Here is a 57,671-nt window from a genome sequence, read left to right on the forward strand (position 1 = left end):
GATCTTCGTGTTTCGCTTGTTATTAAGAATTTCACGGGGTGAAATTGTTAATGGCAGTTCTTACTCGTTGTTCAGTTTTCAAAGATCAATGTGAAAATATCAAAGCGTTTCTCATTTACTTATGTAAGTGTGACTCGCATTTCGTTTTCGTGTGTGCCTCACAATCTCTTGCGGCGACAAGAAATAATATACCATAGCAGCCTAATAGATTGCAAGCTTTTTTTATAATTACTTTTATTTATTATTATTCCTTCTATTATAATAGTGTATCCATGTTGATTACTAGCAACTACAAAATTACATATAATAAGATCATGCATAGTTCCTTTGGTTACATTTAAAAAGAGAGGGAGATCAACCATGGAAAACTCAACAAAACTTCAAGACTTGCTTCCTCATATTGATGTGCATCTACCTCAATGGGTTAAAGCAAGTAAATCATTAGGCCAATTAGGCAAAGTAGCTTCCTACATTCCTGAATTAGCAAAAGGTAATAAAGACGCCCTAGGTATTCATATGCTTGATGCTCATGGCAATGAAGCTAGCTTCGGAGATATCAATACAGTTTTCACTTTACAAAGTATTTCAAAAGTATTCACCTTATTGCTTGCCTTAATGGATAACAGTGAAGAGATTGTGTTTCATAAAGTTGGGATGGAGCCCACCGGAGATAGCTTCAACTCCATGTTAAAGCTTGAGCTCGTTCAACCTGGGATTCCATTCAACCCATTAATTAACGCTGGAGCTATTGCGATCTCTTCACTTATTCAAGGCGATTCTCAGCAACATAAGCTTGAACGTGTACTTCAATTTTTCCGTAAATTAACTTGTAATAACTCCCTACAATATAATGAAAATGTGTATCAGTCAGAATTACAATCTGCCGATCTTAATCGCTCCTTGGCTTATTTCTTGAAAGATAATGGCGTGCTTGAACATAGCGTAGATGAGGTGCTTGATATATACTTCCACCACTGCTCGATTGATGTTACTTGCAAAGACCTGTCAAGAATGGCATTAATTCTAGCTTATAACGGTATGGATCCGATTACCGGTGAAGAAATTGTACCAAAACGTTATGTGCAAATAGCCAAATCATTTATGGTGACATGTGGAATGTATAATGCTTCAGGTCAGTTTGCAATTCAAGTTGGTCTTCCTGCTAAGAGTGGGGTAGCTGGCGGGATACTTACTTTAGTTCAAGGTTCAATTGGTATAGGAGTTATTGGGCCATCACTTAATAGTAAAGGCAACAGCATTGCCGGTGTCGATCTGTTAGGGAAGTTGTCTGCGCATTACGATCTAAGTATGTTCTAAATAGAAAAACGTCGAGTAAGTAGAATTATTTCTACTTACTCGACGTTCTCTCTTTCACCAACAATAATCAATGCAATCATTTATAAATTTGTCTATGCCTCCAATATGATCTGCCCCTGTACAAGCTTACGATATAAACCATCTTCGCGAAGCAGCTCTTCATGTGAGCCTTGTTGCTGCAGTTGACCATCCTGCAATACAATAATTTTGTTTGCTTGGCGAATCGTATTCAATCGGTGGGCAATAACAAATGATGTCCTCCCCTTCATTAATCGTTCCAATGCTTCTTGTATCTTAATTTCTGTTACCGTATCAATACTGCTCGTTGCTTCATCAAGTACAAGAATAGACGGATTAGCAATCAGCGCTCTTGCGATAGCTATCAATTGCTTCTGCCCCTGACTTATTCCCGCTCCACCTAATTTCAGCTTAGTAGAATAACCATCCTTCAATCTCATAATAAATGAATCGGCATTAGCAAGCTTAGCCGCCTCAATCACTTGATCTGAAGTAGCATCCAATCGACCATAACGAATATTGTCCCGTATCGTCCCTTCAAATAAATACGGTTCTTGCAGTACAAATGCCATATGAGCACGAAGACTTTCACGCTTCATACTAGTAATTGGCCTTCCATCAATAAGTATGCCACCACTACTTGGCTCATAAAATCTGGAAAGTAAAGAGATTAGCGTTGTCTTTCCAGCTCCCGTTGGACCTACAAATGCAACGGTTTCTCCTGGTTGCACAGTAAAGCTAATATTAGAAATCGTATTTCGACCCGCTTCATATTCGAAGCTAACCTTATCAAATGTAACTTTTCCATCTATCTCATCAACAGCTGAAGCTGATTGCTCATCGATATTTTCTTTGGACTCATCAAGGATTTGAAATACACGCTCTGCACCAGCAATAGCTGATAATAGCGTATTCCATTGATTAGCAAGATCGTTCAGAGGTCTTGTGAATTGTCTTGCATACTCTGCAAACATTATGATGATCCCTACCGTTATAGTATCTGTCCATAACGTTAATAATGCCCCTACTCCCACAATTAACGCAAAGCTTAACGAATTGAGACCATTCATTAATTTAGGGATAAATCCAGAAATCACTTGAGCCCAATAACCTGATAATCGAATTTTTTCATTACGCTCCTGAAATTGCGAAATCACTACATTCTCCTGCGAAAATGACTTTATAATTTTTTGTCCTGATAATGTTTCTTCAACAAATCCATTCAATGCACCGAGATTACGTTGCTGCACTCTGAACAAACGACTTGTTCTACCCGATATCCAGCGCATTCCATAGATCATCAACGGAATAACACAGAACGTCAGCAGCATAAGAATTGGACTTAAGAGCAGCATAACGATGGTAATACCAACAAGCATCAGTGTACTCGAACAAATTTGAATAAATGAGCTATTCATAGACGAACTTATATTATCTATATCATTCGTTGCACGACTCATTAGATCACCTTGCTGGCGCTTAGCAAAAAAGGGAATCGGCAGCCGATGAAATTGATGGAATAGATCAAGACGCATCCGATATACCGTTTGTTGTGAGATTTCAATCATCCATATATTTTGCAGCCAATTCACCAGTGCTTGTAACCCGTATACACTCGCCATAATAACGAGAATATAGAGTAATCCATCCTGACGATCTATGATGTAATTATCAATCGTATAACCGACTAGAAAAGTTCCTAATAATGAGAATCCTGTAGCAAGCACAATCATGATCAATACAGCAATTAACTTCACTCGATAAGTAGCAAGATAACCCCATATTCGGCGTAATGTTGTGACCATCTGATCTGGTTTCCTCACTTTTGTAGGTGCACGACCTGGTGCGCCGCCTAATCCAAATCCTTTCAGCTTAGTAACTTTAGCACCTGGAAGGTGTTCTTCTTCTCTTGCTAGTAGTGAGGAAGGTGATTCATATTGAAAAGGAATCATTAATTGTTGCTTCCATAATTTCAACTTCATCTTCCAGTTATCAACTGTGCTGAGCTGATGTTCTGACATGCGTCATCCCTCCTATCTATCGATTGAGATTGATAGATCTTCTGATACAGCGATGAGCGAGCTAATAATTCATCATGCTGCCCTTGCGCGATAAGTTTCCCATCATCAATAATAAGAATCCGATCGGCCATCGCTGTCGAGCTCATTTTCTGTGTGACGAGAAATACAGTACAGCTTAACTGGCGAATGGCAGCGAGCAGTTTATTTTCAGTTTCGACATCAAGTGCACTTGTACAATCATCTAATAATAAAATTTGCGGCTTGCGAACTAGTGCTCTAGCAATACTCATTCTCTGCTTTTGCCCACCAGACAGATTAACCCCCTTCTGTCCGATAAGTGTATCGTATCCTTGTGGTAATTTAACAATTGTCTCATGGATTTGCGCCATCTTTGCAGCATTAATAACTTCCTCGATCGTAGCATCTCGTTTGCCCCATCTAATATTGTCAGTAACTGTTCCCGTGAAAAGTAGAACTTCCTGCGGTACATAGCCAATATTAGAACGAAGCTGGTGGAAAGAATACGCTGTTATCTGTTGATGATCTACCGTAATCATTCCATCATTCACCTCATACAACCGTGGAATCAATTGTAGTAAACTAGATTTTCCCGACCCTGTAGACCCCATAATGGCGAGCATCTCACCTTCATTCACTTCAAAAGTAATATTTTGCAATGTTTTAAGCTCAGATTGTGGATATGAAAAATTCACATTAGCAAAATTAATATACCCTGCGATAGTTTCAATCGGTTGCTTATATAAATCATCTTCATCTGAACGATTATTGTCGTTCTCAGCTACTTGAAACACTTCATCAATCCGATTCATCGAAGCCGCAGCACGTGAAATAGTAGTAACGATCATCGAAATCATCGATAATGCACCAGCAATACGCATCGCATAATTGACAATAGCTACGATGTCACCGACAGTAACAAGTTTTCCGGCAACGATTTGTTCGCGCGCTACCCATATGACTAGTAAAATGCAACCGTTAACAACAATAAGCACAACCGGCATCGTAAGCTCAGCTAGACGTAGCGTTGCAATCGTCCGATCTCTAAGTTGCTTATTCTGTTGCTCAAAACGCTCATTTTCATGATCCATTCTCACGAATACACGAATTAAGCGAACACTCATTAAGCTTTGCTGCATAACACGGTTCACATGATCGAGCTTATCCTGCACCAATCGAAACAGTTTATTATTACGTTGCATAACCCAGCCAAGAAATATAGCTAGTATCGGAAAAGCAATGAGTAAATATATTGCAAGGGAAGGATTAATAATAAAGGCCATCAACATACTACCGATAACAAGTAATGGCGCTCGCAGCATAATGCGCATCCCCATAAATACAGCATTTTGCACCTGCGTAACGTCATTGGTCATTCTCGTCATAAGTGAAGCCTCTTGAAAATGACCGAATGTATGAAAGCTCATCTTTTGTACACATTCATAGAGCGACTGCCTCAGATCAAACCCGAAATTTTGACTAACATGGGCAGAATAGAATGAACTAAGAATTCCGACGATAAATGCGAGCAGTGTCGTTCCAAGTAATATGCCACCCCACAGCAACATAGCGTTCATATTGCCAGCAATGATGCCATCATCAATTATTTTCGACATCATAAAAGGCTGCATTACTTCTATCATTAATTCAATTAGCATGATACTAATAGCAATACTAACAAAAAACTTATAGGTACGAAGATGGCTCCTAAATGTACGCATCGTAGTTACTCCTCTCTGAAGTGAATTCGTTCATTATATTTCTAAATGTCTTAAGGTAGAGATATATGAGAACAAAACACTTCTTATTCATAGAAGGTTTTGAATGAAATGTCTCGACTATAATTGCCAAAGCCTTTACCGAACAATGTTAATCCGCCGACATGATCTGCCTCTTCTCGAACACCTAGTGCGAGGCTCCATACATGCCGATCAATGACAATTTCATTAATCGTAATTTGAGATAATTTCTGACCATCTACCCATGTGCCGGCTTCATCCACGCGGATCACTTTCAGCAAGCCATATTGATTGACGGGATCACCCCACCATGAAGGTGAAAATCTTCCACGTTCAGCACCATAGTCACCTGGACTTGTCCATACACCGATGTCTGTACCATTAATTTGGAAGAAGATATCTGATGGCCAATTTTCATTATAGCCAGGTGCTTCCGAGCCTAATTCTAATGTAATCTCAATCGCTGTTATCTTTTGACTCTGTAATAAATAGTTAGGTAATTTGTATTCGAGATAGCCATGACCGAACCATAGAATTCCTGCGTTCATCCGTTCAGGTGTATAGAAGTAACGCGGATCATCAAATTGACCGATAACACGCTCAGGTGTCGATAAGCCGCAAGTTGGATGTACTTCAAATTCAGTATAATGTCCGATTGGAATAAGTACTTCATGGTAGCGCGTCGAAATTGGTTCGATGGAAGGTAGTTCAATAGTAATATTGGAATGTGCCAATGTACACATCTTATGTGTGCCGCCGTCCTTACGGATCATCTGAGTCGTAACTAAGCCAGCTTTCTCAAGCTTTTTCACATGCATTGTTATAATTGCACTACTAAGCTGCAAGGATGACGCGAGTTGCTTCACATTCATCGATTGATTGGCTAATAGATTGATGATCTCTAGACGAACTTCGCTTGCAAGTGCTTCATATAATGGTAGCCATTTGGCATCGGTATTCGCTTCAATCATTATACTCACCCTTCTAATACTCAATGATCATTGATAGCTTATATACGTTCTATCGTTCATGTTACCGTTTGAGTAGCTTCTTGTAAATAAAACTTTACAATAGTGGTGATTAGCCTAATTATTTAATAGAAAGAACTATTCATTTCATGCTAAACTATATGGATACAATGCTGTTCTTACTATTTTGGCAGTATCCGCCGTATTTCACACGAAGAATAGTAAGCTTATTACTGGTATTATCGCCGCCATTATTACCATTCCAATTACAGCAGCACTGGGCGCTTTGTTCATACCATATGGAATCTCACCATTATCTATGCCGTTCATTCTCGTTACGTGGATGTTTATCGCTGCAAGAAATATTATGCCAAAAATATAGTTCCAATAGATTGGAGTCAGTAAGATGGAAACTAAAGTTCAAGAAATAGCAGAATGGATGTTACATGAGGTTAAAGAAGTAGGCACGTTGCATCAAGAAATAGCGGTGACTTATATTGCCGAAAACTACGGAGAACAATATTTGTATATTAATGAAAATGGAAATCAATCGATTGATAAAGCAGTTAAGAAGCTATTCAAGAAAATGCATGGCGGACGCGCAGCTTGGGATCGCGATGGATTCTTTTGGGCTTGGACATAAGAGATCCTAGGAAAAAACCTTCATCCATATTTATGGATTGAAGGTTTTTTTATTGGAAGTCATATCATTAGAATCAATACTAATGTGGGTAAGTTATATCAATCTCCACGCCACATGGACCGCCATCAGCATTAACCTCTAAATCAACTTCAGTACCATCTCCTCTGAACAGCGGGCGATAATGATCGTTGATATGAGTAGCCGATGAATTCGCATAGTGGCATATAAATGCTCGGCGAAATTGATCCTTCGTCTTATTACGATACGAACCGTGGATCAGATTTCCATTAAAGAACAACACATCGCCTTTATCCATAATTGCTGGAATCGCCTTCTGCTCCTTCGGTGGCTTAATATAATGGGTAGTAAATGATTCACTTGCGTCAGCCAGTTCCGGACATGATAGCTCATAATCCCCGGTCTTCGGTACCACCAATAACCCGCCATTTTCTTCAGTCGCAGCATCAATTGCCGTCCATGCCGCAATACAGTTACCTGGCTCTACCTGCAAATAGAAATTATCTTGATGAAGCGCCTGTCCCCGCGAACCGGGAGGCTTATAGTAGAACATACTTTGGGCTGCAAATGCTTCTTCCCCATAGAGATCTGCTAATACTTGCAGGACTGGCTTATGCAGCATGTATCTCTTTGCAGTTTCGTTATAACGGTGCGGATGCATTACCCGAGGATATCGCTTCAATGGATCTTTCTCAGTTTCATCAAGAACCGGTTCAAAATATCCAGCAACAGTTGTATGACTTATTTCCTCGAATGTATGCTCAATCTCTTGTAGATCGTCCTTTGAAAATAATCCTTTTACAATCAAATAGCCTTCGCTTTCAAAACTAGTGATTTCCTCTTCCGTCAATCTCATCAATTGTCGATTCATTATCGATCACAGCTCCTCTATCACTTTTGCTAGCTTCTTGACATTAGATTACACTTTTTCGTATGTTAGAGGAAGTAAGATTACTGCTGAAAAGTATCGGGATTCTGCTATCGTCGATTTCAGGAAGGGGAGTGCCCATGTCTATTAAAAACCGTCCGACTACCAATAACGAGCTGCCTTATTCAACGATCATTAGTGGTCACTTTGATGAGACCGATACGTATTGCACACGTAGGCAATATGGTAGATCCGATTGGCTCATCGTCTATACCGTAAGTGGCGAGGGCTACTTTCGTACACCTGCTGGAGAAAAGCGCTGTAGCGTTGGAGAAATTTCCCTGCTTCGAGCCGAAGTTCCTCATGAGTACGGTACTGTACAAGGCCAGCATTGGAATTTCATTTGGGCACACTTTCCCAAACTATCGGAAATCGATTATTTACCCACCCATGAAGTACTTATTCATACTTTGCCCGACGGCTACTTACGAGAGAGAATCTATCATATTTTTTTGAATCTGCTTCACGATTCGCGAAATCGTTTTAGTTTATGGAACACACTTTGTGAAAATTCCTTGCGAGAAATCATTCTATTAATCGCTCAGCGACTGACGAAACAGCTCGATTCAAGAATTGAGCACACTCTTCAGCTGCTTTCTCACTCAATGAAGGAGCAGGTCAGAATTGATCATTTGGCTGCTGCAGTTAACTTATCCCCTTCGCGACTATCACATTTGTTCAAGCAAGAAATGGGAATATCTATATTGGAATATCTTAATCAGATGCGCCTCAAGCAAGCTTCTCTTTTGATCGAGCATATGGGTAGAACCGCTACAGAAGCATCACTTGAAGTTGGATTTAACAACTACAACCACTTTGCCTCCCTCTTCCGTAAAGCGCATGGCGTTAGTCCAAGAGATTTTATACAAAACACCAAAATTTTGAAAAAGCAAAAAATCCCTCTGCTTCCGTTTGATTCCCATTGACAACGGATGCTATGAAAAACACCTTCAATCCACATGTTGTGAGTTGAAGGTGTTACTATGAGAAAATTCCATGTGTATTGCTTCAAGAATCTTACAGTAGATTCACTCATTTACTGCACCTCATCAGAACTAACTATGAACGATATTGACGTATTGAAACCATAGAAATCATATGGAGGTTCTAATTCCTGTCCATGTATTCTAAAACTCGCACCAGCAGATATCGTATACTCGCCTTGTGGAAACTGATTATCATGCAGATCATCAACAAAAGCGATATAGTCAGCATCTTCGTCTGAAGAATAACCACCACTAAAGGAGTATTGATATTGGATAGGCTCGTTACGCTTTAAGAGAGTTACGACATACGGTTCCGCCATTGCCCCTTCAATATCAAGATCTCTCGTATGCTCCATTATACCGAATCCTACAGGGTACATCGAGTGCCCAATCTCTACTTCCTCTAGCTCTCCAACATAAGTGAGCTCCGCATAGACATCGATGAGCTCATTTACTGCATACTGCGTTTTTTCCGTATAAATTGCGAGTTCAAAATCGCCTTCGGTCACTTTTTTCTCAAGTACTAGCTCATCCTTAGTGAGCACTGACGATGCAGCTGGATTGGTTGTATTCTGCTGCCCAGTTTCACCGCAAGCTGTAAGCAATAACGAGAAAATAACTATAATAACAAGCTTTTTCATACAAGTAACGCCCCTCTCTTTTTAACTTAGTTAATTAATTAGACGAAGGACGTTCAATATAAGTTGCTGAAATTTATCTTACAGTACATGTTCAAAAAGCGGCTTTTTGAACTACCTCTTACAATGAAATAGGTATGAATTTTGCTCGCTCATTAGGCGTTTTATTAGGTCCATGCAAAGCAAGCATCGTTACACCCTCGAATGTTTGGAAGATCATACCGTGACCACCATCCTCGGAGTAGATAGGCTCTGGTTGATGTGTCCATGGACCTGTTACTTTACCTGATAGGGACTTTGCTAATCCTTGAGCATATTTTTGATCGATAAAGCTCGCCCATATCATACATAGCTCTCCCGCTTCATTGTTGAATAGATAAGGACCATCCGTCACATAATTTTGTGCAAACTGTACACGTTCATGCTTAAAGGAGGTTGGCCATTTAGCTTCAGATGCTCTAAAAAGAAGTTGTGGCTCCGATACAGCTTTGCTTAAATCATGGCTTAATTGAATGATACAAACCTCTCCATCCCCTACTTGCTGCCATTCATGACAAAACACCATCCAAGGAATTCCATGGTCATCTACATATAAGGAACCATCGAGGCAGTACCATTCGTGTGGAGTTACGACGCCGTCACTATGGAGCTCGAAGGGACCATATAGAGAATCACTCTTAAGCACTGCTGTACCTAACAAATCATTGTCACGTCTTCGGAATGTCGCGAACATATAGAAAGCACCATTATATTCATATACTTCAGGCGCCCAGAAATTTTTATCTGAGAAAAACCCTTCGTAATTGCGGAAAACTTCAAATGGACCCTCCCAATCTACTAAGTTTTCACTAACGTACATTTCAAAGCCATTTCCATCCTGCCATATATTTTTATCTGTTGAACCGTACATATAATACTTTTGCTCCTGAGGTCGCGGCACAATAAACGGATCACGAATTTGAATATCTGAAAGCTTCATGCGGAACTCTCCTTTCGATTCACTTCTATTTATTTTATCTATACCATCCAAGCTAACTGAAACTATTAATAGGTTGGTGTAACTACGCCTGACTGATGGACACATTGCCATTGTTCATCGACCAATATCCATTCCTCATTGCCACTAACAGCAACATTATACTTACGATCTCGGACAACTACTTCTCCAGAGATTGTGCCATATTGCATCCCAATCAAACTAACAATTTCTCCTTCTACATTAAGGACTGCGCGTAGCCCTGATGGGAAAGTTACGATTTGCTTTTCATCTCGCCATATTTCACAAGTTCCCTCTTGATTGACGAACTCATAGCGATGACCTTTCACACTACGTCGATATACGAGATTTCCAGTAATAGTCTCGCCATGATCCGCATCATATGGCAGTACTCCTGTAAACCATATCGTGTGCTCATTAGTCGGTAAAATTCCCGATAGTCTTTCAACAAAATCAAGTACACACAATATTGCTGGAGAATATATTTCAGTGAATCCTTCCGCTCCAGTCCATGGGCTTATCGTTTGCGCAAACTTGTTCATTCTTGTCATCGCCGCAACAATAGGCTGAATGGTCCATAGTTGCTCTACATAACGCTTATGATATTCAAATGCATGTGCTGCTCGAATAATAGCCAAAAAATTACTCGGACCTGCCCAGCTATTATAGCTAATTTGCTGATCAAATCTTGGATCATCTAATGCTATTGCAGGGAAAGGATACTTCGCAAAAAATTTTCGAGTATTTAGCAAATACTTACTTAGCATTCTCGCAAACATCTCATCATCAGCTACTTCACATGCTAGCACGCGCAACAATACATCGGATTGCACTCGCACAAATTGACCTTGTCGATCAACATCATAGAAGAAATCATCTACAGCATCATAGCAATGCGTGAATAATGCTTGTCTTGTCTGCTCAGCCTTCACTTTCCATGCAGCTGCTTCTTCATTCATCCCTAGCTCTTCCGCTATTTTTGCTAAGTACTTACGCTGACAATAAACATTCGCTGTAAGATCAGGCGCCAAAAACGGAAGAATTGGTGAATGTGGATTACATTTCGTAGCATCGTTCTGATGCGGTGTATCCGCTACATGCCAAAATCTTGGAGATAAATCATGCCCAGTATCGAAGGCGCTAAACGCTTCGATACATCCTGTTTGTCTAGTGTTCCGATAGGTCATTAACCAATCGTCGTACTTAACCATTGCATCATACATCGTTGATAGGAAACCTTCTGAAGTTTCATTCAACTGATAATGATGCCATACACAGCGAGCAAGAGGAGTAACAAGCTGAATTTGTCTATAGCTTGGACCCTCCTTAGTAATTTTGTACGGAAGCATGCCATCTTCTCTTTGGAAGGTTGCAAACCCTAAGTAGGTCTCTTCAGCTACCTCAGGTAAAAACCTAGAAAGTAGTTCATTGTTAATTGTTCCTGTGCTTTCAAGCCAGCACCCATAGTAGATGCCTCCCTCATGCAGAATCGGCTTTTCTGTAAGCGTTGGCTTAATACAAGCAAGCAAACTAGTGACAGCATGTTCATATACGCTAGTTAGCTTGCTTGATTGTGCTGTGAAAAAAACATCGCTCCCTTGCTTCCATTGTTCAAGTAATGACTTATCCTTTTCCTCATGAACGACATCATTTTGTGATGTAATATCTATTGCTTGAAGCTGCTTCCGTAACTCATGCATGCTTTTCCCTCCAATGTTTAAATGACACCAAGAAAAGCATCATAGCTGTTGCTTTTCTTGGTATTTATCCGTATTTTTAAGTTATTGTGTAATATTGTTTGCAATGATTTGCTGTGCATTAGTATAGATGCTTTCAACTGCCTCTACTACTGTTTTACGTCCAAAGCCAATTTCTTGGATAGCTGTTTTGCCCATTTTCTCAAATTCCGCATTTCCAGGAAGATTGTAGCTTATGTTGAATGGCTCTGTCTTGGTTGCTTCCGATACACGAGATGTATAATCGTAGATGACTTTCTCTACATCACTTGCTTTTTCTTGAAGTACATTACGATTCGCTGCTGTTACAGGTACACCGCGGTTATTACCTAGAATAAGTGCTGCTTCAGGATCATTAATAAAGAAGGTAATAATTGTTTTGGATGAATTGAATAGGATAAGTGCCATTACGCTAAAAGAAACAACGATAAGAAAATAAAGGTTATCATTAGTTTGAATTTTAATGATCTCATAGTTACGTTCTCCTTATATCTATATAAGTCTTATACTTTACGTTACCATATAGTAAAGCGCTTGCAAACAGGTGCAGGTGATTTGGTAATGTTGTTGAGAAACTTGTTAATAGGTTCACTTTGTCTATGTTCTTTGCATTTATAATGGATTTTTCAACGATCTATGTATACAAAAAGCATTCAATACACTACCAACGGTAATGTACCGAATGCTTTTTGTGAAAGTGAAATGATGATACATTAAGTTAAATAACGGAATATACAATGATTAGCGTGCTAAAACAGCATAGATTACTCAATTAAGATGTAACCGTTGTAGTAGAAGATGGAGTAAAGTTTACGACTTCCAACACAATAGGTGAACCAATAATAATAGAATCTACACCTGCAGGTACAGTAATTTCAAGTGATCCAACAGTTGTAGCACCCGGAACATAAGTCGAAATATTTTGCATTTGTAGCACACCGTTAATATATACATTAAACATACTATTATCTGTTGCTAAAACAGGGAGTTCTGTTGCGACTGCACCAGAATCATCAAAAAAATCAGCAGTGTCGATTGTTAATGTCGTTCCCGCAGCAATTTCACTAGTTGTTACATAGAAAAACTTTTCTAAGTTTGGATCTGTTGCTATTGTTGTCGTTGCTGTAATTGCTAGCTTCATAAGTTGTAATGCCATATACAAAACCTCCTCTCAAAATAATGTGTTTCTAGCATTATACTATTCGAGTTATTGTAAAGTGATAGGGCAAATCTTCTCGCTTTTCACCTATTTATAGTTTAGCTTCGCAGTAAATCCAACTAATTCTAAAATAATAGGAGTCCCACTTACTATTGTTTGCTCCGTTGCCATAAATTCGACCGCATTTGTATTTATGTGATACATTTTCCCCTCCTGCAAAACACCGTTAACATGTAAATTAAAATATCCTTCTTTGCCGAAGTTAGAAAACTTGTTAATAGGTTCACCACTGTCATCTACAAACTGATGCGATAGAATAACTAATCCTTCTAATAAATTCATATCCTGAGGTGCAACAAAAAAGTATCTTTTGACAATGGGTCTTATACTAATTTTAAGATTTCTTTTGGGGCATCTTGCTTTTCTCCTTTTAACCTTGCATATAACTCTGTATGCTAGTTTTTTCTTACAGCTTCTTATATGTCTGTGCTCTCTCTTCTCTGTACATCCTTTTTTTCGATGCTTCCAACAGCGACATCTTGTTTTACATTTTTGTTTGTAATATATGTTTATAACAATTTGACTCATTCTGACCACCTCGCCGATAAAGATTCATAGAATAGTTTATGATCAATTAGTAGTCGATGTATTGGACAATCGCCGTAATATAATCACATATTAAATAAAAGGCTATCTTTATAAATTTTCCTATACTGGATTCAAACATTTGATGATCGTACTTTCAGTTAGCTAAGGGGAATACTTAGCATTCGGAGCAGCAGCCTATTTATGTTTTGAATTTATTTGCGCATCATTATTCTACTACCTTAAAGCTAGTAGACACTTTCATCTCATACTCTTCCTTGTGATCACTTGTGATGTCAGTAAACTTCGCCCACGCAGTAATGACATATTCCCCTTTTGGGTAATGACCAGCAGCTAATTGATTATAGAGCTCCATATACTCTTCAGTGGAATCACCGAGAGAAAAACCTGAAAATTTGTACTTCTGTTGAAAAACAGTTCCGTGCTTTAAGAGCGTACTAAGTAACGGTTGGTCCATAACATAACCAAAACCTATATTGCTATTCTGCTCATGTAGACTAATTCCTATCGGTGAAGCAGCATGAGTAATCGTTATTTCTGATTGTTGACCCACATACTCTATCTCCGCATAAAGTTGTAATATATAATCCTTCATTCTGGATAACTTTGGTTCCACTCGGAAATTGTAATATTAGACTAGCCTACTCTATCAGTTTACAAGAAATTCATATTGTGTTAATGGTTACATGACATTTATTAGTTACAATTGCTATCATATCTAGTCCACACTAGCTTATGCTTTCGATGCACCTTTTCATTTTCGAGAATTCCCGCTTTAAATCAATGAAAAATTTTAAGGAGGATTTAAATGAATTTCAAACGGACTTTTCTTGTAACTGCTTTATCTGCGAGCCTCGTTATTCCACAGCTTACTCCATCCATCCAAGCGGCCAGCACAAATGTTGTATCAGGCTTAACTAGCTATGCTGGGCAAGGAAGCCTACAACCTGAACTGATCGCACGCTATACAAGTGGTGCTGGGCTAGATGAGGGCGGCACTGAAATTGTCGCATATGACAAACTAGGCAAGAAATTATTTTCCGTGAATGGGGCAGAAAAAGCACTAGATATTATTAGTCTTTCTACATTAACTAAAGATAGTGACTTCAAAAATTTGAGCCTTACGAAACGTGTAGCTTTGGAGGACATTGCTAGCGAAAAGCTAAACTTAAATGATCTAACTAGTGTAGCTATTAGTCCCAATAGCAACTATATCGCAATTTCAGCACCTGCTGAGCCAAAAACAGACAACGGCTATATTCTCTTCTTAGATACGAATGGCGAATATATATCTCATGTTCAGGTTGGTGCTCTTCCAGATATGGTGACCTTTACTCCTGATGGTAAATATGTTCTAGTTGCCAATGAAGGTGAGCCTAATGACGATTATACGATCGACCCTGCCGGTGGAATTAGCATCATCGATATTCAAAATGGACCTCAATCCCTTTCCTCCGATTCTGTAACAACAGTCGGCTTTGACAATGTAAATGCAAATGGAATTCGTATCGGCAAGCCCGGTGTTAGCTTTGCACTGGACGCAGAACCAGAATATATTACTGTAGCTGAGGATAGCTCGAAAGCTTACATAACACTTCAAGAAAATAACGCTATCGCTACATTAGATATAGCTTCAAAAACAATTACCTCTGTGAAAAGCCTCGGTCATGTTGACTATTCCACTGCTGGTCAAGCACTTGATGCTTCCGATAAGGATAATACAACCGAACTCAAAAACTGGCCAGTGCTTGGAACATTTATGCCAGATGCTATTAGTCTTTATAACGCAAACGGTAAAACCTACTTATTAACAGCAAATGAAGGCGATTCAAGGGATTACGCGGGTTACTCAGAAGAGGTTAGAATAGCTGACCTTGCTGATAAATTAGCTTTGAAAGCTGATAACTATGCTGGCTATACACAAGCAGAGTTAGATGCTCTTCTTCCTACTTTAACGGAAGATGACGCACTTGGTCGCTTAAAAACATCGACGTCTCTAGGTATTAATGAGGCTGGTCAATACGAAGCGCTCTATGCGTATGGTACACGCTCCTTCTCTGTATGGGATGCAGATACGATCGAGCTTGTGTATGATAGTGCGGATTCCTTTGAGCGTATTACGAAGCTAGCCGTTCCGAACTCATTTAATACGGATAGTACAGAAAATAAGACTGATTCCCGCTCCGATGATAAAGGTGTTGAACCAGAATCGATTATTACTGGTAAAGTTGGCGATAAAACTTATGCCTTCGTTGGTTTAGAACGTATGAGTGGCATTATGGCTTATGATCTTGCTAATCCAGAAGAGCCATTATTCGATATGTTTTTCTCATCTCGTAATTTTGCTGCATCTGGTGAAGCAGCCGAGGGAGATTTAGCACCTGAAGGGATGAGCTTTGTAGCTGCAGAGAATAGCCCAACAGGTCAAGCTTTACTCATTGTCGCACATGAAGTCAGTGGTACGATTGCGGTATATGAGCTTACTCCATCAGAGCAAACACGTATTCAAGTCATTCATACCAATGATATTCACTCCCGCGTTTATGAGGATGGTGGAATGGGATATGCGAAGGTTGCGGCGATTGTAGACGCTTATCGCAAACTAAATCCAAATACTATTGTACTTGATGGTGGTGATACCCTTCATGGGCAAACCTACTCCACTCTAGTGGAAGGCTCCAGCATTATTGATATTATGAATGAAATTGGCTATACAGCTATGACCAGTGGGAATCACGACTACAATTATGGTTTCGATCGTCTAGTTGAACTTACTGAGTCTGCTGATTATCCGATTCTAGCTGCAAATGTGAAAAATGCCGATGGCTCTTATGTGCTTGAACCTTACGTCATAAAAGAAATTAATAATCTAAAAGTAGGAATTTTCGGATTAGCAACACCAGAGACGTTATACAAAACTCATCCTAATAATGTGGAAGGATTAAGTTTTATCTCACCCGTGCAAGCTTCTAAGGAAATGGTTGCTACATTAGAGGGTAAAACAGATATTATTATTGCAGTTGCTCATTTGGGAACAGATGGCTCTACCCTTGATGAAAACCGCTCCGATTATATTTTAACGCAGGTGGACGGTATCGATCTATTCGTTGATGGACATAGCCATCAGGTTGTCTCGCGCGTTATTAATGACACATTACTTGTACAAGACGGCGAGTACGCTGAACAAGTTGGTATCGTAACGCTTGTTCTCGAGGATGGTAAAATTGTAGATAAAACCTCTCAATTTATTACTGCTCAAGATGCTGCAACTATGGCTGCTAACAAAGAGGTAGAAAAACTTATTGAAAAAACCTCAAATGGTCAAAAGGCTCTTCTCGATCAAGTGATCGGTCAATCCTCTGTCAAATTAGAAGGTGAACGCGAGGTTGTCCGTACAGGAGAATCTAACCTTGGTAATCTAATTGCAGATGCAATGCTTGATGTAACGGGAGCTGATGTTTCCTTAACGAATGGTGGCGGCATTCGCGCTTCGATTGATGCTGGTGAGATTACCAAAGGTGAAGTCATTACCGTCCTTCCTTTCGGCAACTATATCGTGACGATCGAGGTAACAGGTGCAGAGCTATTAGCAGCACTTGAAGTTGGTGCAACTGGCTATCCATCCGCTCATGGCGCCTTTGCACATGTAGGTGGCGTTTCGTATAAAATTGATGATACGAAGGAAGCGGGACAGCGAGTGCATAGCGTGAAACTTAACGATGCAGCACTTAAACTAGATCAAACCTATCTGCTTGCAACAAATGACTTTATCGCAGCAGGTGGAGATCAGTACTCGATGTTCGTTGATAATAAAATTATTAATAACGCTGCAGCTTTAGATGAAGCGCTAATCTCTTACATTCAAAAGCTTGGAAACATTAATACAGTAACAGAAGGTCGTATTATTGCGGAGAAGAATTCTACATCAGGTCAGACTAGCTCAACTGAGAGCAATAATACTGGAACAAAAGAACCTTCTAAACCGCAAGACAATCAAGTAACTAATACTACCGTTGATACTTATATCGTTCAAACAAACGATAACTTAACTAAAATTGCCAAACGCTACAACACGACTTGGCAGGAGCTGCAAAAATTGAATAAACTGAAAAATGCTAACCTAATCTATCCAGGACAAGAGCTTATCGTTCCAGCTAAATAAATTAAGAAAAAGCCTTCTCGGTCAGCTCTCATTCATCATATTTATGATGTTGATTGCAGCCGGGGAGGCTTTATTTATTCTGTAAATCTTTAATGTTTATCTGTTGATACATGTTTCCAGTTCCTAGTAACCTCTCAATTCTATTCACCTTTTATTGGATCACTTAACAAATCTGCATACTTCGCATTTTTCGCGATAAATAGATGTAACTTATCTCCATAGCTAGTAATTAACTGGCGTACAAGATTCTCAGTGTAGTCTGCTCCTTGAAATTTGTAACCAGCTTTGGCAGAGGTTGCTTCATAATCACTCCATAATAGCTCTACCCATAGCATTGCTTTATCCTCTGGTAGCTCTGGATTTTTCTCCGTTAATAGTTCTGTTAATCGCTTTATATTGTCCAGCATAATATAATAATCTCCTTCGAATAATGTTCAAGTTTATCGCCATTCATATAGGATATCATCATACCAATACTGTCATCAATCTGCAATTAGTTCTTATGTATCCTTCCAAACTTTACTGCTCAATCTCATATCTCTCCGGGCTAACTCATACACTAACTATAAGTAGTTATTCATTCGGTAGTTTCAAGGAGGAGCGTACATGACGTCAGATGATATGAAGCAGCTTGAACGTGCTATTGCAGAAATTACAGAGGTCGCCAAAGGATTTGGGTTAGACTTCTATGAGATGAGATATGAAGTTTGTCCAGCAGATATAATTTATACCTTCGGTGCTTATGGTATGCCAACCCGCTTCAATCATTGGAGCTTCGGAAAATCCTTTCACAAAATGAAGACACAATATGATTTTGGACTAAGTAAAATCTATGAGCTCGTCATTAACTCCAATCCCTGCTATGCCTTTCTGCTTGACGGAAATTCTCTAATTCAAAATAAATTAATCGTCGCTCACGTCCTTGCCCACTGTGATTTTTTCAAAAACAATATTCGGTTCAGTGTAACCAATCGTGATATGGTCGAGAGTATGTCTGCAACAGCTGATCGGATTCATCAATACGAGAAAATTTATGGCGTGGATACTGTCGAGAAATTTATCGACTCAATACTCGCCATTCAAGAGCATGTTGATCCAACTATTATTAAGCCATACCAGCTAGACAAAAAACGCTATATTGAAATGGCGATGAAGGAGCAAGAAAAGCAGAGTGCACTAACTACCCCTTACTCCTCACCGTATCAGGAACTATGGGATTTGGATGTAGAAGCGAAAGCAAGAGATCAAGCGAAACGCGAAACTGCACTACAGGATGCGAAGCGGTTCCCTCCTCGCGCTGAAAAGGACTTGATCTGGTTCATCGAGGAATATTCGCCAATTTTAGACGATTGGCAGCGCGATATATTAACGATGCTGCGCGATGAGATGCTATACTTTTGGCCACAGATTGAGACGAAAATCATGAACGAAGGCTGGGCTTCCTATTGGCATCAACGCATCATTCGCGAGATGGATCTCACAAGTGAAGAAACAATTGAATTTGCTAAGCTAAATTCATCTGTCGTTATTCCATCTAAGAACACTCTTAATCCTTATTACTTAGGTTTGAAAATATTTGAGGACATAGAAAAACGTTGGGATAATCCGACTGAAGAAGAGCAGCGTCGCTTCGGGCGCACACCAGGCAAGGGGCGCGAGAAGATTTTCGAGGTGCGAGAGCTGGACTCCGATCAATCGTTCTTGCGTAATTACTTAACGAAGAATTTAGTCGATGAGCTCGATCTATACATTTTCGAGAAAAAAGGGCCCGAGTGGAAAATCACAGATAAGTCTTGGGAGCATATTCGTGATCAGCTAGTATTCTCGAAGGTTAACGGTGGATTCCCAAGCTTGCATGTCGTCGACGGTGATTATAACAGTAATGGCGAGCTTTATCTCGAGCATCAATACGAGGGCAATGAGCTTGATTTGAAGTATGTAGAGCGTACGCTGCCGCATGTGCAAAGCTTGTGGGGTAGAAACGTTCATCTACAAACGATGGTTGAAAGTAAGATGATGGTGTTTAGTTGCGTCAATGGAAAGACGACTAGAAAATTTTTGTAAGGTAATGAAAACAAGCGTAACGATGATCCATTAATCGTTACGCTTGTTTAATTAGCTACTGTATAGTATTTAAATGTGTATAAAACCCTTATAATTTGAAGAAACCTCCAGAGTAGCGAGAATCTCTCGCCACTCTGGCGGGTTTGTAACATTTTCAGTCTCTGTTTCGTTATTTAGTTAGCTAGAAACTATATTATTCATAAATCTAAACTAACTATAATATGAACATTAGAAGGTGAGTAACGAATTGAAACCAATCATCCAACTACTTCATTTCGGCTATCATCAGGCGATGAGCTGTATCTTTCCTGTTGCCATATTTGGAACTTTAGCTTTGTCTAGCGTAATACCGATACCTTTCCTTCATCGTTATGATGCTATTCTCATTGTATTGCTACTTGTTCAATACCTGATGTACCGTAGTGGGTTAGAGACGCTCGATGAGATCAAAGTCATCTGTGTTTTTCACATTATTGGGTTAGCACTAGAGTTATATAAAGTATCGATGGGGTCCTGGTCGTACCCCGAGCCTGGATATTCGAAAATATTTGGTGTCCCACTCTACAGCGGATTCATGTATGCTAGTGTTGCTAGTTTTATGTGTCAGATATGGCGTAGACTGCGAATGGATATGACTGGCTGGCCAGGTCTTACGTCTGCGACGCTGCTTGGTGGGGCGATCTATTTTAACTTCTTCACGCATCATTTCATTCCCGATTTTCGTTGGTGGTTAACTGCACTTGTATTTATCGTTTTCTGGAAAACATGGATTATCTATAATGTACAAGGAACGACTTATCGAATGCCTTTAACCGTCGCATTTGTCATTGTAGGCTTCTTTATTTGGTTAGCTGAAAATCTAGCCACCTTTTTAGGTGCTTGGAAATATCCTGATCAGCACGAAACGTGGCAAATCGTTAGTTTTAGTAAAATTAGCTCGTGGTTCCTACTTGTAATTATTAGTGTCATTATCGTTGCCCAGCTTAAGCATGTAAAAGCTAGTCGTATAGCACCAAACTCATAGATGAGCTTTTTTATGCTTAAGAGGCATTCTGCTAAGATCTCTTTTTGCATAATAATACAATCCCTCATTTCGTATCAAATGAGAGGATACAGAGGGATAAGGCAGGAACTCTAGCTATACAGGTGATTTCCTTGCTAACAGCATGGATGGATGGTGTATATGACAGTATGTATCTCTATTAGCTCTTTGCAAATTTAAACATTAATATGTATAATTATAAATATAATCATTTTTCAGACACCTAGTATTGGACCTATTGTTTAATTGGTTTCAACAGAGGTGAATACGAAGAATGGTTTTTTTATTTTCACGAGAAATAATTAGCTTATGCTTTCGCAGTGAACTTTGTTGTTTGTTGAGGAGCATATTCAAAGAAGTAACAAAAAAGTTTTTAGGAGGATTACATGCTTAAGTTTGACAATGTAAGTAAAGTTTACACTGATGGATTTGAAGCGGTGAAGTCCATCAGCTTTGAAATTCCTAAGGGGGAAATTCTTGTACTCATCGGGCCAAGTGGCTGTGGAAAGTCAACAACGATGAAAATGATTAATCGATTGGTTCCTCATACGAGTGGAAGTATCTCTATCGATGGAAAGGATATTACGAAGCTAAATAAGGCAGAGCTTCGTCGTAATATCGGTTATGTCATTCAACAGATTGGACTATTTCCGCATTATACGATTGCCAAAAACATCGCAATTGTTCCCGAGCTAAAAGGGTGGAGTAAGGACAAAATTAATGAGAGAGTAAACACTTTACTAAAAATGGTAGGACTTGCCCCAGAAATTTACGCCAATCGCTATCCTTCAGAGCTCTCTGGAGGACAACAACAGCGTGTAGGTGTAGCAAGGGCACTTGCTGCTGACCCAGATATCATTCTAATGGATGAACCGTTTGGTGCACTAGATCCAATCACAAGAGATCAGCTTCAGCAAGAATTACTTTCTTTACAGAAGAAGCTTCAAAAAACAATTATTTTTGTTACGCATGATATGGATGAAGCTCTGAAATTGGGCGATCGAATCGCGATCATGAGAGACGGAGATTTACTTCAGTTAGATACACCTGAGAAAATATTACACGAACCCGCTTATGGGTTTGTAGAGGAATTCATTGGGAAGCATCGGATGATCCAAAATCCGGAGCTTATGCCGATTACTGATGTGATCGCAGATAAGGTTACGAAAACGCTTCCTAATCGTTCACCAGAGAGAGCCCTTGCTCATATGCGACAACATCGCACGAACACATTAATCGTTGCAGATGATGATGATGTACTTATGGGAATCATATCGGCTAATGATCTTATGGCGCAAATTGGTCATATTAAAACGGTTGAGGAAATTATGGTTTCTCCAGAGCCTTATTTGACCGATTCAGCAAGTGCTAAAGATGCGATCATCGCCATGTCGGAGGCAAAATTGGGAATTGTTACCGTCGTTAATGATAAGAACAAAGTAATAGGCGTTGTTACAAGAGGAACACTACTCTCCGCATTATCTAGTCAATGGATAGAAATGGAGGGTCAATCATGAGAGATTTATCACTATGGGCACAGCTTGTTCAGCAATTTGAAATGCGTTGGCAAGATTTGATTGCTGCTACGTTTACACATATAGAGCTTGTACTAATATCTATGGTACTTGCTATATGCGTTGGGATTCCCTTAGGTATACTCGTCACACGTGTTCCTAAATTAGCAACTTTAGTCTTGGGTGGAGCTGGTATGCTTCAGACGATTCCAAGCTTGGCAATGCTAGGGTTTATGATCCCGATATTTGGAATTGGAATTAAAACGGCAATCGCTGCATTGTTTTTATATTCATTGCTGCCGATTATTCGTAACACATATACAGGAATTAAAGACGTGGATAAATCCACAATTGAGGCAGCTAAAGGTATGGGGCTTACGAGTAGACAGGTTCTATTCAGAGTAGAATTGCCATTGTCTCTTTCAGTGATCATGGCAGGTATTCGTACCGCTGCTGTCATTAATGTCGGTACGGCTACGCTTGCTGCTTTTATCGGCTCTGGAGGATTAGGTGACTTTATATTTCTAGGGATTACGCGGGGATTAGATGCTCTTGTACTACTCGGAGCAATACCTGCTGCTATTTTAGCAATTATACTAGAGATTTTACTTAGTGCTCTTGAACGTTGGACAACACCGCGAGGTTTGAAAATTAAGGGGGAAAAATAAAATTGAAAAATTATAGGATTATTACTTTAATGATATCCATTGTACTTGTTGTTACGCTTGCTGCATGTTCGAGTGGAGATGAAAGGTCACTAACTGTCGGTTCAAGAAATAATACTGAAAGCATCATACTTGCGAACATTATGGGACAGTTAATTTCAGCCAAAACGGACATTAAAGTCATTAATAAAGATAATTTAGGAGGCTCCAACGTACTTTGGAATGCTGTTCTCAAGGATGAGATTCAATTGATTCCTGATTATTCTGGCACAATCGTCGCTAACTACTATCAAGAGCCTACCGGGACTGCAGAGGAAACATTAGAGAGTACCAAAAGATTGATTGATCAAGATGGTTTAACCGCATTTAACGCGTTTGGCTTTAATAACACTTACACATTAGCTATAGCTGAGTCCGTTGCTGAAGAGCATAATATAAAGACGTTCAGTGATTTCGTCAGTATTTCAGATACGTTTACATTTGGTGCTGTGTTTGAGTTTTTGGATCGTCCCGATGGATTCCCAGGTTTTCAGGAGGAATACGGAATTGAATTCAAGGAAGTTAAAGGAATGGATCACGGCATGATGTACCGTTCGTTCCAATCAGGAGATGTGGATGTCATTAATTCATACTCAACGGATGGACAGCTTCAAATATATGATCTGAGAGTACTTGAAGATGATAAGTCTTACTTTCCACCATACCACGCTCTTCCGATTATTAGAAAAGATGCATTGGAAAAATACCCCGAACTCAATGAAGTGCTGGCACTGCTAGAAAATCAAATCGATGAAGAAGCCATGCAAATATTGAATGCAAAAGTAGATAATGATGCTATGCGAGCAGATGATGTTGCGAAGGAATATTTAAAGGAAGTAGGCTTAATTGACTAACTTTTAAAAGGTATGAAATTATAAGCTGCAGAGTAAAAGCTACAATATGAAAGCTAATCCTTAAAGGTGCTTAGGCGCCTTTAAGGATTAGCTTTTTCACTATTGACGACTCCTATATCCACTAGAATGCCTTTCGACCCTAAATTTCACAAATAACAGCTTCTACATCATTCTACAAACATACATATCTACAAATCAATCTCCACCATCGACTGGGCAAGCACCGGGTGATCGGTAATGATGCCATCGACGTCGAACTTCAATACTTCCTTCATATTCTGTTTACTATTCACTGTCCACACCCATATTTCCCGTCCAGAGGCATGTGCGCGCTTTACGAGCTCCTTCGTTAGCATCGTCTGCTCAATCGTATAGAAATCAATATCTAATGCCGATAAGTCACCGAGCGCAAAATAAAGAATTTGACCAATCTTAATCTCTGGTGCACTTTCGCGAATTTGGTGCAGTGTATAACTGTCAAATGACTGAATATAAACGTCTTCCTCCATCTCGAACGTTTTCACAAGCTTGACAACTTCCCGCGCAAGCTCATCGCCTGCTCCATATGGCTTTAGATCGATTAATAGCTTAATCTGATCTTGCGCTTCCTTTAACGCTTCACTTAGCATCGCAATATGAACCGGTTCCTTGTTCACATCGATCCCAATCGTGAGCCTACTAAGCTCTTCATAAGTAAGATCGGATACTCTTGCCGATACTCCAGCGAGCCGTTCCAAATTGTAATCATGATGTAAGACAACCACTCCGTCCTTTGTCAATTGGACGTCCAGCTCCACCGATTGGATCCCTTTCTCAATAGCTGCCACAATCGACGGAAGCGAATTTTCTGGTGCGCTTTCTACATCGCCCCGATGTGCTGATATAAGCACATTCCATTTCGCATAAACAAGGCTATCATTCGCCTTAAATCCAACGAATATTGCTAGTCCTATATAAATAACGGCTGTCGTTGCATACAACGTCCGCGTCCGTTCTCTTTTCTGCAAATAAGCTGTAATACGACGCTCGAAATTTCCAAACCGACTTAGAAATATCGTTAGCGTATTCCGTAGCTTCATCCCCTTCTGACGACCAAAATAGTAGAATAACCTCGTTAGAAAAATAATATTAACCGGCATAAGCAGCAATGCAAACATATACGTCAATATCGTCGATAACGTCAAAGAATAATGATTCGTGAATATTTTAAGCACATTAATATCTAGCCATGACGGTAAGTAAGAAAGTGAAGAAATGACGACAAAGCCTGTGCCCAGCACTAAACTATTAATTAAAAATAGCCACAGAAAAATCTGTAAACGCTTCCCTCGTGTCAATGCCAAGCTATTACGAATGGCCTCGACAATCTTGCAGCCTTCTAATACGATAAAATGTAGCACAAAGATTCCACGCAGCACCATGTATAATGCAGCGATAAGTATTAATACATACACAAAAATCATCGTATAAGAAATATCCAACACTTGGTTTTGCAGAAATATAGAAACGTTAAATAATTTATAAAACGATGCCGATAATGGCGAATTAATAAATGGAATAAGGACAAGTAATATTATAAATAACTGAAAAATACCGAAGCCTAATAGCCTTGGTGTCTGGCGCAATGTAGTTAGCAATGCATCTAAAATCGCTATATCTTTACCAAAGTAGCGTTGCTGAACCAATATAATGAGTACACATAGTTCAATAAATAGCGCAAAGGACGCGACCAGCCCTATAATAATTAGTCCAAAAACACCTTCAAAGGTAAGTCCGAGCAAGTAGACCTCGTCGTTCAGCAACGAGCCCGAACCAACAACCTTTAATATCCGATTGAAAATAAAAGCAATAATTGGAATGACGATGAAGCTCGTAAGCAGCATATATATATATTCGAAAATTAGTAGCTTGGGATACGTTCTCCGAAAATCACGAATACTTTTACTTATCATCCTAAGCATACTATTCACCCTATTCATCAAAATTGTTATAGTCTTATTATACGCTCTTATCTGCTATGATGCATCTAGCAGACTGCCCAGTAATGGTCGTTCCTGCTAATTCAGAGCATGATTAGTAGTCAGAATTGTACAAGTATCCATGCTAAACCGAATTCCTAGACCTGAAAAGTCGCGCAAAATTTGTCTAGATCGTTCAGCGTCCATCAGCTATAGTGAAATTATTAAGGTTGCCGAACCAACTTACATCGTTATTATACGCCATGCATGGCGTACAATAAATAAGCAGGATGACAATGTCATCCTGCTTATTTATTACTATTAGCCGATCATTTTATTGACTGCACTTACTAATGCCTTCACTGAAGAAGTCATAATGTCAACATGAATGCCACTGCCCCAATACATCGTTCCGTCCGCTGCTGTAATTCCGATATAGGAAACCGCTTGAGACTTAGATCCAACATCTAGCGCATGCTCTTTGTAAGTGAGATTAGAGAAGCTTATACCTAGATTTGTTTGCAATGCATTACTAATCGCATCAAGTCGACCATCGCCAGTACCTGTTAGCTCCAATGTTTCGCTGTTTTTAATCACTTGTACAACCGTTTGGAAATCATCAGATTTGGAGAAATGATAATTCACAAATTCAATTGGCGCTTTAATATTTACATATTCCTCTTTGAAAATGTTATATATTTCTTCTGGCATAATTTCTTTGTTCAAGCGATCGGATATATCTTTAACCTTGTAGCCGAAGTTTTCACGCATTTTCTGCGGAAGGTCCAACCCATAATTTTGTTGCAATAAGTAGCCAATACCACCTTTACCAGATTGGCTATTAATGCGAATAATATCACCTTCATATTGTCTACCAATATCTAGTGGATCAATCGGCAAGTAAGGAACTGACCAATATTGGCGATCTTCTTCTTCACGCCATTTCATCCCTTTTGCAATGGCATCTTGGTGAGAACCAGAAAATGCAGTAAATACAAGCTCGCCTGCATACGGATGTCGTTCATTAACTGTCATCTTCGTTAATCTTTCGTACACTGTACGAATTTCCGGAAGTTTTTCAAAGTTCAATTGAGGATCAACACCATGAGAATACAGATTCAATGCAAGCGTAATGATATCCACATTACCCGTTCTTTCCCCATTACCGAATAATGTTCCTTCCACTCTTTGTCCACCAGCAAGAAGTGCAAGCTCAGTATCGGCAACTCCAGTTCCACGATCATTATGTGGATGCAGTGATATAATGACATTCTCACGATATTTCATATTTTCGCTCATATACTCGATTTGACTAGCATAGACGTGAGGCATAGACATTGATACCGTAACAGGCAAATTCATAATTACTTTATTGTCTGCCGTCGGTTGCCATACATCAAGCACCGCATTACAAATATCTAGCGCAAACTCGATCTCAGTACCTGTAAAGCTTTCAGGTGAGTATTGGAACTGGAAGTTACCTTCCGTTTCTGCTGCACATGTTTTCAGCAACTCAGCACCTGTCACGGCAATATTAATAATCTCTTCTTTGGACTTTCTGAATACTTGCTCACGTTGAGCAACGGAAGTCGAGTTATATAGATGAACAACTGCTCTTGGAGCACCCTTCAATGATTCAAATGTCTTTCTAATAATATGCTCTCTTGCTTGTGTTAACACTTGAATCGTTACATCATCAGGGATCAAGTTTTGCTCAATTAGTGTACGTAAAAATGTAAACTCAGTTTCTGATGCTGCTGGGAAACCTACTTCAATTTCTTTAAATCCAATTTTTACTAGTAATTTGAAATATTCAAGTTTTTCTTCTAAATTCATAGGAACGATTAGCGCTTGGTTACCATCTCTTAGATCAACGCTACACCATGTCGGTGCTTCAGTAATGTATTCTTTTTGCGTCCATTTCAAGCTCGACACAGGTGGCATAAAATAACCTTTAGTATACTTATCGTAATTTTTCATCGTAATAACCATCCTTTTTCTCTAATTTGTTCCTAACCATTCATTGTAAAATTACATTATAAAAACACAAAAAAGTCTTCCATCTCCAAAAATAGAGACGAAAGACTTGTCATCTTACGCGGTACCACTCCAATTCATACCTGTTGGTATGCTCTTAGCGGATTATGACATGACGTCATATATCCTCCTATTGATAACGGTTAGGCTCCGGCTTCACCTACATACTACAAGTTCAGTGAGCAACTCCAAGGCTAGTTCAGAAGTTCTTTACAGCTGTTTCGCACCTACCAACAGCTCTCTGAGTGTTCAGAAAATCTTACTGTTCCTCTTCAAAGTATTTAACTATTATTAATCATTCTAATACATATGCCCCTAATTTATCAAGTGTATTCAAAAAGATTCTTCTTGGGGTTGTTCAATACGCAGACTTTAATAACGATATCTTATATTAACTTGAAGGCGTGAACTAATATGTTATGATGAACAAGATAAACTGATTGAGATACTTACGGAGGTTGTCATGAAAACTGAAAAAGAAAAAATGTTAAATGGTGAGCTGTATCTTGCTTCTGATCCCGAATTGCTACGAGATAGAGATCATTCACGCAGACTAACTCGATTATTCAATCAATCGCTTGAAAGCGAAGGACAATTGCGAACAGAACTACTGAAAGAACTATTTGGTTCCACAGGAGAATCTTTGTACATAGAACCAACTATCCGTTGTGATTATGGATACAATATTCATATCGGCGAAAACTTCTACGCTAACTTCGATTGCGTATTTTTGGATGTATGTGAAATCCGTATTGGTGATAACTGCTTTATCGCACCAGGAGTACATATCTATACAGCTACTCACCCGCTTAATGCAAAGCTTAGAATTACAGGTGCGGAATATGGTAAGGCTGTATCAATTGGTCATAACGTCTGGATTGGTGGAAGATCTGTTATTAACCCTGGAGTTACAATCGGCAACAATGTAGTCGTCGCTTCAGGATCAGTTGTAACTAAGGATGTACCCGATAATGTTGTCGTTGGTGGAAATCCTGCGAGAATCATTAAGCAGATAGAACAATAACTGCAAGCATACAAGGCAACGATCTCCATAAAAGAGGTCGTTGCCTTGTTTGTTATCATTGTAATGTAATTTCTTATCTGAACATCGTTCCGAAGACTTAATTAATTTAAGATAAGGCAAGACCTAAGGAACCTAATATCAATACAAATACTACAACATAGAGGATAGTAATAATTGCCGCCCATATTAATGCTGCCTTAAAATAATTGGCTTTAGAAGGATTTCCCCCACCAAATGCCCATACAAACATCATCACGATATTTACGATAGGAATAATTAAAATTAACATTGTAAGTAACCAATCTTTCACGCTAACAACTGGCGCTACTTGCTCTTGCACTATGTATTGCGGGGGATATCCAGGCTGTTGTTGATATCCTTGTTGACCTGTTTCTTGCATATCATCACGTCCTTCATTTTATTAACGTTCATACACAAAAACGTAATTTTATAACTATGAGTGTCAACTATTTCTTATCATAGTGGACAAACCCTATAAATTTTATTGATGAGTATGACCAAGGAACATATTACAATGGTTACATTTATTAGTCAATAAGAATTGTTGGAAAATATATGCTTATTCACTCCAACTCTTGGAGTATACAATATTGCTTACTAGTAAATTTTCATAGATAGGAAGATTACTATAAACAAGTTATACTGAGGTGACATAACCCTATACACTCCATACCATCTGAAGGGAGTATTGTCATGCCTACGAATTTACCTTATGAAACGTATGGTTTTCGCTTCAATAACTATGCGAATATTCATCTACCACTCTGTCATCTCTTTGCCGTTGGTCATGATAATATTAATATTACACATGAACAATACCGTTGGCATGGGTTAGAGCGTCAGGATGGTCCGCTGCTACTGTTCCAATATACACTTGACGGTAACGGTCATTTAGATATTGGCCAACAATCGTTAAAAATCCAGTCGCATCAAGCTTTTCTAACCGAAATTCCTAGTGATCATTGCTACTACTATGATCCACAGCAAGAGGGCTGGCATTTCTACTTTATTCTCATCCGACCGCATACAATTCTTCCATTTTGGAACGAAATTGTGCAATTTCTTGGACGCACGCCTACTTTACCGCCTAATAGTAAGCCGATTCAAATATTAGAGGAGATTATCTCAGCAGCTCACTCAGGCTTTATTACTGATGAATATGTCGCCTCTGCTTATGTATATTCCTTTGTTATTGAACTAAGAAAGTATGCGGAGTCGTCTCCCATTCCAAAGCAACTACCGGCTTCGATTACTGCGGCTGTACAATATATTGATCAGCATTATCAGAATATGATCGGGCAAGAGGAGCTTGCTAATCAGCTTGGCTTATCCAAGTATCAATTCATCCGAACATTTACGAAATATATGGGTGTCACGCCGAACGATTACTTGAATAGAAAGAAGATTGAAAACTCACTAACATTGCTATTGTCCACTACTCATTCTCTAGATTATATCGCACAGGAAGTCGGCTATTCTTCGGCAAGCTACTATATTAGAGTCTTCCGCAAATTAATCGGTCAAACTCCCGCTTCAATTCGTTCAACAAAGCATCAGCTACAGTATGATAAGTTTTATTTCAAGTGAACCTCCCCCCACTTAATTTACAACGAAATTTAAGTAGGGCATCCAGCACAACTTTTCATTAAAGTTGTCCAGTAATACATCTGCAATATTGTGCTATTGAAGTATCTAATTTATCGTATTCATAAGCTCCCATTCCGATTAAGATTAGATCAATAATGTATTATTCATTAATTCATATTGAGCAACTTATCGGAGGGATATCGAATGGATCATCGTCTTTTCTCCCCTACTCCGCCTATGGGCTGGAATAGCTGGGATTGTTATGGAGCAGCAGTAACGGAAGCTGAAATTCGTGGAAATGCTGAGTATATGGCTGAGCATTTATTATCATCTGGATGGGATACGATCGTTGTCGACATCCAATGGAGTGAGCCTGGGGCTGTATCATCCCAGTATAGACAGTTCGTGCCACTAGAAATGGATGAGTTTTCACGTCTCATTCCCGCAGTTAACCGTTTCCCATCAGCAGCTAATGGACAAGGCTTCAAGCCTTTGGCTGATTATGTACACGGTCTTGGCTTGAAATTCGGTATTCATATTATGCGTGGTATTCCGCGCCAAGCCGCACATCAGAATACAGCGATTAAAGGGTCAACTGCTACCGCTAGACAAATCGCTTCTGCTAATTCTATTTGTCCATGGAATACAGATATGTACGGTGTCGATGCTACTCAAGAAGGTGCTCAGCAATATTACAATTCTTTGTTCGAGTTATATGCTAGCTGGGGCGTAGACTTTATTAAAGTCGATGATATCGCTGCTTCACGCCTATATGATATTCATCTTCCTGAAATCGCCTTAATTCAAAATTCGATCCAGCATTGCGGCAGGCCGATGATACTAAGTCTTTCTCCAGGTCCAGCACCACTAGAGCATGCGGGCTTCCTATCTACGCACGCCAATATGTGGCGTATGACGGATGATTTCTGGGATCACTGGTCTTTGCTGCTTGATATGTTCGATCGCTGTGAGAAATGGCAAGGTAAGTCTGGCAACGGCAACTGGCCTGATTGTGATATGCTTCCATTAGGACATATTGGCATACGCTCCGTTGATGGTGGCGGTGCAGACAGATGGACTCGCTTTACGAAGGATGAGCAAGTTACAATGATGTCACTATGGGGTATTTTCCGTTCTCCGCTATTCTTCGGCGGCGAGCTTCGTGATAATGATGAGTGGACACTGAATTTGATTACGAACAAACATATTATAGAGATGAATCAACACTCTGCAAACGCCCGCCTGTACTCTCGTACGAGCAATTGTATCGTCTGGACAGCAGAAGGTGCTAATGGTTCTCGCTACGTCGCTATTTTCAATATTGGTGAGGAAGAGCTTACTACTGAACTTGGTACAAATATGAACGATTGGTCGAGCTATTCACAAGTAATCGAAGCATGGGAGAATACTAAGATCGTCGCTAAAGATGCTAAGTCGTTTGCGATCCCAGCACATGGTGCAAAAGTCTTCCAGTTATTGAAGTAAATTCGTCTCTTCATATTTACTGACCTGTTACATTACAAAAACGAGCTAGCCTATACGTCATGAGAATGAGCGTAGGCTAGCTTGTTTTGCTGTGAGTCGAATGTGGTGCACCATCGGGCATAATATACATGGAACTCCATTCCAGTGTGTATTACTGCTTTTACGGACTTTCTAGTACAGGGACTCTAATTTTAGAGTCTATTGCTGCTTTCGTGGCTCTTCCACCAATTTGGCCTCATGCTGCACAATTACGCTCCTCTAACGATTCAGCAGACTACCGACATAACGCAGTAATTCATTGGAGCATACTGGGCAATAGCCGTGCTCTTCCATAAGCCGTGCGGATACTTCATTAATACGTTTCAATTGACTCTCATCTGGAGTTTTAGTTGAAGTTGTAATTTTTACGATATCTTTCAGATCAGTAAATAACTTTTTCTCAACTGCTTCACGTAATCGTTCATGGCTAGTGAAATCAAACTTCTTCCCTTTACGAGAATAAGAAGAGATACGAATAAGAATCTCTTCGCGGAACGCCTTCTTTGCATTTTCACTAATGCCAATCTGTTCTTCAATAGACCGCATCAGACGCTCATCCGGGTCCATCTCTTCACCAGTAAGTGGATCTTTGATCTTCGCCCAATTGCAATAAGCTTCAATATTATCTAAGTAATTTTCAAACAATGTTCGTGCTGATTCCTCGAATGAATAGACAAATGCTTTCTGAACTTCTTTCTTCGCAAGATCATCATACTCTTTGCGAGCTACAGAAATAAAATTCAAATAACGCTCTCTTTCCTCCTTCGTGATCGAGGCATGCTGATCCAGCCCATCCTTCATTGCCCGCAATACATCAAGCGCATTAATACACTCCATATCACCTTTAATTAACGCACTTGAAATACGGTTGATAACATAACGAGGATCGATGCCTGACATACCCTCTTCTGCATACTCCGTTTGCATTTCTTTAAGATCAGCATCCTTGAAGCCTTCGACCTCTTGACCATCATACATACGCATCTTCTTCACAAGGTCCATACCTTGCTTCTTCGTTTCCTTCAGACGTGTAAGGATCGAGAAGATGGCGGCCGCACGGAGAGCATGTGGCGCGATATGCACATGCTTCATATCACTCTCTGATATAAGCTTATTATAAATTTTCTCTTCTTCCGTAACATTTAAATTATATGGAATAGGCATAACAATCATTCTGGATTGTAGTGCTTCGTTCTTTTTATTACTAATAAAAGATTTATACTCTGTTTCGTTCGTATGAGCAATGATAAGCTCATCAGCCGAAATGAGAGCAAATCTCCCCGCTTTGAAGTTTCCTTCTTGCGTCAAGCTAAGTAAATTCCACAAAAACTTCTCATCGCATTTCAACATTTCTTGAAATTCCATAATGCCACGGTTCGCCTTATTCAGCTCACCATCAAAGCGATAGGCCCTTGGATCAGACTCCGATCCATACTCTGTAATTGTTGAAAAATCTATACTACCCGTCAGATCTGCAATATCTTGAGACTTCGGATCAGAGGGACTGAACGTGCCAATACCTACTCGATCATCTTCGGAAATAAATACTCGCTCTACTCGAACTTCTTCAATATTACCATTATACTGTTCCTTCAATCTCATCTGACAGCTAGGGCATAAATTGCCTTCAATTCTGGCACCTAGACTCGCTTCTACTTCATGTCTTAATTCTTGTGGAATAAGATGTAACGGTTCTTCGTGCATTGGGCAACCTTCGATGGCGTAGACAATACCTTTCTCCGATCGCGAAAAGTTCTCTAATCCTCGCTTTAACATTGTTACTAATGTTGACTTACCACCACTTACGGGACCCATTAATAACAGAATACGCTTTCTCACATCTAATCGTCGTGCCGCAGAATGGAAATATTCTTCTACCAACTTTTCTACAGCTCGATCGAGCCCAAATATTTCCTCTTCAAAAAACTTATACTTTTTCTGACCATTTTTAACTTCGACCCCATGCGATTCAATCATCTCATACACTCTGGAATGCGCAGTCCTCGCAGGAGAGACATCATTTTTCAATATTTCTACATACTCTCTAAATGTACCTGACCATGCTAATTGATCACTCTCTGCCTGATACTCTGATATACGTTTGAAAATATCCATCCTTTGCCTCCTCCCAATCACATCAGACACCTACGTGATCTATCTTCTCCGCTCTGGGAGATCGTTAACATCAACAAGCAGAACCTGTAACATAGTTCTATTGTATGCTTGTTATTGTAGGATATTGCCCATTATTTTACCGAAAACATTTATATACGAATTAACTACCTTTGCTATAATAGAGCTATTATTGTTGAACTAAGGAGTAATTTGAAATGGCAATTGCAAAAGAAGAGGAATTGTATGATCCCATTAAGCGCTACTTTGTTCATAAGGGATTTGAAGTTAAAGCGGAAGTGAATCACTGCGATCTTGTCGCCATTCACCCCGATACAGAAGAAACTATTATTGTAGAAATGAAAAAAACGTTCAATCTTGCATTACTTCTGCAAGGTGTTGAACGTCAAAGACTAGGTGCTCAAGTTTATTTGGCCATAGAGCGCAATCGCAAAAAATCAGGTGCGGTCAATCAACGATATGGGGATCTAACAGAGCTCTGTCGTAGACTCAATATTGGACTTATAACTGTAACCTTCTATAAGACCAAACCAGCTGTTGTTGAAATATTATGTTTGCCCGAAGATGAGCCGATTCGATATCAGCGTGTGCGCAAAGGCAAGCGCCTGCTTCAGGAATTCAAAGAGCGTAGCGGTGATTATAATGTTGGTGGTAGCCATGCTCGAAAGCTGGTCACATCGTACCGTGAGAAAGCACTTCGCTGTGCCCTCTCACTGCAACAACTAGAAATATCATCTCCCAAAAACCTTAGCACACATTGTGGTGTTGCCAATGTACCGACTATATTGCGACATAATTACTATGGGTGGTTTGATAAAATTGAGCGTGGCAAATATACGTTAACGGAAGCTGGACATGCTGCAATAGTAGAATATGAAGAAGTGATCCATGGCTGGACTAATTCCTTGCTGTAAATTGACCTACCAATTCATCTAATTCCTTCACTAACGTTGCAATATGCTCCGTATTTATTGATTCTAGCTGAACATCGATAGATGTATCATCTGCATGGTCTAGTTGTATTACTTGTTCACGTAATACGGCGAAGGCTTGTTGCTCCTGCAACAATGCTTTTAGTAATAATTTGCTAGGAAGTCCTTTAGGTAATTGGATAGCAATTAGCTCTTTATCATTTGAGCTTCTTTTGCCGATTTTCAAAAACTTACTTGCTTCACAGTGTTCGAGAAATCTCGTCGATTTATTATCATTGTTACGTACGTCATCTCGTTCACTATGCGACTTTTGAAGCTCAGTTTTTTCCACTCGTTCTTGATCACCAGATATATTTCGCATTGGAATAGAAGTAATATGCTCATTATCCAATTTTTCAGTGCTTTGTTCTAAAGCTGTACTCTGGGCTTTAATTAATTTCTTAGCCGTGTTTGAACCTTTACTAGATTTCTTTCCCTCTGGATTTACAATAGCTTTCTTTTTACCTTTACCAGAGCTTGTATTTTTCTTTGAGGTATTCATTCGTACCGAGTCCTTATCTTTATGCTGCTCTTTTCTTTTCAAACTATGCACCTTCCTTCACTACTATACTCATATCCGAAATGTGCTCAATATGTTCTTAATTTTTGAAGTTTTCTTTTTTGCACACGTTGGTTATAATAGGTATTAGTTAACGGAGGTGCTTATACCATGAATTTCTGGATTGTTATTACTGTTCTTGTTTTATTTCTTGCAGCTATTATGACTAGTTCATATAATGAAGATAAAACAAGTGGACTCTAGGCCTTCAACACAAAAAAGCAGCGATCGTCTCTTTAGGAGAAAATCGCTGCTTTTTTGTTAATTACATTGAATAGAATATACTAATTTTTAAGTAGATTCATTTCAGTCATGCATGCTTCACATACATATCTTTCTTTGAAGTCAACGACTTCGACCATAGAACCACAGAATACGCATTTAGGACGATATCTTTCTAAGATAATATGATCTCCCTGTACAAAAATTTCAACAGGGTCACCTTCATTCATCAGATAACGCTTGCGAAGTGATTTGGGTAGGACAATACGTCCTAGCTGATCCACTTTTCTTACCACGCCTGCCGGTTTCATTCTTTCACCTCTCTTATGTCGAATAAATTTGCAAGTAATTTCGAGAGAAAACCATGCTTTAAACTATTTCGACACGTAGTTACAAATTCCTGCAAATATGAAATAAATATTTATATTATTTTTACAGTAAATTCGGAAAATCATTTTGTCTTAATGCTTCGTACAATATACATGCTGCTGAATTAGATAAATTCAATGATCTTACTGCATCTGTCATCGGCATTTTAATACAATACTCAATATTATTATAAATTAATTCTTCCGGCAATCCTTTCGTTTCTTTACCAAAAACGATAAAATCTCCATCTTGATAAGTGATATCAGAATACATTTTCCGAGCTTTTGTACTCGCATAATAGAAATTAGCGGTAGCATATTTTCCACGTAATTCAGCGAATGAATCATAATACTGAATATTCACAGCATGCCAATAATCTAAGCCTGCGCGCTTTAATTGTTTATCATCAGTGCTGAAGCCAAGTGGACGTACAAGATGCAAATGCGCCCCTGTAGCAGCACATGTACGTGCAATATTGCCTGTATTGGCCGGAATTTCTGGTTCGACTAAAACGATATGAAATGCCATTATTATTCTCCGTTCTCTTTCGTATTCATATTCTGTTAACAAACTCTCCACATTTTACATCAATTTTACAGAACGTTAATTCTGAGGTTATTGTTCTCCTTCATACTTAAGCTAATAATAAAAAGTTTAGCTTTCCTTCCGATGTACTTTTCATTGCAAGAAGAATATCGAGAAGCTATAAAAAGTTTAAGGAGTGTTACTATGCAAAAGAAGATTTTAATTGTTGATGACGAACCTTCAATTTCTAAATTGATTGAATTCAACTTAAAGCTTGCTGGCTTTGAAGTTCTCTGCGTTGCCGATGGCGAAGCAGTATTTCAATCTTTACGAGTATTTCGTCCTGACTTAATTATACTTGATCTAATGCTTCCGAAAATGAATGGAATTGAAGTTTGCCGTATTTTACGCAATCAAAATAATGCTGTTCCTATTATAATGCTTACTGCACTACATGATATCGCCGATAAAATTAATGGACTAGATAATGGCGCTGATGACTATATGACTAAACCATTTAGTCCACAAGAATTAATCTCACGTATTACAGCTATTTTCCGTAGATTAGATACTTTACCAGGTTTAAGTAAAGAACAACAATTTCAGATTGGTTCATTGAATATTTGGGCTGATCAACGTGAAGTATTTCTGAACGAACAACTCATTGAACTGACACCGAAAGAATTCGAGTTATTACTATTCCTCTGTAAGCATGAAGGAAAAGTGTTAAGCCGTCAACAATTGCTTCATGGCGTTTGGGACTACCACTTCTTGGGCGATACACGTATTGTTGATGTGCATATCAGTCATCTTCGCGACAAAATCGAACGCAACGCACGTAATCCGGAATATATTACAACGATCCGCAACGTTGGCTATAAGCTGCAGCCACCCAAAGTGAGCACTAGCTCATTTGCCTAGTAGGGGTAGTTCAAAAAACAGACTTTGATAACGATGTTATGCTAACGTAGATTACTCGACATCGAATATGAAGCGAACTTGGAAAGTACGGTTCGCATGTACCAATAACGTACACTTGCGCTTCCATCTTTCTCAAGTAGCGCTTCATCTTCTCGGTTCTGAAAGCCCGCTTTTTGAACCTTTATTGGAAAGGTAGTTCAAAAAACGGACTTTTTGAACGTATAAAAATATTATCCTTATGTTCGCACAGAAAGACCGCTCTATCTCATACGAGATTGGAGCGGTCTTTGTTGCATTTCTATTAGTATAAAAGTTCAAAAAGTTCTCCTCCGAATCAACTTCGGGGCAATCGCATCGTGATCACGTGCGGACATTTTGAATTACCTTATGAGTTATTAGCTTGGAACTGCTTCATTAAGTTGACCAATGCCTCACAGCTCTCTAGAGGAACCGCATTGTACGTTGAAGCACGAAGTCCACCTACATCACGGTGACCTTTCAAGCCTACAAAACCAGCAGCCTCAGATTCTTTGATGAATTGCTTCTCAAGCTCCTCGTTAGCAATACGGAACGTAATATTCATAGCAGAACGATTTTCTTTATTAGCACATCCAACATAGAAACCATTACTTTCATCGATTACATCGTAAATAAGTTTTGTTTTATTAAGGTTGAACTGCTCAAGAGCTTCAAGCCCACCTTTTTCTTTGATCCATTTCAATACTAGTCCAACCATGAAAACACCAAAGGATGGTGGTGTATTGTATAGAGAATTCGCTTTTGCATGTGTATCGTAGCGGAACATCGCTGGAATTGATTTCGGGCTTTCAGCAATTAAATCTTCACGTACGATAACTACTGTAACACCTGAAGGTCCAAGGTTTTTTTGTGCACCAGCATAGATCATACCGAATTTACTTACATCGACAGGACGACTCAAAATATCACTAGACATATCGGCAATTACTGGTACGCCATCAAATTCAGGGAAGCTTTGGAATTGAACGCCACCAATTGTTTCATTCGTAGTAATGTGCACATAAGCAGCATTGCCTGGAACATTTATCTCAGCAGCCTCAGGCATACGCATATAATTATCTTCTTTCGTAGAAGCAACAATAACAGCTTCACCTACGACAGAAGCTTCCTTGTAAGCCTTACCAGCCCACGCACCTGTATCTACATAAGCGCCAACTTTACCTTCGGAAAGAAGATTCATTGGAATCATCGCAAATTGTGTACTTGCGCCGCCTTGAAGAAATAATATTTTGTAGTTAGATGGAATGTTCATTAGCTCACGAAGTACATCTTGCGCCTCTTGATTTACTTTTTCATAAAGAGCGCTTCGGTGTGACATTTCCATAATAGACATGCCTGCACCTTCATAATCAACAAATTGAGCTTGAGCCTGCTCTAATACTTCTAAAGGAATTGCAGCAGGACCAGCATTAAAATTATAAGCACGTGTCATTAACTTTCATCCTCTCTGATTACACCATCAATATCTTAAACTATATCAATTTTACTACATTCCTTCAAGTAAAATCATCGTGTTTAAATGATAAAGTCGAACGTATTCCAAGTTTCATCAACAAACATTCGGATTTTAAGGTATATAACGCAATAATAGATAGTTATTGTGGTGAATATTCACTCTTCTATATGATTTAATAAGTATACCAAAATTCTCAGCATTATACTGTTACTGTTTTGTGAATCTTTTCACAAATGTAATTCTACTCTCATCGTTCGTTGGCTTTGAGTCTGAACATAAAAAAGCTGCCTACTAACAATTTCTCGTCAGTAAAGCAGCTTTCTTCTATATCCCAAAAGGACTATTTTTACTTCGTACTAACGAATTAGCAACCGAAGTATAGGTTAAATTCATGCGGATGAATACGGATTGCCACTTGTTTTGCTTCAGAACGTTTCAAAGCAATGTAGCTAGCAATTAACTCTTCAGAGAATACTCCATTTTCAGTTAAGAAATCAGAATCAGACTCAAGAGCGTCAAGCGCTTCTTCTAAAGAAGCTGGAACACTACGAATTTCTTTCTTCTCTTCTTCCGGAAGATCGTAGATGTTTTTATCGAATGGTCCAAAACCAAGAGCAACTGGATCAAGACCTTTTTTGATACCATCTAGACCTGCAAGTAACATAGCTGCAAATGCAAGATATGGATTAGCAGTAGTATCAGGAGTACGGAACTCAACACGACAGCCTTTAGGCGATACTGCTGCAATCGGAATACGAACTGCTGCAGAACGGTTACCTTTAGAGAATACCAAGTTTACAGGTGCTTCATAACCTGGTACTAGACGTTTAAAGGAGTTTGTACTTGGGTTAGTAATAGCGATAAGCGCAGGTGCATGTAGTAAAATACCCGCGATATAACTCATTGCCAATTTACTCATATTACCATAAGCGCCTTTTTCGTAGAACAACGGCTCATCGCCATTGAAGATCGACGAGTGAACATGCATACCACTACCATTATCGCCAAATAGCGGTTTAGGCATAAATGTAGCAACTTTACCCCATTGTTTTGCAACGTTTTGTACAATGTATTTATATTTTAGAAGGTTGTCAGCTGTTTTTGTTAAAGTATCGAAACGGAAGTTAATTTCAGCAGAACCTGCTGTTGAAACTTCATGGTGATGACGTTCAACGCGAAGACCTGCTTCTTGCATAGCACGAACCATTTCAGAACGAATATCTTGTTGAGCATCCGTTGGAGCAACTGGTACATAGCCACCTTTAACGCCAACTTTGAATCCAAGGTTACCGCCTTCTTCTTTGCGTCCAGTGTTCCAAGCAGCTTCCTCGGAATCTACAGAGTAATGAGAAGAGTGCATGTCATTGCCGAAACGAACATCATCAAAAATGAAGAATTCTGATTCCGGAGCGAAGTACGCTGTAGTTCCAACACCAGCAGTTTGTAAATATTCCTCTGCTCTTTGAGCAATACTACGTGGGTCACGATCATAACGCTCACCATTTGGCAAATGAATGTTACACATGATGTTAAGTGTTAGATGTATAGTGAATGGATCTACATATGCAGTTTCAGGATCTGGGATCATTACCATATCCGATTCTTCGATACCACGGAAACCTGGGATAGATGAACCGTCAAATGCTACGCCATCTACAAAAGTATCTTCACTTACTTCAGTAGAAGGTAGTGTAATATGGTGAACCCCACCATTAAGACCTATAAAACGAAAATCTACAAATAGAATATTATTTTCCTCAAGAAATTTGATAATTTGTTGAACTGACATATAAAAACTCCTCCATTTCCGAACAATCAGATGTGATAGTAGAATAATGTTCAATTTCTCGCTAATCTTTATGTTGTAATTATAATTCTCACCATAATGATCGTCAATAGTCATGTAAGGTATTTTTTATACACATGTTAGGTTAACTCACAAGCCTAATACATGCATGAACCCCCTTTATATATAAGGGTTCTCGGATACTTTCTACATTTAAAACGATACTTTTTCAATCATTTCCCACAAAAATTATGTAGGAAAGTACAAACTAGAAAGCGCTTTATCATTAATTCAACATATTATTCCACACTCATTTTCTTTTCACTACTTTATCTGCTTATCCTTGCCATCCTTTGTTCGATATATAGCTTTTACTTTATTTATACAACTACTTCACACACAAAAAAAAGCCTTTGCAATCCATTCGTTAATACGAATGATTCAAAGACTTTTCACTCAATTCTATTTCTTCCACTCTGTAAATGCTTCTGCAGGAGCTTTCACCGTATCAAATGATTTGCCAACGATCGGTGCAAGTTTTTCAAGATCTTTCAGCAGGTTAGCAAACTGATCTGGGAATAATGATTGTACGCCATCACCAGTCATAGAATTGTCAGGATCAGTGTGCATTTCAATGATCAATCCATTTGCTCCAGCTGCTAATGATGCTTTAGACATCGGTTCAACAAGCTCACGTCTACCTGTGCCATGACTTGGATCAGATATTACTGGCAGATGACTAAGTGATTGCAGTACAGGAATCGCCGTAAGATCCAATGTATTACGTGTGTAGCTTTCGAATGTTCTTATTCCACGCTCGCATAGCATAACATTTGGATTTCCTCCAGCAAGAATATATTCAGCTGCATTCAGTAGCTCATCATATGTTGCACTAAAGCCGCGTTTCAATAGCACTGGAGTTTTGATTGTACCTAGTTTACGAAGCAAATCAAAGTTTTGCATATTGCGTGTACCTACTTGCAATATATCTGCGTACTCTGCACATACATCAACATACTCTGGTGTCATTACTTCTGTAATCGTCAGCAAGCCGTGCTTCTTGCCCGCTTCGGCCATCATCACTAATCCTTCAACACCTACACCTTGGAAGCTATAAGGACCTGTTCTCGGCTTGAAAGCACCGCCGCGTAGCACTTGACCACCTGCCGCTTTGACAAGACGAGCAATTTCATCAATTTGCTCTGGACTTTCAACTGCACATGGACCGCCCATAACGACAACATGCTCTCCACCAATTTTCACTCCATTGATGTCAATAACGGTATCATCAGGGTGGAAGTCTCTACTTGCAAGCTTATATGATTTGGAAATTTTAATAACATTATCTACATCATTCATTGCTCTTAATTGTTCGCCAAGCTGTGAATCTGCTTGACCTATAATTCCGATCACTGTACGATCCGTCCCTTTCGATACATGAGCTTGCATCCCATCCTTACGTTCAATGCAGGATACAATCTCCGAAATACGCTCATCTGACACATTGTTTTTTGTAATTACGATCATTAGTTATCTCTCCCTATTTGCTTATTAAGCTATATAATGTTTTGTTTCACTAATCAACTTTTTCACTTAGACGCTTTTAAGCTTTTGTGCTTTATAGCTTTTATGCTTTTATCCACTAAAGTAAATATACATTAGTTTTCCTCGTTCGTCAATAGTTATAAATTAATTAGCTGATTAATGTAATGAGTAGCGTTGCAATGATTAGTCGGTTCGCCCGGGATGCTCGCGGGACGCTACAAGAACTAATTGCTGTTACGATCGCCGTTGGCCTCGGATTTATTGAATAGGGGATTACGGCATAAGTCATGTCTATTTGACGTACGCGACAATACAGAATTAGCCCTTCCTCACTAATAAAATCACTAGTAAGAAAGGGCTTCTCATATTGTTGTATTGTTTACACAGTTTTTGTCTTAATTCTCGGTAAAATTTTACTCATATTAACGGAGCGATTAAGCTCCCAAGTTGTTGAGTCATTATGATCATACTTTTCAAGATATTCAATAACTTCCTTCGTCAATGCCGTCGGAGTAGAAGCACCAGAAGTAACCGCTACACGATCAATACCATGTAACCATTCCTGCTTCAATTCAGATAGATCGGAAATCCGATATGCTTTCACACCTGCAATCTCTTCGGACACTTGAGCTAAACGATTAGAGTTATTACTTCGTGGGTCACCAACTACGATACATAGCTGTGCTTCACCTGCTTGACCAGCAACTGCTTCCTGGCGAACTTGTGTAGCAAGACAGATTTCATTATGAACTTCAGCATGCGGGAATTTCTCCTTAAGCTGATCAATAATATGTCTAATATCCCATTGCGACATCGTCGTTTGGTTCGTAATTAGCAGCGGAGTATTGTCTTCGAACTGTAAGTCCGCAATCTCGTGCTCCTTCTCGATAAGATGTACCATATTAGGAGCAACACCAATCGCACCCTCGGGCTCAGGATGTCCCTTTTTACCAATATAGATCGTATGGAAGCCTTGCTCGCTTTTCTCACGAATAATATCATGCGTTCTCGTTACATCTGGACATGTTGCATCAACGACAGTAAGACCTTTTTCACGAGCCCTTTGACGAACTTCAGGTGAAACGCCATGTGCTGTAAAAATGACCGTACCTTCTTCAATTTGTTCCAATATTTCAAGACGATTCTCACCATCTAATGTGATGACACCTTCTGTTTCAAATGCATCTGTAACATGAGCATTATGAACAATCATACCTAATATATATATCGGTCTTGGTAAATTCTTGTTTTTGACAGTTTGCAATGCCAATACCATTGCATCTACAACTCCGTAGCAATAACCTCGTGGAGATATTTTCACAATTTCCATCTCATCGCACCTACTCTCATTATCATTTGAACTTCTACTTTCAATAAAGGTTCAAAAAGCGGGATTTCAGAACCAAGAAGATGGAGAAAATTTTCGAAAGGTGGAAGCGCAAGTGTACGTTATTGGTACATGCGAACCGCACTTTCAAAAATTAGCTTCATATTCGATGCCGAGTACGCCACGTCAGCATAACATCGTTATCAAAGTCCGCTATTTTGAACTTCCTCTCTCTCCATTATAGACCATCCTACTAATTAGGAACAGTCTATCGGCAACCATACCGTAAATGTCGTCCCTTTACCTTCCAGTGTTGCCACTTCTACACTACCTTGATGTTCATCTAGTATCCATTTCGCAATTGCCAATCCTAGTCCAGTACCAACCGTTACCCCTCGAGATACGTCAGCGCGATAGAAACGGTCAAATATATGGGGTACTTGATCAGGGTTCATTCCGATACCATTATCCTCTATTACCCAGGCGATATGATTCTCAGTTCGTCTAACGGAAAATTTCACATCACCAACAGGAGTATATTTGAATGCATTTTCAATAAAGACAAACAATAATTGCTGCAAATAATCCTCACTACCATAAATATAAACATCCTTTAATTCAGAAAGAGCACCGACTTCCCAATTGGCTGATCGAGGCAATAATTGCGCTCGACGAACAACAGCTTCGGTCAAGTTTAAAATATTGACTTGTTCTCTCTCCATTATATAACCTGCATCGGCACGAGCGAGAGCGAGCAAGTCATTAACAAGCGTTGACATTCGCTTAGCCTCCGCAGAAATATCCGTAATTGCCTCATGCGATAACTCAAAATGAGTACCACTAATATTTATATGCTCTAACTGCTCACTAATCGCTCCACTTTGTCGCTTCGTCTGCTTCCACATTTTATCGAGCAGATCGATATTACCACGAATTGTTGTAAGTGGCGTACGAAGCTCATGTGATGCATCAGACACAAAGCGACGCTGCGCCATATAAGCTTCATCTAGTTCGTTATAAGCCTTCTCCAAGCGAGACAGCATCATATTCAGCGTAGTAACAAGCGTACCAATTTCATCCTTCACCGGTGGCATCGGTATCCGTACACTTAGATCAGCACCATTCTCGATCTGCTGTGTGGCATTAATAACATTTTCAATAGGACGCAATGCTTTTCTCGCAATAATTAAGCCAATCGTAAATGCAATAAGTACGACGATGATTGAAGAGAATAGCAATGTATTACGTAAACCTGTTAAAAATTGATCTTCGTAATATGGAATCGCTCCAACTTGCAGCAAACCAACTAATACTCCATTGGTCGCAAGCGGACGTTGATACGTAATCATCCGATATTTTTTATGATCCAGCTCGACCATTACTTCGACAAAACCATCCTGTAACGAAGGTGAAGCATCAGGATATGGTATAACAATATTTTGTTCATTTAAATTCGAAGACTGTCTATAATTACCTTCGTGATAATTAATTAGCTGGACATACATATTTTTGCCTTCAATTCGCGATTGACGGTCAATATTAAGATCAAGTTTGTCGAACATTAATGTCCCCGTAATAACTAATCGTTCACTTTCCGCCTTTACAGACTCTTTAAGCTCAGCGTACGTATTCCAGTTAATAAATACATAGACGATAACTCCGAAAATAATTAATGCTCCTGTAAGTAATCCTGAATACCAAAGTGTTAATCTAATTCGTAGTGACAATGCTTTAACCTACCTCTCCTCTAAGCACGTAACCCGTTCCTCGAACCGTAATAATAATACGACTATGCCCGCCTTCCTCTAGCTTTTGGCGTAGCATTGCAATATATACTTCAAGAACGTTAGATTCCCCACTGAAATCATAGCCCCATATTTTTTCCATAATTACATCTCTCGTTAATACCCGCTTCGGATTTTGCATAAATAATAATAGCAGGTCATATTCCTTAGAAGTTAATTCGATTCTTCGTCCAGCACGAATCGCTTCTCTCGCATCTATATCAAGCACTAGATCCTCGTAAGTTAATACAGTTTCTGCTTTGTCCTGCTTGTCCACTTTCCTACGGAATAATGCTCTAGCTCTTGCCAATAATTCCTCTAGCGCAAAGGGCTTTACAACATAATCGTCAGCCCCTAGATCCAATCCCTTCACACGATCGCTCACTTCATCTTTAGCTGTAAGCATTAGAATCGGCACTTGACTACCACTTTCACGAATGCGCCTACATACTTCCATGCCATCGATATAAGGCATCATCACATCCAATATAACGAGATCAGGTTCTTTGATCATAAAGCTTTTCAAGCCATCTGCACCGTTGTTAGCAATCGTTATTTCATATCCTTCAAAAGCGAGTGAACGCCTTAACATCGACGTTATTTTATCGTCGTCATCGATTACTAATATATGTTGTCTCATATGTACAACCTCCGAATTCTAGTAACAAAGACGCAGAGAACTATCCCCCGCGTCTTTATTTCATTTATATATTATTTTAAGCCAAATTCGTTTTTATCGCCAATCATGACGGAAAGCGTCATATTTTTATTGTTACGAATAATTTGCAGCTCGATCGATGTACCAACCTCTTTATTCTTAATATAATCTATAAGCGCTTGCGTCGTCTTAATCGATTCATTGTCTATACCAATAATAACGTCGAATTGCTTCAGGTCACCGACATAGGCAGGAGAATTATAGTAGACACTTCTTACGATCGTACCTTCAGTGCTAGACAATCCTAGTTCTTCGGAGATTACTTCTGTTATATCCTGTAACTCAGCACCGATAAATGGCGCAGCTGCTTTCGGTATTGCCTTATTGTTTTTCAAGGAATCTAACACTTCATTAATCGTTGAAGTCGGAATAGCAAAGCCTATCCCTTGTGCTGTAGAGCTTACCGCAGTGTTAATTCCAATAACCTCACCATTTAAGTTAAGCAATGGACCACCAGAGTTACCTGGATTGATCGATGCGTCCGTTTGTAATAAATTCTCATAGTTACGAGTACCTTCTGTGTCAGATATATCAATCGGACGTTCTTTCGCACTCAACACCCCAACCGTTAATGTATGATCAAAGCCATAAGGGTTACCAATGGCTACAACCCAGTCACCGATTTTAATATCTTCCGAGCTACCTAATGCTAAAGTAGGAAATGGTTCATCGCCTGTTACTTTCAAGACAGCAAGGTCTAGCTCATAGCTGGAACCCAAAAGCTCTGCAACAAGTGGTTTGTCATGGCCTTCAACAACGACACGGATTTCATCAGCGTCTCCAATAACATGCTGATTCGTTAAAATATAACCTGTTTCATCAAAGAAGAATCCAGTTCCCATACCTGTTTGTTCCATTTCACCGCTTGAGCTAATATCTCCGCTATTAGATTTCGGTATGCTATCACCGAAAAACTGTCTAAAGAATGGATCATCGAGTAAAGAGCTTGAGCCGCCACGACCCGATGAATATGATGCATAGGTCTCAATCTTCACTACAGCCGGGCTAGCTGATTGGAACAACGATGCAATATTAGTAGGACGGTCTTCCATTACATTGCTAGATGATACTGAACTTCCTTTTTCTGTAACAGCTGTTTTCAATGATTCGTTTGAACCATTTTTTAGCGTTGATGATTGCGTTGATACCGGTGAATCAGTAGAGAACCAATTTTGTACATCTGCTGTATACATTAATAGACCCACTGCAATGACGCCTGCCATAAAGGACAGGAAAACCTTGCCGAAACCACTCGATTGTTTCTTCTCTTTACCTGTACCAGAAGCATCATTACCTCCGCCTTGCGATATTGTAAACGGACGATAATTCGGTGGTACTTGATCTAGTTCATTATATGCTGGTGTTGTTGCCTGATTGCCATATACAGGCTGCTGATAAGGCGATGGTGCTGTTGGTTGCATCGTAGTATTTGGTCGAGCATTACCGTAAGTATAATAATGCCTTGCATCATCGCTATTCGAATTTGGAGATTGACCGTATATTTGCTGTTGCTGCTGTGATTGCCCTCTTTGCTGCTCATTCACATTATAGCTGGACTCTGCATCTCCATTATTGATCTCAGCTTTGTCGTTACTTTCCGATGCATTAGAGTTTCCTCCGTTTTTGAAAAAGTCATCATAATTGTTTTTATTGTTATTATCCATTGTGTACTCCTCCTCGATCTATTCATATACTTCTGAATATAAGGTGATTACTCTAGCCTTGTTACGAAGTATACTTTATATGAATTTCATTTCCTATTGTTTCGATATCTCTATTTTGCACAATCTTCCTTAAAGCAAGCTTAAAAAAACATGAATTTCAAATAATTTTGAATATGCAAATTTCGTTTTCATTGTATTTTGATGTACACTATTTTTGGTACTACTTAGTTCATTCACCAACTTAATAAAACAAAAGTGGCACTACAGACGGGACTTTCGAGTTACTATGGCGCTGTAACGCCAAATTTGGCACTACAGACGGGTCTTTCGAGATACTAGGTCTCTCTTATCTTGGTACCTAAGTAGTGATCTATTTTTTACTATGCTCTCATATGAAACTTCAAATTGATAGAATAAACGAAAAAAAACGCGAATATCCGCGGGAGGTTTTAATAATCGAACATGCTATTTGGTAATTTCGTTGACATATCTGAAGTTGTTAATCCATTGTGTTTCCACTATTTCTTCAGTATTTATATCAATAATCTGAATTTCAATAGTATTATTGTTCGTTATTTCATCTTGTAGTTGTTTGGGTTCGGCTATAACTTCTATTATTTCTATGTTATCACCGCCTTGATATGTTTCACTCGGTTTTAATTGGATACCCGGTCCTCCCATTATTTTATAAGATGAATACTCATCTCTATCTAAATATTGTTGTATCATATCTCCGTAAAAAACATAGTTAAAATAAAATGGACCTATAAATTCGTTAGATGAATTTTTAAGACGATACTCAAAACTCATTAAAGTTCCTTCATTATGTTCAACCAATGTAACAATAGTGTTTTCCTTAACAATCATACTATTGCTATTATTGTCGTTTTCTTTAGAGCATCCAACTAATGCTATTGCCATAAATAATACTATACCAATTTTTCTTAACATATGGTCCCCCTTTTTAAAGTTTAGACCAACAGTTAGAATAACATTCTAACCGTTGGTCTATGTATCGATTTATTACGTTACTTTGTTTTTATTCAACACCTAGCTACCCATAGTTCCGAGAACTAATTGCTAGTGGTATGCGTTCGTTTTTGTCCTCGAATTTATACCGCTATTCCCATTACGATAAATCCGAGGACAACGGCGATTGGAACAGTAATTTTTCTCGGAGCTAGCGATTAGCCCAACCTTTACGATGAGCAAGTACTGCTAATTGCGTACGATCATCAAGTTCACATTTCATCAACAAATTACTAACATGAGTTTTGACCGTCTTAATACTAATATGAAGCTCTTCAGCGATTTCTTTATTGGACATGCCATCAGCGACGAGTAGCAGTACTTCTCGTTCTCGTTCAGTAAAGCTTTCATCCCCCTGCTGACTACGTTGGACGCGCAAGCCTCTTGTCAAAGACTGTGAAACCTCCGTTGTCATGACAGGCATCCCTTTAAACGCTCCCTTCAAAGCAAAGATTAGCTCTTCCGCAGAAACGGTTTTCAACACATAGCTAATTGCTCCTGCTTCAATCGATTGATATACTTTATCATCTTCCAGAAAGCTTGTCAGCATCACTATTTTCATAGCAGGGTATTGACTGACAATACTGCGCGTTGCATCAATTCCATTCATTACGGGCATCATCAAATCCATTAAAATTAGATCCGGATGCTCTGCCTCATCTAGGGAATTGAGAAATTGTAGCGCTGCTTGCCCATCACTACATTCTGCGATAACTGAAAAACTAGGCTCTAGCATCAAATATGTTTTCAAGCCTAATCGCACCATATCATGGTCATCGACGATCATTATTTTCACTTGCTCATCTCCACTCATGACTGTAACTCCTTCTCTTTCAGCTTAGGTATCGTTACTTTGACAATTGTACCTCTACCTTCTTTACTAATAATTTCAGTTAGGCCACTCAGCTTCTGCGCTCGCTCTTGCATTGTCGATAGCCCATATGATTTTCTCGATAAAGCTTCATGCTTAAAGCCGATTCCATCATCCTGTAACGTCATAATAACTTGACTATCCGTCTCATATAATGTTAATTGACAGGTCTCTGTTAGAGAATGTTTTACAATATTGGCCATTGCCTCTTGAATAATGAGAAACAGCTGATGCTCCTTCGCTTCAGACAAAGGCTCCTCGATTCGATATTCTAGCTTACCTTGTATATTATTTTGCCGACAGTAATCAGGATACCAATGTGTTAATGCACCTTGCAAGCTGCGATTTTCTAACTCCATCGGTCTTAAATGTGCGATAAATTTCCGCATCTGCTGCTGAGCGGTACTCGACATCGTAACAAGCTGTAGCATGACTTGGTCCGCTTGCTCCGGATTGACCTCGCGTAATTTTGTAATGGATGATGCACACATATGAATGGCAAATAATTGCTGACTTACACTATCATGCAGATCACGAGCAAGCCGCTTACGCTCTTCCAGCACAGCAGACTCGATCGAGTCAGATTCCTGCAGTACGCGCGCTTCACCTAATACTTGCAAATACGATAGCTTTTGCTCCGTCTGTTCAAGAAACTCATTAAACGGTTCAAACAGTTCGGTTAGCGGATCATCATTATTATAATGCACCCTTGCACCATAATCACCGTTAACTGCATTTTTGATCGCATATTCTAATCGTTCCAAACTATTACGTTCTTTTCTAGTAATAAAATGAGCAAGAACGGCACTATAAAGTACCGTTATTACAACTGTTATAAGCCAAAGGGAAATCGTATGATAATATGGCTCTAACAATATATAAAGTCCCAGCCCGATCACTGTAGAACTAATCGACAGTAGCAAAACGCGATTAGCAAGCGAAAATGCTTTAACTTTATTCAGCTTAATAGAAGCCATAGCTTACCCTACTTTCTTCACCTTTACATCACCAATAAATGTTGAGACGACAATCACTACTTTTCGCTCACATTCATTGAAATGACTGCTTTGCTGATTCATTTGCGACGACATAATTCCACCTTCGCGTTGATCTAGAAATTTACTCTCACCGATAAATGCATTCATCTGTACTCTAACCCCAACCGTAACATCATTCGGTATAAATACTTTAATATCACCGATAAATGCTGAAATAATAATCCGAGTTTCTCCGTACGGAATTTGTGCCTTTGTCAGATCAATGGTTGTATCTCCAATAAATGCTGATAAATTCATTGGTTTAAGCTCCCAGTGCTGCTTGCCAAAGTGAAAATCACCAATAAACGTAGACTTATTTATTTTGTGATCACCGAATTCATCAAATGTATGGTCGTATGAATGATCATGTCCAAAGTTTTTCCATTTGGAACGGGATGAAGATGGTGGCGACTCCTCATAGGTTGGTCCGTTCTGAGATGAATATCTGTCATCTTCATATTCTGTGCCCTTCATTGTTGGATCTTCATGTAAAGGTGGCGGTGGCTGCATATTCGGATTGTATTTATTCCAGGTGGAATCGCTCTGCTCCTCATGCTTACGATTATTCGTAATCATTTTCACACCATAATATATAACCATAACGCCTATTAAAATAGTAATGATCCTACCAAGTCCAAAATGGATAAAACCAAGCTGTTTCCCCAGAAACCAGCTACCGACCACAATAATAATTAGTCCAACACCGTATTTATCAAAAAATGAGCGTTTCATTGTACATCCATCCTCTCGTCGTTCTTATATATGTAGTATAGCTAAATTTAACAATTCCACACAGCGTCGATAGATTGAAATTGTTCTCGGTCTAGAGACTGAGAGCGGGAATTCGAAGTTGCTACAGAGTTGTTTGACGCAACTTTATTCAATACGAAAAAGCAATCGCAAAATAGCTCACGAGTGCTTATTGATCTTAATCTATTTTGCGATGCAGACTCAACTAGCTCTACTTCTTCTAAAATTAGCTTGTTTTCACTTAGAAAGGCTTCGTAAGCATTAATATAATTATTACTATAAATATTACATTTTCAATATGTTCATAAAAGAATAGCTTTTTGGATAATGTATAATACTGCTTGGGAATTTCTTCACCTATATGTTCCTTCAACAATTGTTTAATCGGACGCGACCTTGGTGATAATACCAACGGACCGAACGCTAAAGCGACCAAAAATAGTACTAAGCTCACGACATACCATCCCCCTGTAAATAAATAAGGTCGTAATATGCCCATCCATAATCCCGTAATTAATAGCAACGTTCCACCAATCATAACAATAATATGGATACGATGCCGAATAGAATAAGCATGCTTCAATTCGCTCATTGTATTAGACTTCGATACGATTAAAGTCAATATAAACCCTGGCCCCATACTCGAAATCGCTGAAAATACATGTACAAATACTAGCGCACCATATAGCGTCATAATTTACACTCCGTTCTACGTTCACCGATAGCATCAAACTTATTATGTAATATTTTATTACCGAAAACATTTAGTCTAACTATTATTATAATTATAGCTTATATTTTCCACTGTAATATGTACAATATAAGTACTTTTCTTGTTGCTACAAATAATTCATACTTTGACCAATAATATCGAATAGCAAAAAAGAGAGGCTTTTCAGCCTCTCCTTCTTGTACATTATATTATCTAACCTAATTTTTGTTCTTTTTGTTGTTTTGTTTAGATAAAGAATTTTGGTTCTTAATCTCGTTAACATTAATCTCTTGTGAGAACTCAGTATCTTGAGTCATACTTTGTGGAGTGCCTTGTGGAATGTTACTTTTTGCAAATTGTTTATTTTTATTGTTAGCCATCGGTAATCACCTCCCTAGACTAGTATGAGCAATTGGCATTTTCATATGCATCATTTTAATCGCCTTTATTTGGGAGGTAAGGGAATCGTTTCAACAAATATATTGCTGTAATAACTGACCTTGTACTTTAATATATCCAAGCTTAGCTAAATGCTTAATCAATCGTTCAGTCTTATCGACTCCAGCATGAACCAATAATACTTGTAACGGCTGTAGCTCTAGCAACATTTTTTGAACATCAGGCAATCCTTGATGCACTTTATATCGGCAGGAGACAATTTCACATCCCGCTCCAGCAAATAGATGAGCATCCTCACTCAGATGACCTGTAAATACAATCGCATGTTTTGAACTTTTGCTTAACCACTTTCCGTAGCTACGTGCTGGCTCAGCAAGCATCATCCCGTCGGTTGACAAAATAATATGTGGCTCACCTTTAAGTAACAGTCTACGCTCTGCTTCTCCTGCAATATGTTGTACCTTACAAAGCGCTTCATCAAGCTTGCTTAATGATTCACTACGCAACCACTGGTTCGAAGTCTCACACTGAATCAACCGCTCCCATTCATTAATCAAATTTAATTCCGCTGCAATAGGTAACTTTGGAAGTTGTTCGTTTATTTCCACAATAAGATCTAAGCCTCTACCAATTAAAGGTACTGGGAGTAACACATGCCCTCCTCGTTGATGTACAATATCTAGCTTTTCAATTAGCTGTGCCACATGGTAAGACTGATCCTCTGCTGCATCACCATACGCAGCATCTACAATCGCTATATCAATTTGTTGTCCATTCAATAACGACTGATCTGGCATCGTTGACTGTAATAAGGATGACTCTGAGCTATAATCGCCTGAATAAAAAACTAAACTACCTTCAAGCTCAAGTAGCAACCAAACTGCACCAGGTAAATGTCCACTTGGTCCAAAGCAAAGTCGTAGCCCTGGCAAAATCGACACCCAACCATCCTCTTGTAATTCATCATCAATAAAGCGATAGTGTAGTTTTTTCCAATCCGCTACTTCATAAGGCATTTCCTTACCATGCGACTGTACGTAAGAGCGCCAAGCACGAGCATACGCTGGCAATTGCCGGTAAGTTTCTTTCGTTAACCAAATATCCCCTTTATACCCATACTGTAATAGTAGAGGTAGAGCCGCCATATGATCTTCATGCGCATGTGAAAGAAATACGGCGTTCAATGAACGCACTTGTTCTGCTACGATTCGCGGATATACGCCACCATATTCCTTCTTGCCACCACAATCAAGTAATATCGATAGTTCATCGCCCTCTACCAGGTAACAAGACCTTCCGTGCTCACCTGCTCCTCCCCATACATCCACTTTAAGATGTTGTTGCATAAATCTCCTCACTTTCTGTCCGCACCTAGATGATTCATTACAACCAGTACTAAAGTTGTCAAACCGACGGAGACAACTGCCATAGCCATCCCTAATGACACCTCGCCCTGCTCAAACTGACCGAATATATACGTAGCAGTCACCTGCATAGAAGGTGGCAGTACCATTAATGAAGCCACTAGCTCACGGGCTGAGATCGTAAAAGTCATCATCCAACCTGCCAAAATACCAGGAACGAGTAAAGGCAATATAACTCTCCGAAAAATGTAAAATGGTTGACCCCCAAACACTCTTCCTGCCTGTAATAAACTACTATCAATCTGCCCCGCCGATGCTTTTACATATTGCACGGAGTAAGGTAAAAAGAACACTACATAGGTGAGAACAACCATTGAGTATGTGTTATAAATTGAAATTGGCATCCAAGGTGCATTCCATAATAAAATTAATCCAACTACGATAACAATGCCAGGAACGGTGTTCGGTAGAAGGCTCAACATATCTAGACCACGCTGAGACCAACGCTTTAAGCTTCCCATCTGCAATACTAGAAAAGTACCGATAAGAACAGCAACCGTTGCAGCTATAGCAGCCAGTCCCATACTATTGATTAATGCTTGCCAGCCCTTTGAACCTGGACGGAGTAGCTCCATATAATGTTCCAGAGATATATTAGTCCAGGCGAGACCATTACCTCTCAACTTTTGCAATGAAGTAACGATAATCGAGAAATAAGGAATCCCAATAGAAAATAGTAATAATAAACCAATATAACCCCAGCCAAAAATCGATCGCCAGCCACGCAAAGGCAACATCCGAGTGCGCATACCTTTCCCGCTTAGCGTTTTATATTGATACTTTTGACTAATAACATTCTGTACATACCAAAATATTAGACAAGCTCCAAGTAAAATGGACGCTAATGACGTAGCTTTACCAAAATCTATTGGCCAGCTTGAAGTAAACCGATGAATCTCACTAGTTAATACGTAATAGCCAATTTGTCGCCCAAATGTCGCAGGTGTTCCAAATTCAGCAATGGTCTTAACAAACACAAGTAAAGCTCCCATAGCATAACTGCCTAACAATAACGGAAATATGACTCGTCGTAACAAATAAAACATATTGCCACCATGAACACTCCCTGCTTCCTCCAACGAGCCTCCTATGCGCATAAGTGAATTGCGCAAAATGAGATACAGGAAAGGAAACAAATGCAGGCTCATAATGGCGACCATCCCGAGCAAGCTAAAAAAGTGGGGAGTTATCCACGCGACAGCGGGAAACAACTGTTCTGCAAAGCCGCGTCGCTGCATGAAGAGTATCCATCCCATTGAGCCGATATAGGGTGGTGTCATGAAAGGAATAATAAGAACTACGTCAAGCCAAGCGTGACGACCAATTGACGTTCTAGCTGACAAAAAAGCCATTGGTAAAGCTAGCAATGTAGAGCCTAGAACGACCCATCCTCCGAGCACAATAGAGTTCCAAAAAATAGAGATAAGACCTGGATCAGACAACACTTTTAACGGAGCGAACGCATCAAATGTGTCATTAGGAAACACGCTGTGCAGTAATACCATTGTTAATGGAACTGCCACTAACAATGTAAGCAATAACAGCCCCACTAGCATTCTCCACGAGGAAGCGGGGAGCCGTAGCCCCCCGCGAAATAAGTTATTCATAACTTATTTGAATAGCTCCAGAAATTGTGCGCTAATTGTTTCGCCTTGTTCGCTCATCCAGTTCCAGTCATAGTTCAATAGCTTAATGTCTTCAATATTCGTTCTATTCTCCGCTTTGATATCAGCTCTTCCTGGCAGTAAATATGCACCAGTAACAAGTGCTTGTGCTTCATCAGATAGAAGGTAATCAATGAACAAACGAGCATTTTCAACATTTGGTGAAGTTTTCATAATCATTGCTGCACGAGGATTAATAACTGTTCCACTGTCAGGGTAAACAATATCAACCGGTTCACCTTTTGCTTTCGCGCTATATGCCATGTAGTCAACACCAGCCATTACCGCACTTTTAGCTCCGGTAATAACTGGATCCAAGGCTTCCTTATTAGCACCAGCCATCGCTACGCCATTTGCCTTCAAATCTTCGAATAAGCTCCAATCATTTTCACCCTTATCATTCAGGTAACCAGAAATAAAATCAAGGGCAGAACCTGACAATGAAGGATCAGGAATATTAACTAGTCCCTTCCATTTGGGATCTGTCAAATCAGACCAATCAGTAGGGATCTCTGTAACTAATTTAGTATTGTAAGTTATGCCTAGTGCTGAAGCGCTATATCCGAACAAATGGTAATCGGAATCTACCCAACCAGACTGTAACTTATCAGCATTTTCTGCATCAGGATAGCCTTGTACCCAACCATCTGCTTTCATAGACATAGCAGTTGGCCAAGATGCTACGACTACAATATCTGCTATCGGATTGCTTTTCTCCGCTTCCAATCTGCCCAACACTTTACCAGTTGTACCGTCAAATTGTTCAACTGTAATTCCGTATTTTGCTTCAAAGCCTTCTTTAATTTTTGTAGCTAGCCCTTCTGGACCAGCAGTATAAACGACAACTTTTCCAGATGGTGCTGGTGTAGCTCCCTTATTTTCAGATTGTTCAGTGGATTGAGTAACAGGGGGCTTCTCCGTTGCATTTGTACGATTGCTGTTCGTGTTGTTATTACTACCACAAGCTGTAAGTACACTACTCAAAATCAATAACATCGCGAGCGACCATTGCCAAGATACCAATCTCATTACATTGTTTTTCATTGCTTTCATCGGTTAATAACCTCCCTAAGTTTGCCTTGCTCTTTTACCATTGATATTTCATTTATAGATCGATACTTTTCTCCCAGCGTATGAATATGCTGCTCAGCCACAACTAACTGAATCTTTTGACCAAGAGTCATCCGTTCGTTATGATAAGCTGTCCAGATCGTATCATCTGCCAGCCTCACTGCTACCTCATAGCGATCACCGAAATATGAAACTCGAGTAACAATACCTTCAAATATACGATCACCAGATCTTGCTATCCAACGGACATTTTCAGGTCTCACCATTCGAATATTTGGCTCCACCCAATTGGAACGACCTACAAATTGAGCAACGAATGGATGAGTAGGTGCATGATAGATTTCCTCTGGCTTACCACGCTGAAGAACCTCTCCTTGCTTCATGACGATAATTGTATCTGACATCGACATAG

General features: G+C 39.3%; 50 protein-coding genes, 1 pseudogene and 1 other annotated feature (1 of these 52 running past the window's edge). Of the genes and pseudogenes, 15 read left to right on the forward strand and 36 right to left on the reverse strand.

All coding sequences use genetic code 11. The features are described 5' to 3' along the window. Positions 1 to 360 precede the first annotated feature (360 nt). Complete coding sequence (gene glsA, locus AC1TO5_RS18550; protein ID WP_482064334.1) at positions 361 to 1,317, forward strand: glutaminase A; 957 nt, start codon at positions 361 to 363, stop codon at positions 1,315 to 1,317. 92 nt (positions 1,318 to 1,409) lie between these two features. Here the strand turns inward: glsA and AC1TO5_RS18555 are convergent, their stop codons facing one another. The 3 genes from AC1TO5_RS18555 to AC1TO5_RS18565 form a co-directional block, all read right to left on the reverse strand. After that, positions 1,410 to 3,356 carry an ABC transporter ATP-binding protein gene (locus tag AC1TO5_RS18555; RefSeq protein ID WP_482064335.1) on the reverse strand — a complete coding sequence of 649 codons (1,947 nt, stop codon included), beginning with the start codon at positions 3,354 to 3,356 and terminating at the stop codon, positions 1,410 to 1,412. Beyond that, positions 3,314 to 5,095 carry an ABC transporter ATP-binding protein gene (locus tag AC1TO5_RS18560; RefSeq protein ID WP_482064336.1) on the reverse strand — a complete coding sequence of 594 codons (1,782 nt, stop codon included), beginning with the start codon at positions 5,093 to 5,095 and terminating at the stop codon, positions 3,314 to 3,316. The genes AC1TO5_RS18555 and AC1TO5_RS18560 overlap by 43 nt, the downstream gene beginning before the upstream one ends. A gap of 83 nt (positions 5,096 to 5,178) precedes the next feature. Beyond that, on the reverse strand, positions 5,179 to 6,084 hold the full coding sequence (locus AC1TO5_RS18565) for an ArsR/SmtB family transcription factor (RefSeq protein WP_482064337.1): 906 nt from the start codon (positions 6,082 to 6,084) through the stop codon (positions 5,179 to 5,181). A gap of 145 nt (positions 6,085 to 6,229) precedes the next feature. Between AC1TO5_RS18565 and AC1TO5_RS18570 the strand changes: the two are divergent. Next, positions 6,230 to 6,463 (forward strand): annotated as a pseudogene (locus tag AC1TO5_RS18570) (urea transporter); the annotation flags it as partial. A 24-nt stretch (positions 6,464 to 6,487) separates the two neighbouring features. Next, positions 6,488 to 6,724 carry a DUF6953 family protein gene (locus tag AC1TO5_RS18575; protein ID WP_482064338.1) on the forward strand — a complete coding sequence of 79 codons (237 nt, stop codon included), beginning with the start codon at positions 6,488 to 6,490 and terminating at the stop codon, positions 6,722 to 6,724. Between the two features lie 79 nt (positions 6,725 to 6,803). Here AC1TO5_RS18575 and AC1TO5_RS18580 read toward each other — a convergent pair whose 3' ends face one another. Then, a complete protein-coding gene (locus AC1TO5_RS18580) occupies positions 6,804 to 7,613 on the reverse strand; it encodes a phytanoyl-CoA dioxygenase family protein (RefSeq protein WP_482064339.1) in 810 nt (269 codons plus the stop codon). 137 nt (positions 7,614 to 7,750) lie between these two features. On the opposite strand from AC1TO5_RS18580, the gene AC1TO5_RS18585 reads away from it, so the two are divergent. Further along, a complete protein-coding gene (locus tag AC1TO5_RS18585; protein ID WP_482064340.1) occupies positions 7,751 to 8,596 on the forward strand; it encodes a helix-turn-helix domain-containing protein in 846 nt (281 codons plus the stop codon). A 110-nt stretch (positions 8,597 to 8,706) separates the two neighbouring features. Here the strand turns inward: AC1TO5_RS18585 and AC1TO5_RS18590 are convergent, their stop codons facing one another. The 7 genes from AC1TO5_RS18590 to AC1TO5_RS18620 form a co-directional block, all read right to left on the reverse strand. After that, positions 8,707 to 9,297 carry a hypothetical protein gene (locus AC1TO5_RS18590; RefSeq protein WP_482064341.1) on the reverse strand — a complete coding sequence of 197 codons (591 nt, stop codon included), beginning with the start codon at positions 9,295 to 9,297 and terminating at the stop codon, positions 8,707 to 8,709. Between the two features lie 118 nt (positions 9,298 to 9,415). Next, positions 9,416 to 10,273: a glycoside hydrolase family 43 protein gene (locus tag AC1TO5_RS18595; protein WP_482064342.1), complete on the reverse strand. Its 858-nt coding sequence runs from the start codon at positions 10,271 to 10,273 to the stop codon at positions 9,416 to 9,418. Positions 10,274 to 10,338: 65 nt separating this feature from the next. Then, entirely contained in the window at positions 10,339 to 11,991 is a 1,653-nt protein-coding gene (locus AC1TO5_RS18600) for an MGH1-like glycoside hydrolase domain-containing protein (RefSeq protein WP_482064343.1), read from the reverse strand. A gap of 81 nt (positions 11,992 to 12,072) precedes the next feature. Beyond that, positions 12,073 to 12,435 carry a hypothetical protein gene (locus AC1TO5_RS18605; RefSeq protein WP_482064344.1) on the reverse strand — a complete coding sequence of 121 codons (363 nt, stop codon included), beginning with the start codon at positions 12,433 to 12,435 and terminating at the stop codon, positions 12,073 to 12,075. A 364-nt stretch (positions 12,436 to 12,799) separates the two neighbouring features. Next, positions 12,800 to 13,183, reverse strand: a complete 384-nt coding sequence (locus AC1TO5_RS18610; RefSeq protein WP_482064345.1) for a DUF4183 domain-containing protein — start codon at positions 13,181 to 13,183, stop codon at positions 12,800 to 12,802. 90 nt (positions 13,184 to 13,273) lie between these two features. Continuing rightward, complete coding sequence (locus AC1TO5_RS18615) at positions 13,274 to 13,774, reverse strand: DUF4183 domain-containing protein (protein ID WP_482064346.1); 501 nt, start codon at positions 13,772 to 13,774, stop codon at positions 13,274 to 13,276. 226 nt (positions 13,775 to 14,000) lie between these two features. Continuing rightward, positions 14,001 to 14,345, reverse strand: a complete 345-nt coding sequence (locus tag AC1TO5_RS18620; RefSeq protein WP_482064347.1) for a hypothetical protein — start codon at positions 14,343 to 14,345, stop codon at positions 14,001 to 14,003. 255 nt (positions 14,346 to 14,600) lie between these two features. Between AC1TO5_RS18620 and AC1TO5_RS18625 the strand changes: the two genes are divergently transcribed. Continuing rightward, on the forward strand, positions 14,601 to 17,954 hold the full coding sequence (locus AC1TO5_RS18625; protein ID WP_482064348.1) for a choice-of-anchor I family protein: 3,354 nt from the start codon (positions 14,601 to 14,603) through the stop codon (positions 17,952 to 17,954). Between the two features lie 140 nt (positions 17,955 to 18,094). Here AC1TO5_RS18625 and AC1TO5_RS18630 read toward each other — a convergent pair whose 3' ends face one another. Beyond that, the gene (locus tag AC1TO5_RS18630; protein WP_482064349.1) at positions 18,095 to 18,361 is read right to left on the reverse strand and encodes a YfhJ family protein; all 267 of its coding nucleotides are present in this window, start codon (positions 18,359 to 18,361) and stop codon (positions 18,095 to 18,097) included. 199 nt (positions 18,362 to 18,560) lie between these two features. Between AC1TO5_RS18630 and AC1TO5_RS18635 the strand changes: the two genes are divergently transcribed. The 5 genes from AC1TO5_RS18635 (at position 18,561) to AC1TO5_RS18655 (ending at position 24,132) form a co-directional block, all read left to right on the forward strand. After that, positions 18,561 to 20,018, forward strand: a complete 1,458-nt coding sequence (locus AC1TO5_RS18635) for a SpoVR family protein (protein ID WP_482064350.1) — start codon at positions 18,561 to 18,563, stop codon at positions 20,016 to 20,018. A gap of 247 nt (positions 20,019 to 20,265) precedes the next feature. Further along, positions 20,266 to 21,042: a DUF817 domain-containing protein gene (locus AC1TO5_RS18640; RefSeq protein ID WP_482064351.1), complete on the forward strand. Its 777-nt coding sequence runs from the start codon at positions 20,266 to 20,268 to the stop codon at positions 21,040 to 21,042. A 404-nt stretch (positions 21,043 to 21,446) separates the two neighbouring features. Further along, positions 21,447 to 22,577, forward strand: a complete 1,131-nt coding sequence (locus tag AC1TO5_RS18645) for a betaine/proline/choline family ABC transporter ATP-binding protein (RefSeq protein ID WP_482064352.1) — start codon at positions 21,447 to 21,449, stop codon at positions 22,575 to 22,577. Then, positions 22,574 to 23,242 (forward strand): ABC transporter permease, encoded by a 669-nt coding sequence (locus tag AC1TO5_RS18650; protein WP_482064353.1) that lies wholly within the window; start codon positions 22,574 to 22,576, stop codon positions 23,240 to 23,242. The genes AC1TO5_RS18645 and AC1TO5_RS18650 overlap by 4 nt, the downstream gene beginning before the upstream one ends. A gap of 2 nt (positions 23,243 to 23,244) precedes the next feature. Beyond that, complete coding sequence (locus AC1TO5_RS18655; protein ID WP_482064354.1) at positions 23,245 to 24,132, forward strand: glycine betaine ABC transporter substrate-binding protein; 888 nt, start codon at positions 23,245 to 23,247, stop codon at positions 24,130 to 24,132. A gap of 188 nt (positions 24,133 to 24,320) precedes the next feature. Here the strand turns inward: AC1TO5_RS18655 and AC1TO5_RS18660 are convergent, their stop codons facing one another. Both AC1TO5_RS18660 and AC1TO5_RS18665 read right to left on the reverse strand, forming a co-directional pair. After that, on the reverse strand, positions 24,321 to 26,093 hold the full coding sequence (locus tag AC1TO5_RS18660; RefSeq protein WP_482064355.1) for a glycerophosphodiester phosphodiesterase family protein: 1,773 nt from the start codon (positions 26,091 to 26,093) through the stop codon (positions 24,321 to 24,323). A 318-nt stretch (positions 26,094 to 26,411) separates the two neighbouring features. After that, positions 26,412 to 28,070, reverse strand: coding sequence for a 2-isopropylmalate synthase (locus AC1TO5_RS18665; RefSeq protein ID WP_482064356.1), 1,659 nt, complete (start codon positions 28,068 to 28,070; stop codon positions 26,412 to 26,414). A 90-nt stretch (positions 28,071 to 28,160) separates the two neighbouring features. Continuing rightward, positions 28,161 to 28,412 (reverse strand) — a binding site (T-box leader). Between the two features lie 178 nt (positions 28,413 to 28,590). On the opposite strand from AC1TO5_RS18665, the gene AC1TO5_RS18670 reads away from it, so the two are divergent. Further along, a complete protein-coding gene (locus AC1TO5_RS18670) occupies positions 28,591 to 29,151 on the forward strand; it encodes a maltose acetyltransferase domain-containing protein (protein WP_482064357.1) in 561 nt (186 codons plus the stop codon). Positions 29,152 to 29,257: 106 nt separating this feature from the next. On the opposite strand, the gene AC1TO5_RS18675 is transcribed toward AC1TO5_RS18670, so the two are convergent. After that, entirely contained in the window at positions 29,258 to 29,551 is a 294-nt protein-coding gene (locus AC1TO5_RS18675; protein WP_482064358.1) for a hypothetical protein, read from the reverse strand. A gap of 314 nt (positions 29,552 to 29,865) precedes the next feature. On the opposite strand from AC1TO5_RS18675, the gene AC1TO5_RS18680 reads away from it, so the two are divergent. Next, the gene (locus AC1TO5_RS18680; protein ID WP_482064359.1) at positions 29,866 to 30,759 is read left to right on the forward strand and encodes a helix-turn-helix transcriptional regulator; all 894 of its coding nucleotides are present in this window, start codon (positions 29,866 to 29,868) and stop codon (positions 30,757 to 30,759) included. A gap of 204 nt (positions 30,760 to 30,963) precedes the next feature. Next, positions 30,964 to 32,244 (forward strand): glycoside hydrolase family 27 protein, encoded by a 1,281-nt coding sequence (locus AC1TO5_RS18685; protein ID WP_482064360.1) that lies wholly within the window; start codon positions 30,964 to 30,966, stop codon positions 32,242 to 32,244. A gap of 258 nt (positions 32,245 to 32,502) precedes the next feature. On the opposite strand, the gene AC1TO5_RS18690 is transcribed toward AC1TO5_RS18685, so the two are convergent. Next, complete coding sequence (locus AC1TO5_RS18690; protein WP_482064361.1) at positions 32,503 to 34,398, reverse strand: PrkA family serine protein kinase; 1,896 nt, start codon at positions 34,396 to 34,398, stop codon at positions 32,503 to 32,505. A 215-nt stretch (positions 34,399 to 34,613) separates the two neighbouring features. Between AC1TO5_RS18690 and AC1TO5_RS18695 the strand changes: the two genes are divergently transcribed. Then, on the forward strand, positions 34,614 to 35,330 hold the full coding sequence (locus AC1TO5_RS18695) for a DUF2161 family putative PD-(D/E)XK-type phosphodiesterase (protein WP_482064362.1): 717 nt from the start codon (positions 34,614 to 34,616) through the stop codon (positions 35,328 to 35,330). Here the strand turns inward: AC1TO5_RS18695 and AC1TO5_RS18700 are convergent. The 3 genes from AC1TO5_RS18700 to trmL all read right to left on the reverse strand — a co-directional run bounded on the left by AC1TO5_RS18700 (position 35,314) and on the right by trmL (position 37,065). After that, positions 35,314 to 35,931 (reverse strand): hypothetical protein, encoded by a 618-nt coding sequence (locus tag AC1TO5_RS18700; RefSeq protein ID WP_482064363.1) that lies wholly within the window; start codon positions 35,929 to 35,931, stop codon positions 35,314 to 35,316. The genes AC1TO5_RS18695 and AC1TO5_RS18700 overlap by 17 nt on opposite strands. Positions 35,932 to 36,230: 299 nt before the next feature. Then, the gene (locus AC1TO5_RS18705; RefSeq protein WP_482064364.1) at positions 36,231 to 36,479 is read right to left on the reverse strand and encodes an AbrB/MazE/SpoVT family DNA-binding domain-containing protein; all 249 of its coding nucleotides are present in this window, start codon (positions 36,477 to 36,479) and stop codon (positions 36,231 to 36,233) included. A gap of 121 nt (positions 36,480 to 36,600) precedes the next feature. Further along, on the reverse strand, positions 36,601 to 37,065 hold the full coding sequence (gene trmL / locus AC1TO5_RS18710) for a tRNA (uridine(34)/cytosine(34)/5-carboxymethylaminomethyluridine(34)-2'-O)-methyltransferase TrmL (RefSeq protein WP_482064365.1): 465 nt from the start codon (positions 37,063 to 37,065) through the stop codon (positions 36,601 to 36,603). Positions 37,066 to 37,266: 201 nt separating this feature from the next. Between trmL and AC1TO5_RS18715 the strand changes: the two genes are divergently transcribed. After that, positions 37,267 to 37,983 carry a response regulator gene (locus tag AC1TO5_RS18715; protein ID WP_482064366.1) on the forward strand — a complete coding sequence of 239 codons (717 nt, stop codon included), beginning with the start codon at positions 37,267 to 37,269 and terminating at the stop codon, positions 37,981 to 37,983. Between the two features lie 385 nt (positions 37,984 to 38,368). On the opposite strand, the gene serC is transcribed toward AC1TO5_RS18715, so the two are convergent. From serC to AC1TO5_RS18800, 17 genes are all read right to left on the reverse strand, one after another. Further along, positions 38,369 to 39,454, reverse strand: a complete 1,086-nt coding sequence (gene serC / locus AC1TO5_RS18720) for a 3-phosphoserine/phosphohydroxythreonine transaminase (protein ID WP_482064367.1) — start codon at positions 39,452 to 39,454, stop codon at positions 38,369 to 38,371. A gap of 388 nt (positions 39,455 to 39,842) precedes the next feature. Then, positions 39,843 to 41,267: a type I glutamate--ammonia ligase gene (gene glnA / locus AC1TO5_RS18725; RefSeq protein WP_482064368.1), complete on the reverse strand. Its 1,425-nt coding sequence runs from the start codon at positions 41,265 to 41,267 to the stop codon at positions 39,843 to 39,845. A 459-nt stretch (positions 41,268 to 41,726) separates the two neighbouring features. Beyond that, the gene (gene aroF, locus AC1TO5_RS18730; protein ID WP_482064369.1) at positions 41,727 to 42,791 is read right to left on the reverse strand and encodes a 3-deoxy-7-phosphoheptulonate synthase; all 1,065 of its coding nucleotides are present in this window, start codon (positions 42,789 to 42,791) and stop codon (positions 41,727 to 41,729) included. Between the two features lie 397 nt (positions 42,792 to 43,188). Then, positions 43,189 to 44,139: a 4-hydroxy-3-methylbut-2-enyl diphosphate reductase gene (locus tag AC1TO5_RS18735; protein WP_482064370.1), complete on the reverse strand. Its 951-nt coding sequence runs from the start codon at positions 44,137 to 44,139 to the stop codon at positions 43,189 to 43,191. A 254-nt stretch (positions 44,140 to 44,393) separates the two neighbouring features. After that, on the reverse strand, positions 44,394 to 45,863 hold the full coding sequence (locus AC1TO5_RS18740) for a sensor histidine kinase (protein ID WP_482064371.1): 1,470 nt from the start codon (positions 45,861 to 45,863) through the stop codon (positions 44,394 to 44,396). Between the two features lie 4 nt (positions 45,864 to 45,867). After that, complete coding sequence (locus AC1TO5_RS18745) at positions 45,868 to 46,560, reverse strand: response regulator transcription factor (protein WP_482064372.1); 693 nt, start codon at positions 46,558 to 46,560, stop codon at positions 45,868 to 45,870. A gap of 71 nt (positions 46,561 to 46,631) precedes the next feature. Next, a complete protein-coding gene (locus tag AC1TO5_RS18750) occupies positions 46,632 to 48,302 on the reverse strand; it encodes a S1C family serine protease (RefSeq protein WP_482064373.1) in 1,671 nt (556 codons plus the stop codon). A 465-nt stretch (positions 48,303 to 48,767) separates the two neighbouring features. Continuing rightward, positions 48,768 to 49,253 (reverse strand): hypothetical protein, encoded by a 486-nt coding sequence (locus tag AC1TO5_RS18755; RefSeq protein ID WP_482064374.1) that lies wholly within the window; start codon positions 49,251 to 49,253, stop codon positions 48,768 to 48,770. A gap of 229 nt (positions 49,254 to 49,482) precedes the next feature. Then, positions 49,483 to 50,145, reverse strand: coding sequence for a response regulator (locus tag AC1TO5_RS18760; RefSeq protein WP_482064375.1), 663 nt, complete (start codon positions 50,143 to 50,145; stop codon positions 49,483 to 49,485). After that, entirely contained in the window at positions 50,142 to 51,179 is a 1,038-nt protein-coding gene (locus tag AC1TO5_RS18765; protein ID WP_482064376.1) for a sensor histidine kinase, read from the reverse strand. Before AC1TO5_RS18765 ends, AC1TO5_RS18760 begins: the two co-directional genes overlap by 4 nt. Before the next feature lie 3 nt (positions 51,180 to 51,182). Next, positions 51,183 to 51,971 (reverse strand): cell wall-active antibiotics response protein LiaF, encoded by a 789-nt coding sequence (gene liaF / locus AC1TO5_RS18770; protein WP_482064377.1) that lies wholly within the window; start codon positions 51,969 to 51,971, stop codon positions 51,183 to 51,185. 259 nt (positions 51,972 to 52,230) lie between these two features. Beyond that, complete coding sequence (locus tag AC1TO5_RS18775; RefSeq protein WP_482064378.1) at positions 52,231 to 52,683, reverse strand: DUF2269 family protein; 453 nt, start codon at positions 52,681 to 52,683, stop codon at positions 52,231 to 52,233. Positions 52,684 to 52,919: 236 nt separating this feature from the next. Beyond that, complete coding sequence (locus tag AC1TO5_RS18780) at positions 52,920 to 53,081, reverse strand: hypothetical protein (RefSeq protein WP_482064379.1); 162 nt, start codon at positions 53,079 to 53,081, stop codon at positions 52,920 to 52,922. 90 nt (positions 53,082 to 53,171) lie between these two features. After that, positions 53,172 to 54,446 carry an MBL fold metallo-hydrolase gene (locus AC1TO5_RS18785; RefSeq protein WP_482064380.1) on the reverse strand — a complete coding sequence of 425 codons (1,275 nt, stop codon included), beginning with the start codon at positions 54,444 to 54,446 and terminating at the stop codon, positions 53,172 to 53,174. A gap of 8 nt (positions 54,447 to 54,454) precedes the next feature. Further along, positions 54,455 to 56,080, reverse strand: coding sequence for an ABC transporter permease (locus tag AC1TO5_RS18790; RefSeq protein ID WP_482064420.1), 1,626 nt, complete (start codon positions 56,078 to 56,080; stop codon positions 54,455 to 54,457). A 54-nt stretch (positions 56,081 to 56,134) separates the two neighbouring features. Continuing rightward, positions 56,135 to 57,232, reverse strand: a complete 1,098-nt coding sequence (locus AC1TO5_RS18795; protein WP_482064421.1) for an ABC transporter substrate-binding protein — start codon at positions 57,230 to 57,232, stop codon at positions 56,135 to 56,137. 5 nt (positions 57,233 to 57,237) lie between these two features. Further along, positions 57,238 to 57,671: the 3' portion of an ABC transporter ATP-binding protein gene (locus AC1TO5_RS18800; protein ID WP_482064381.1), read on the reverse strand. Its footprint extends 601 nt past the window's final position; 434 of the gene's 1,035 nt are visible here — the last part of the coding sequence; the start codon falls outside the window, past its right edge — the gene reads right to left on this strand; its stop codon occupies positions 57,238 to 57,240.

Source organism: Paenibacillus sp. Y930, assembly GCF_056786375.1.

What these genes read in the sequence shown, in the direction of transcription:
- glsA (WP_482064334.1), top strand. Translation starts at nt 361, where the DNA reads ATGGAAAACTCAACAAAACTTCAAGACTTGCTTCCTCATATTGATGTG.
- AC1TO5_RS18555 (WP_482064335.1), bottom strand. Translation starts at nt 3,356, where the DNA reads ATGTCAGAACATCAGCTCAGCACAGTTGATAACTGGAAGATGAAGTTG.
- AC1TO5_RS18560 (WP_482064336.1), bottom strand. Translation starts at nt 5,095, where the DNA reads ATGCGTACATTTAGGAGCCATCTTCGTACCTATAAGTTTTTTGTTAGT.
- AC1TO5_RS18565 (WP_482064337.1), bottom strand. Translation starts at nt 6,084, where the DNA reads ATGATTGAAGCGAATACCGATGCCAAATGGCTACCATTATATGAAGCA.
- AC1TO5_RS18575 (WP_482064338.1), top strand. Translation starts at nt 6,488, where the DNA reads ATGGAAACTAAAGTTCAAGAAATAGCAGAATGGATGTTACATGAGGTT.
- AC1TO5_RS18580 (WP_482064339.1), bottom strand. Translation starts at nt 7,613, where the DNA reads ATGAATCGACAATTGATGAGATTGACGGAAGAGGAAATCACTAGTTTT.
- AC1TO5_RS18585 (WP_482064340.1), top strand. Translation starts at nt 7,751, where the DNA reads ATGTCTATTAAAAACCGTCCGACTACCAATAACGAGCTGCCTTATTCA.
- AC1TO5_RS18590 (WP_482064341.1), bottom strand. Translation starts at nt 9,297, where the DNA reads ATGAAAAAGCTTGTTATTATAGTTATTTTCTCGTTATTGCTTACAGCT.
- AC1TO5_RS18595 (WP_482064342.1), bottom strand. Translation starts at nt 10,273, where the DNA reads ATGAAGCTTTCAGATATTCAAATTCGTGATCCGTTTATTGTGCCGCGA.
- AC1TO5_RS18600 (WP_482064343.1), bottom strand. Translation starts at nt 11,991, where the DNA reads ATGCATGAGTTACGGAAGCAGCTTCAAGCAATAGATATTACATCACAA.
- AC1TO5_RS18605 (WP_482064344.1), bottom strand. Translation starts at nt 12,435, where the DNA reads ATGGCACTTATCCTATTCAATTCATCCAAAACAATTATTACCTTCTTT.
- AC1TO5_RS18610 (WP_482064345.1), bottom strand. Translation starts at nt 13,183, where the DNA reads ATGGCATTACAACTTATGAAGCTAGCAATTACAGCAACGACAACAATA.
- AC1TO5_RS18615 (WP_482064346.1), bottom strand. Translation starts at nt 13,774, where the DNA reads ATGAGTCAAATTGTTATAAACATATATTACAAACAAAAATGTAAAACA.
- AC1TO5_RS18625 (WP_482064348.1), top strand. Translation starts at nt 14,601, where the DNA reads ATGAATTTCAAACGGACTTTTCTTGTAACTGCTTTATCTGCGAGCCTC.
- AC1TO5_RS18630 (WP_482064349.1), bottom strand. Translation starts at nt 18,361, where the DNA reads ATGCTGGACAATATAAAGCGATTAACAGAACTATTAACGGAGAAAAAT.
- AC1TO5_RS18635 (WP_482064350.1), top strand. Translation starts at nt 18,561, where the DNA reads ATGACGTCAGATGATATGAAGCAGCTTGAACGTGCTATTGCAGAAATT.
- AC1TO5_RS18645 (WP_482064352.1), top strand. Translation starts at nt 21,447, where the DNA reads ATGCTTAAGTTTGACAATGTAAGTAAAGTTTACACTGATGGATTTGAA.
- AC1TO5_RS18650 (WP_482064353.1), top strand. Translation starts at nt 22,574, where the DNA reads ATGAGAGATTTATCACTATGGGCACAGCTTGTTCAGCAATTTGAAATG.
- AC1TO5_RS18660 (WP_482064355.1), bottom strand. Translation starts at nt 26,093, where the DNA reads ATGCTTAGGATGATAAGTAAAAGTATTCGTGATTTTCGGAGAACGTAT.
- AC1TO5_RS18665 (WP_482064356.1), bottom strand. Translation starts at nt 28,070, where the DNA reads ATGAAAAATTACGATAAGTATACTAAAGGTTATTTTATGCCACCTGTG.
- AC1TO5_RS18670 (WP_482064357.1), top strand. Translation starts at nt 28,591, where the DNA reads ATGAAAACTGAAAAAGAAAAAATGTTAAATGGTGAGCTGTATCTTGCT.
- AC1TO5_RS18675 (WP_482064358.1), bottom strand. Translation starts at nt 29,551, where the DNA reads ATGCAAGAAACAGGTCAACAAGGATATCAACAACAGCCTGGATATCCC.
- AC1TO5_RS18680 (WP_482064359.1), top strand. Translation starts at nt 29,866, where the DNA reads ATGCCTACGAATTTACCTTATGAAACGTATGGTTTTCGCTTCAATAAC.
- AC1TO5_RS18685 (WP_482064360.1), top strand. Translation starts at nt 30,964, where the DNA reads ATGGATCATCGTCTTTTCTCCCCTACTCCGCCTATGGGCTGGAATAGC.
- AC1TO5_RS18690 (WP_482064361.1), bottom strand. Translation starts at nt 34,398, where the DNA reads ATGGATATTTTCAAACGTATATCAGAGTATCAGGCAGAGAGTGATCAA.
- AC1TO5_RS18695 (WP_482064362.1), top strand. Translation starts at nt 34,614, where the DNA reads ATGGCAATTGCAAAAGAAGAGGAATTGTATGATCCCATTAAGCGCTAC.
- AC1TO5_RS18705 (WP_482064364.1), bottom strand. Translation starts at nt 36,479, where the DNA reads ATGAAACCGGCAGGCGTGGTAAGAAAAGTGGATCAGCTAGGACGTATT.
- trmL (WP_482064365.1), bottom strand. Translation starts at nt 37,065, where the DNA reads ATGGCATTTCATATCGTTTTAGTCGAACCAGAAATTCCGGCCAATACA.
- AC1TO5_RS18715 (WP_482064366.1), top strand. Translation starts at nt 37,267, where the DNA reads ATGCAAAAGAAGATTTTAATTGTTGATGACGAACCTTCAATTTCTAAA.
- serC (WP_482064367.1), bottom strand. Translation starts at nt 39,454, where the DNA reads ATGACACGTGCTTATAATTTTAATGCTGGTCCTGCTGCAATTCCTTTA.
- glnA (WP_482064368.1), bottom strand. Translation starts at nt 41,267, where the DNA reads ATGTCAGTTCAACAAATTATCAAATTTCTTGAGGAAAATAATATTCTA.
- aroF (WP_482064369.1), bottom strand. Translation starts at nt 42,791, where the DNA reads ATGATCGTAATTACAAAAAACAATGTGTCAGATGAGCGTATTTCGGAG.
- AC1TO5_RS18735 (WP_482064370.1), bottom strand. Translation starts at nt 44,139, where the DNA reads ATGGAAATTGTGAAAATATCTCCACGAGGTTATTGCTACGGAGTTGTA.
- AC1TO5_RS18745 (WP_482064372.1), bottom strand. Translation starts at nt 46,560, where the DNA reads ATGAGACAACATATATTAGTAATCGATGACGACGATAAAATAACGTCG.
- AC1TO5_RS18750 (WP_482064373.1), bottom strand. Translation starts at nt 48,302, where the DNA reads ATGGATAATAACAATAAAAACAATTATGATGACTTTTTCAAAAACGGA.
- AC1TO5_RS18755 (WP_482064374.1), bottom strand. Translation starts at nt 49,253, where the DNA reads ATGTTAAGAAAAATTGGTATAGTATTATTTATGGCAATAGCATTAGTT.
- AC1TO5_RS18760 (WP_482064375.1), bottom strand. Translation starts at nt 50,145, where the DNA reads ATGAGTGGAGATGAGCAAGTGAAAATAATGATCGTCGATGACCATGAT.
- AC1TO5_RS18765 (WP_482064376.1), bottom strand. Translation starts at nt 51,179, where the DNA reads ATGGCTTCTATTAAGCTGAATAAAGTTAAAGCATTTTCGCTTGCTAAT.
- liaF (WP_482064377.1), bottom strand. Translation starts at nt 51,971, where the DNA reads ATGAAACGCTCATTTTTTGATAAATACGGTGTTGGACTAATTATTATT.
- AC1TO5_RS18775 (WP_482064378.1), bottom strand. Translation starts at nt 52,683, where the DNA reads ATGACGCTATATGGTGCGCTAGTATTTGTACATGTATTTTCAGCGATT.
- AC1TO5_RS18780 (WP_482064379.1), bottom strand. Translation starts at nt 53,081, where the DNA reads ATGGCTAACAATAAAAATAAACAATTTGCAAAAAGTAACATTCCACAA.
- AC1TO5_RS18785 (WP_482064380.1), bottom strand. Translation starts at nt 54,446, where the DNA reads ATGCAACAACATCTTAAAGTGGATGTATGGGGAGGAGCAGGTGAGCAC.
- AC1TO5_RS18790 (WP_482064420.1), bottom strand. Translation starts at nt 56,080, where the DNA reads ATGCTAGTGGGGCTGTTATTGCTTACATTGTTAGTGGCAGTTCCATTA.
- AC1TO5_RS18795 (WP_482064421.1), bottom strand. Translation starts at nt 57,232, where the DNA reads ATGAAAAACAATGTAATGAGATTGGTATCTTGGCAATGGTCGCTCGCG.